59 protein-coding genes are annotated in these 56,022 nt (G+C 70.1%); 23 read left to right on the forward strand and 36 right to left on the reverse strand.

Annotated features, from left to right (window positions below):
* The 4 genes from ACWDEW_RS36960 to mgrA form a co-directional block, all read right to left on the reverse strand.
* Positions 1–545, reverse strand: a 545-nt coding sequence (locus ACWDEW_RS36960; protein ID WP_450518906.1) for a (2Fe-2S)-binding protein, incomplete at its 3' end; no start/stop codon positions are given.
* 2 nt (positions 546–547) lie between these two features.
* Positions 548–1,429: an FAD binding domain-containing protein gene (locus ACWDEW_RS36965; protein ID WP_450518908.1), complete on the reverse strand. Its 882-nt coding sequence runs from the start codon at positions 1,427–1,429 to the stop codon at positions 548–550.
* Between the two features lie 110 nt (positions 1,430–1,539).
* Entirely contained in the window at positions 1,540–2,535 is a 996-nt protein-coding gene (locus ACWDEW_RS36970) for a Dyp-type peroxidase (protein WP_450518910.1), read from the reverse strand.
* Positions 2,536–2,596: 61 nt separating this feature from the next.
* Entirely contained in the window at positions 2,597–3,640 is a 1,044-nt protein-coding gene (mgrA, locus tag ACWDEW_RS36975; protein ID WP_450519101.1) for an L-glyceraldehyde 3-phosphate reductase, read from the reverse strand.
* Between the two features lie 145 nt (positions 3,641–3,785).
* Between mgrA and ACWDEW_RS36980 the strand changes: the two genes are divergently transcribed.
* The 7 genes from ACWDEW_RS36980 (at position 3,786) to ACWDEW_RS37010 (ending at position 10,553) form a co-directional block, all read left to right on the forward strand.
* Positions 3,786–4,760 (forward strand): LLM class flavin-dependent oxidoreductase, encoded by a 975-nt coding sequence (locus tag ACWDEW_RS36980; RefSeq protein WP_450518912.1) that lies wholly within the window; start codon positions 3,786–3,788, stop codon positions 4,758–4,760.
* A 5-nt stretch (positions 4,761–4,765) separates the two neighbouring features.
* Complete coding sequence (locus ACWDEW_RS36985; protein WP_450518914.1) at positions 4,766–5,314, forward strand: AMP-binding enzyme; 549 nt, start codon at positions 4,766–4,768, stop codon at positions 5,312–5,314.
* Between the two features lie 50 nt (positions 5,315–5,364).
* Positions 5,365–5,802, forward strand: coding sequence for a Fur family transcriptional regulator (locus ACWDEW_RS36990; protein ID WP_450518916.1), 438 nt, complete (start codon positions 5,365–5,367; stop codon positions 5,800–5,802).
* A 33-nt stretch (positions 5,803–5,835) separates the two neighbouring features.
* Positions 5,836–8,046 (forward strand): catalase/peroxidase HPI, encoded by a 2,211-nt coding sequence (gene katG, locus ACWDEW_RS36995; RefSeq protein ID WP_450518918.1) that lies wholly within the window; start codon positions 5,836–5,838, stop codon positions 8,044–8,046.
* A gap of 111 nt (positions 8,047–8,157) precedes the next feature.
* The gene (locus ACWDEW_RS37000; protein ID WP_450518920.1) at positions 8,158–9,747 is read left to right on the forward strand and encodes a serine/threonine-protein kinase; all 1,590 of its coding nucleotides are present in this window, start codon (positions 8,158–8,160) and stop codon (positions 9,745–9,747) included.
* A gap of 9 nt (positions 9,748–9,756) precedes the next feature.
* Complete coding sequence (locus tag ACWDEW_RS37005; protein ID WP_450518922.1) at positions 9,757–10,209, forward strand: flavodoxin family protein; 453 nt, start codon at positions 9,757–9,759, stop codon at positions 10,207–10,209.
* A gap of 113 nt (positions 10,210–10,322) precedes the next feature.
* Positions 10,323–10,553, forward strand: coding sequence for a chaplin (locus ACWDEW_RS37010; RefSeq protein WP_427924799.1), 231 nt, complete (start codon positions 10,323–10,325; stop codon positions 10,551–10,553).
* Between the two features lie 54 nt (positions 10,554–10,607).
* On the opposite strand, the gene ACWDEW_RS37015 is transcribed toward ACWDEW_RS37010, so the two are convergent.
* Positions 10,608–11,282: a hypothetical protein gene (locus tag ACWDEW_RS37015; protein WP_450518924.1), complete on the reverse strand. Its 675-nt coding sequence runs from the start codon at positions 11,280–11,282 to the stop codon at positions 10,608–10,610.
* A gap of 262 nt (positions 11,283–11,544) precedes the next feature.
* Here ACWDEW_RS37015 and ACWDEW_RS37020 point away from each other — a divergent pair, with 262 nt between their 5' ends.
* The 8 genes from ACWDEW_RS37020 (at position 11,545) to ACWDEW_RS37055 (ending at position 18,871) form a co-directional block, all read left to right on the forward strand.
* Positions 11,545–12,465, forward strand: a complete 921-nt coding sequence (locus ACWDEW_RS37020) for an SGNH/GDSL hydrolase family protein (protein WP_450518926.1) — start codon at positions 11,545–11,547, stop codon at positions 12,463–12,465.
* 115 nt (positions 12,466–12,580) lie between these two features.
* Complete coding sequence (pgm, locus tag ACWDEW_RS37025) at positions 12,581–14,221, forward strand: phosphoglucomutase (alpha-D-glucose-1,6-bisphosphate-dependent) (protein ID WP_450518928.1); 1,641 nt, start codon at positions 12,581–12,583, stop codon at positions 14,219–14,221.
* 104 nt (positions 14,222–14,325) lie between these two features.
* Positions 14,326–16,212 (forward strand): Na+/H+ antiporter NhaA, encoded by a 1,887-nt coding sequence (nhaA, locus tag ACWDEW_RS37030; RefSeq protein ID WP_450518930.1) that lies wholly within the window; start codon positions 14,326–14,328, stop codon positions 16,210–16,212.
* 94 nt (positions 16,213–16,306) lie between these two features.
* On the forward strand, positions 16,307–16,471 hold the full coding sequence (gene rpmG, locus ACWDEW_RS37035; RefSeq protein WP_093623241.1) for a 50S ribosomal protein L33: 165 nt from the start codon (positions 16,307–16,309) through the stop codon (positions 16,469–16,471).
* Between the two features lie 50 nt (positions 16,472–16,521).
* Positions 16,522–16,770: a type B 50S ribosomal protein L31 gene (locus tag ACWDEW_RS37040; protein ID WP_450518933.1), complete on the forward strand. Its 249-nt coding sequence runs from the start codon at positions 16,522–16,524 to the stop codon at positions 16,768–16,770.
* Positions 16,767–16,889, forward strand: coding sequence for a type B 50S ribosomal protein L36 (ykgO, locus tag ACWDEW_RS37045; RefSeq protein WP_450518935.1), 123 nt, complete (start codon positions 16,767–16,769; stop codon positions 16,887–16,889). The genes ACWDEW_RS37040 and ykgO overlap by 4 nt, the downstream gene beginning before the upstream one ends.
* Positions 16,890–17,017: 128 nt before the next feature.
* Positions 17,018–17,848 carry a PP2C family protein-serine/threonine phosphatase gene (locus ACWDEW_RS37050; protein WP_450518937.1) on the forward strand — a complete coding sequence of 277 codons (831 nt, stop codon included), beginning with the start codon at positions 17,018–17,020 and terminating at the stop codon, positions 17,846–17,848.
* A 48-nt stretch (positions 17,849–17,896) separates the two neighbouring features.
* Positions 17,897–18,871 (forward strand): MASE1 domain-containing protein, encoded by a 975-nt coding sequence (locus ACWDEW_RS37055; protein WP_450518939.1) that lies wholly within the window; start codon positions 17,897–17,899, stop codon positions 18,869–18,871.
* 21 nt (positions 18,872–18,892) lie between these two features.
* On the opposite strand, the gene ACWDEW_RS37060 is transcribed toward ACWDEW_RS37055, so the two are convergent.
* Complete coding sequence (locus ACWDEW_RS37060; protein ID WP_450518941.1) at positions 18,893–20,029, reverse strand: PP2C family protein-serine/threonine phosphatase; 1,137 nt, start codon at positions 20,027–20,029, stop codon at positions 18,893–18,895.
* 187 nt (positions 20,030–20,216) lie between these two features.
* Between ACWDEW_RS37060 and ACWDEW_RS37065 the strand changes: the two genes are divergently transcribed.
* The gene (locus tag ACWDEW_RS37065; RefSeq protein WP_450518943.1) at positions 20,217–20,945 is read left to right on the forward strand and encodes a hypothetical protein; all 729 of its coding nucleotides are present in this window, start codon (positions 20,217–20,219) and stop codon (positions 20,943–20,945) included.
* Here ACWDEW_RS37065 and ACWDEW_RS37070 read toward each other — a convergent pair.
* The 7 genes from ACWDEW_RS37070 to ACWDEW_RS37100 form a co-directional block, all read right to left on the reverse strand.
* A complete protein-coding gene (locus ACWDEW_RS37070; RefSeq protein ID WP_450518944.1) occupies positions 20,911–21,444 on the reverse strand; it encodes a TerD family protein in 534 nt (177 codons plus the stop codon). The two genes, ACWDEW_RS37065 and ACWDEW_RS37070, sit on opposite strands and share 35 nt — an antisense overlap.
* Positions 21,445–21,554: 110 nt before the next feature.
* Positions 21,555–22,655, reverse strand: coding sequence for a M20/M25/M40 family metallo-hydrolase (locus tag ACWDEW_RS37075; protein WP_450518946.1), 1,101 nt, complete (start codon positions 22,653–22,655; stop codon positions 21,555–21,557).
* Between the two features lie 9 nt (positions 22,656–22,664).
* On the reverse strand, positions 22,665–22,949 hold the full coding sequence (locus ACWDEW_RS37080; RefSeq protein ID WP_450518947.1) for a hypothetical protein: 285 nt from the start codon (positions 22,947–22,949) through the stop codon (positions 22,665–22,667).
* Between the two features lie 223 nt (positions 22,950–23,172).
* The gene (gene argG, locus ACWDEW_RS37085) at positions 23,173–24,618 is read right to left on the reverse strand and encodes an argininosuccinate synthase (protein ID WP_450518949.1); all 1,446 of its coding nucleotides are present in this window, start codon (positions 24,616–24,618) and stop codon (positions 23,173–23,175) included.
* 113 nt (positions 24,619–24,731) lie between these two features.
* Positions 24,732–25,733 (reverse strand): ABC transporter substrate-binding protein, encoded by a 1,002-nt coding sequence (locus ACWDEW_RS37090; RefSeq protein WP_450518951.1) that lies wholly within the window; start codon positions 25,731–25,733, stop codon positions 24,732–24,734.
* Between the two features lie 52 nt (positions 25,734–25,785).
* Entirely contained in the window at positions 25,786–26,847 is a 1,062-nt protein-coding gene (locus tag ACWDEW_RS37095; protein WP_450518953.1) for an ABC transporter permease, read from the reverse strand.
* On the reverse strand, positions 26,844–27,653 hold the full coding sequence (locus ACWDEW_RS37100; protein ID WP_450518955.1) for an ATP-binding cassette domain-containing protein: 810 nt from the start codon (positions 27,651–27,653) through the stop codon (positions 26,844–26,846). The genes ACWDEW_RS37095 and ACWDEW_RS37100 overlap by 4 nt, the downstream gene beginning before the upstream one ends.
* Positions 27,654–27,816: 163 nt before the next feature.
* On the opposite strand from ACWDEW_RS37100, the gene ACWDEW_RS37105 reads away from it, so the two are divergent.
* The gene (locus tag ACWDEW_RS37105; protein ID WP_450518957.1) at positions 27,817–28,824 is read left to right on the forward strand and encodes a LacI family DNA-binding transcriptional regulator; all 1,008 of its coding nucleotides are present in this window, start codon (positions 27,817–27,819) and stop codon (positions 28,822–28,824) included.
* A 266-nt stretch (positions 28,825–29,090) separates the two neighbouring features.
* Here ACWDEW_RS37105 and ACWDEW_RS37110 read toward each other — a convergent pair whose 3' ends face one another.
* Positions 29,091–29,306 carry a DUF4177 domain-containing protein gene (locus ACWDEW_RS37110; protein ID WP_019056094.1) on the reverse strand — a complete coding sequence of 72 codons (216 nt, stop codon included), beginning with the start codon at positions 29,304–29,306 and terminating at the stop codon, positions 29,091–29,093.
* 273 nt (positions 29,307–29,579) lie between these two features.
* Here ACWDEW_RS37110 and ACWDEW_RS37115 point away from each other — a divergent pair, with 273 nt between their 5' ends.
* A complete protein-coding gene (locus tag ACWDEW_RS37115; protein ID WP_450518959.1) occupies positions 29,580–30,245 on the forward strand; it encodes a DUF6629 family protein in 666 nt (221 codons plus the stop codon).
* Between the two features lie 89 nt (positions 30,246–30,334).
* Positions 30,335–30,601 (forward strand): DUF6959 family protein, encoded by a 267-nt coding sequence (locus ACWDEW_RS37120; protein ID WP_450518961.1) that lies wholly within the window; start codon positions 30,335–30,337, stop codon positions 30,599–30,601.
* An 11-nt stretch (positions 30,602–30,612) separates the two neighbouring features.
* Here the strand turns inward: ACWDEW_RS37120 and ACWDEW_RS37125 are convergent, their stop codons facing one another.
* Positions 30,613–32,082, reverse strand: coding sequence for an arabinose isomerase (locus ACWDEW_RS37125; RefSeq protein ID WP_450518963.1), 1,470 nt, complete (start codon positions 32,080–32,082; stop codon positions 30,613–30,615).
* Between the two features lie 61 nt (positions 32,083–32,143).
* Positions 32,144–33,433: an MFS transporter gene (locus ACWDEW_RS37130; protein WP_450518965.1), complete on the reverse strand. Its 1,290-nt coding sequence runs from the start codon at positions 33,431–33,433 to the stop codon at positions 32,144–32,146.
* Between the two features lie 219 nt (positions 33,434–33,652).
* Between ACWDEW_RS37130 and ACWDEW_RS37135 the strand changes: the two genes are divergently transcribed.
* Positions 33,653–37,603 (forward strand): glycosyl hydrolase, encoded by a 3,951-nt coding sequence (locus ACWDEW_RS37135; protein WP_450518967.1) that lies wholly within the window; start codon positions 33,653–33,655, stop codon positions 37,601–37,603.
* Here the strand turns inward: ACWDEW_RS37135 and ACWDEW_RS37140 are convergent.
* Positions 37,586–38,611, reverse strand: coding sequence for a LacI family DNA-binding transcriptional regulator (locus ACWDEW_RS37140; protein WP_450518969.1), 1,026 nt, complete (start codon positions 38,609–38,611; stop codon positions 37,586–37,588). The genes ACWDEW_RS37135 and ACWDEW_RS37140 overlap by 18 nt on opposite strands.
* A 148-nt stretch (positions 38,612–38,759) precedes the next feature.
* On the opposite strand from ACWDEW_RS37140, the gene ACWDEW_RS37145 reads away from it, so the two are divergent.
* Positions 38,760–39,446, forward strand: a complete 687-nt coding sequence (locus tag ACWDEW_RS37145; protein ID WP_450518971.1) for a TetR/AcrR family transcriptional regulator — start codon at positions 38,760–38,762, stop codon at positions 39,444–39,446.
* 37 nt (positions 39,447–39,483) lie between these two features.
* Here ACWDEW_RS37145 and ACWDEW_RS37150 read toward each other — a convergent pair whose 3' ends face one another.
* The 3 genes from ACWDEW_RS37150 to ACWDEW_RS37160 form a co-directional block, all read right to left on the reverse strand.
* Positions 39,484–39,756 (reverse strand): hypothetical protein, encoded by a 273-nt coding sequence (locus ACWDEW_RS37150; RefSeq protein ID WP_450518973.1) that lies wholly within the window; start codon positions 39,754–39,756, stop codon positions 39,484–39,486.
* Positions 39,757–39,765: 9 nt separating this feature from the next.
* Positions 39,766–40,119, reverse strand: a complete 354-nt coding sequence (locus ACWDEW_RS37155; RefSeq protein ID WP_450518975.1) for a CocE/NonD family hydrolase C-terminal non-catalytic domain-containing protein — start codon at positions 40,117–40,119, stop codon at positions 39,766–39,768.
* 112 nt (positions 40,120–40,231) lie between these two features.
* Complete coding sequence (locus ACWDEW_RS37160) at positions 40,232–40,642, reverse strand: hypothetical protein (protein ID WP_450518977.1); 411 nt, start codon at positions 40,640–40,642, stop codon at positions 40,232–40,234.
* Positions 40,643–41,178: 536 nt separating this feature from the next.
* On the opposite strand from ACWDEW_RS37160, the gene ACWDEW_RS37165 reads away from it, so the two are divergent.
* Positions 41,179–41,610, forward strand: a complete 432-nt coding sequence (locus tag ACWDEW_RS37165; RefSeq protein ID WP_450518979.1) for a hypothetical protein — start codon at positions 41,179–41,181, stop codon at positions 41,608–41,610.
* Here ACWDEW_RS37165 and ACWDEW_RS37170 read toward each other — a convergent pair.
* From ACWDEW_RS37170 to ACWDEW_RS37245, 16 genes are all read right to left on the reverse strand, one after another.
* Entirely contained in the window at positions 41,600–43,018 is a 1,419-nt protein-coding gene (locus ACWDEW_RS37170; protein ID WP_450518981.1) for an NADH-quinone oxidoreductase subunit N, read from the reverse strand. The genes ACWDEW_RS37165 and ACWDEW_RS37170 overlap by 11 nt on opposite strands.
* Positions 43,015–44,520 (reverse strand): complex I subunit 4 family protein, encoded by a 1,506-nt coding sequence (locus ACWDEW_RS37175; protein WP_450519103.1) that lies wholly within the window; start codon positions 44,518–44,520, stop codon positions 43,015–43,017. The genes ACWDEW_RS37170 and ACWDEW_RS37175 overlap by 4 nt, the downstream gene beginning before the upstream one ends.
* A gap of 5 nt (positions 44,521–44,525) precedes the next feature.
* A complete protein-coding gene (locus ACWDEW_RS37180; RefSeq protein WP_450518983.1) occupies positions 44,526–46,373 on the reverse strand; it encodes an NADH-quinone oxidoreductase subunit 5 family protein in 1,848 nt (615 codons plus the stop codon).
* Positions 46,370–46,675, reverse strand: coding sequence for an NADH-quinone oxidoreductase subunit NuoK (locus ACWDEW_RS37185; protein ID WP_450518985.1), 306 nt, complete (start codon positions 46,673–46,675; stop codon positions 46,370–46,372). Before ACWDEW_RS37185 ends, ACWDEW_RS37180 begins: the two co-directional genes overlap by 4 nt.
* Positions 46,672–47,232: an NADH-quinone oxidoreductase subunit J gene (locus ACWDEW_RS37190; protein WP_450519104.1), complete on the reverse strand. Its 561-nt coding sequence runs from the start codon at positions 47,230–47,232 to the stop codon at positions 46,672–46,674. Before ACWDEW_RS37190 ends, ACWDEW_RS37185 begins: the two co-directional genes overlap by 4 nt.
* A gap of 31 nt (positions 47,233–47,263) precedes the next feature.
* Positions 47,264–48,208: an NADH-quinone oxidoreductase subunit H gene (locus ACWDEW_RS37195; RefSeq protein ID WP_450518987.1), complete on the reverse strand. Its 945-nt coding sequence runs from the start codon at positions 48,206–48,208 to the stop codon at positions 47,264–47,266.
* Positions 48,201–49,751, reverse strand: a complete 1,551-nt coding sequence (locus tag ACWDEW_RS37200) for a hypothetical protein (RefSeq protein ID WP_450518989.1) — start codon at positions 49,749–49,751, stop codon at positions 48,201–48,203. Before ACWDEW_RS37200 ends, ACWDEW_RS37195 begins: the two co-directional genes overlap by 8 nt.
* A complete protein-coding gene (locus ACWDEW_RS37205) occupies positions 49,742–50,098 on the reverse strand; it encodes an NADH-quinone oxidoreductase subunit A (protein ID WP_450518991.1) in 357 nt (118 codons plus the stop codon). The genes ACWDEW_RS37200 and ACWDEW_RS37205 overlap by 10 nt, the downstream gene beginning before the upstream one ends.
* A 140-nt stretch (positions 50,099–50,238) precedes the next feature.
* On the reverse strand, positions 50,239–50,655 hold the full coding sequence (locus ACWDEW_RS37210; RefSeq protein WP_450518993.1) for a plastocyanin/azurin family copper-binding protein: 417 nt from the start codon (positions 50,653–50,655) through the stop codon (positions 50,239–50,241).
* A gap of 124 nt (positions 50,656–50,779) precedes the next feature.
* A complete protein-coding gene (locus ACWDEW_RS37215) occupies positions 50,780–51,025 on the reverse strand; it encodes a hypothetical protein (RefSeq protein WP_450518995.1) in 246 nt (81 codons plus the stop codon).
* Positions 51,022–51,885, reverse strand: coding sequence for a prolipoprotein diacylglyceryl transferase (gene lgt, locus ACWDEW_RS37220; protein WP_450518997.1), 864 nt, complete (start codon positions 51,883–51,885; stop codon positions 51,022–51,024). The genes ACWDEW_RS37215 and lgt overlap by 4 nt, the downstream gene beginning before the upstream one ends.
* A gap of 315 nt (positions 51,886–52,200) precedes the next feature.
* Positions 52,201–52,659 (reverse strand): hypothetical protein, encoded by a 459-nt coding sequence (locus ACWDEW_RS37225; RefSeq protein ID WP_450518999.1) that lies wholly within the window; start codon positions 52,657–52,659, stop codon positions 52,201–52,203.
* A gap of 105 nt (positions 52,660–52,764) precedes the next feature.
* The gene (locus ACWDEW_RS37230) at positions 52,765–52,944 is read right to left on the reverse strand and encodes a hypothetical protein (RefSeq protein WP_450519001.1); all 180 of its coding nucleotides are present in this window, start codon (positions 52,942–52,944) and stop codon (positions 52,765–52,767) included.
* Positions 52,941–53,522 (reverse strand): methyltransferase domain-containing protein, encoded by a 582-nt coding sequence (locus tag ACWDEW_RS37235; RefSeq protein WP_450519002.1) that lies wholly within the window; start codon positions 53,520–53,522, stop codon positions 52,941–52,943. Before ACWDEW_RS37235 ends, ACWDEW_RS37230 begins: the two co-directional genes overlap by 4 nt.
* A 230-nt stretch (positions 53,523–53,752) precedes the next feature.
* Positions 53,753–53,956, reverse strand: a complete 204-nt coding sequence (locus ACWDEW_RS37240; RefSeq protein WP_450519003.1) for a hypothetical protein — start codon at positions 53,954–53,956, stop codon at positions 53,753–53,755.
* A 320-nt stretch (positions 53,957–54,276) separates the two neighbouring features.
* Positions 54,277–54,642, reverse strand: coding sequence for a cytochrome c biogenesis CcdA family protein (locus ACWDEW_RS37245; protein ID WP_450519005.1), 366 nt, complete (start codon positions 54,640–54,642; stop codon positions 54,277–54,279).
* 448 nt (positions 54,643–55,090) lie between these two features.
* On the opposite strand from ACWDEW_RS37245, the gene ACWDEW_RS37250 reads away from it, so the two are divergent.
* Positions 55,091–55,408: a metal-sensitive transcriptional regulator gene (locus ACWDEW_RS37250; protein ID WP_450519007.1), complete on the forward strand. Its 318-nt coding sequence runs from the start codon at positions 55,091–55,093 to the stop codon at positions 55,406–55,408.
* Positions 55,409–56,022: the final 614 nt, after the last annotated feature.

Here is a 56,022-nt window from a genome sequence, read left to right on the forward strand (position 1 = left end):
GCCGAAGCCGAAGCCGAAGCCGAAGCCGAAGCCGAAGCCGAAGCCGAAGCCGAAGTGGCCTGTGTTTCCAGGGAAGTTCGGGTGCCCGCCTCCTCGGCCGCCGCCCACCGGATCGAGCGGACGATGGTCGCGTAGCCGGTGCAGCGGCAGATCTGCCCGGAGATCGCCTCCCGGATCTCCGTGTCGGAGGGGTCGGGGTTGCGGTCCAGCAGCGCACGCGCGGTCATCATCATGCCGGGGGTGCAGAAGCCGCACTGCAGGCCGTGGCACTCGACGAACCCGCGCTGCACCGGGTCGAGTTCACCGTTCTGTTCAAGTCCTTCCACGGTGCGCACCTCGTGGCCGCCCGCCATCGCGGCCAGTACGGTGCAGGACTTGACCGGTTCGCCGTCCAACCACACCACGCACGTACCGCAGTTGCTGGTGTCGCACCCCCAGTGGGTGCCGGTCAGCCGGAGGTGGTCGCGCAGGAAGTGGACCAGTAGCAGCCGCCCCTCTATCTCCCGGGTGACCTCTTCGCCGTTGACGACCATGCTGACCTGCACGATCACACCTCCTGTTCGTCGATGCGGGCCACGGACCGACGCAGCACGCGCACGGTCAACTCCCGTGCCAGATGGCGCTTGTACTCGGCGCTGCCGCGCCGGTCGGTCACGGGGGAGCAGGCCTCGGCGGCGATATCCCCGGCCTGTCCGTACAGTTCTTCGGTCGGCCGCCGGCCGCGCAGGGCGTCGGCGATGCCGGGGATCCCGGCGGTGTTGGGTCCCACGGCGGCGAGTCCCACCCGGGCGTCGGCGATCAGCCCGTTGCCGTCCAGCCATACCGCGGCACCGGCGGACACCACCGCCCAGTCACCGGCCCGGCGCTCCACCTTCTCGTACGCGCTGGAGCCGTTCGGCCGGACCGGGAAGCGGACCTCGGTGAGGATCTCGGCGTCGCCGACGGCGGTCTCGTACGGTCCCCGGTGGAAGTCCTCCATGGACACCACCCGTTCGCCGTCCCTGCCCTGGATCACGCAGCTCGCGTCGAGCGTCGTGCACACGGCTGACAGGTCCTCGGACGGATCCGCCTGGCACAGGGAGCCGCCGAGCGTGCCCCGGTTGCGCACCACGGGGTCGGCGATGACGCGCTCGGCGTCACGGAACACCGGGAAGGCGGCGGCGAGTTCGTCCGACTCCAGCAGCTCGCGGTGCCGGGTCATCGCGCCGATGCGGATCAGCCCGGGTTCGACCCGGACGTAACCCAGTTCGTCGTGCAGGTCGTTGATGTCGATCAGGTACTCGAAGTTGGCCAGCCGCAACTTCATCATCGGGATCAGACTGTGCCCGCCGGCCACCAGGCGTGCCGTGTCGCCCAGCCGGTCGAGCAGCGCGACCGCCTCGCCCACGCTGCCGACCCGCTGGTACTCGAACGGAGCGGGAACCTGCATACCGCAATCCCCCTGTCCTGCACGGCAGTTGACCGGTCGGCCGGACGCCGCGTCCGGGCCTCATTGGGCGCCCGGCGGACAGGGGTGTCAACGGCTGGTTAACCATTCACTTAAGTTGCCTGCCCCGGGGAAGCGGGCAGGTCGTCCAGGAAGTCCGCCGAGGGGACGAAGAAGAGACTCCCGGTGACGGCCGTGGAGAAGTCCAGGATGCGGTCGTGGGAGGCGGAGTCGGTGCCCAGGAACATGTTGCGCAGCATCTGCTCGGTGACCGAGGGCGTGCGGGCGTACCCGATGAAGTAGGTGCCGAACTCGCCCTGGGCCGCGCTGCCGAACGGCATGTTGTCGCGCAGGATCTTCCGCTCGGTGCCGTCCGGGCCCGTGATGACGTTGAGGGCGATGTGCGAGTCGGCAGGTTTGACCTCGTCGTCCATCTCCATGTTGGTCAACTTCGTGCGCCCGACGGCCCGTTCCTGCTGCTCCACCGTCAACGCGTTCCAGGCCGCCATGTCGTGGACGTACTTCTGCACGATCACATAGCTGCCGCCCGCGAACTCCGGGTCCTCGCCACCGACCACCACGGCCTGACGGGCCGCCTCCCCGACGGGGTTCTCCGTGCCGTCGACGAAGCCCAGCAGATCCCGTACGTCGAAGTACTGGAACCCCGACACCTCGTCGCGCACGGAGACCGCGCCGCCGAGCCGGCCCATGATCTCGGTGACCAGCTCGAAGCACAGGTCGGCCCGTACGGCCTTGATGTGGAACAGCAGGTCGCCCGGGGTGGAGACGGCGGTGTGACGCTCGCCGGTGAGTTCGCGGAACGGGTGCAGTTCGGCGGGGCGCGGACCGTCGAACAGCCGGTCCCACGCCTCCGACCCGATGCCGGTCACACAGCTGAGCCGCCCGTCCGGCGCGCGGAACCCGATGGACCGGATCAACCCGCCCAGATCCCCGAGGAGTTGGCGCACCGACTCCTCGCCGCCGGGCTCCACGGTGACGACGAGGAAGGTCGCGCTGGGAGTCAGGGACTCCAGCACCGCCTGCGTGGTCGGGGCGGTCTCGCCGCCGCTGGTGCCGTCCAGGTGCTCGACCGAGCCGTCAACTGTCATGTACGTCGTGCCTCCGCGGTGTCCTGGAAGGTGCCGGCCACCGCGGCCGGCACCTTGAGGTTCACCCGAGTTTCCCAGTCCGCGCGTCCCGCCACAGATCCACCCCGCCGTCCACGGCGTGCGAGTCGATCTCGGCCAGCTCCTCGTCGCTGAAGTCCAGGTTGTCCAGCGCGGCCACGTTCTGTTCGAGCTGCTCCGCGCGCGAGGCGCCGATGACCAGCGAGGTGACCCGCTCGTCGCGCAGCGCCCAGGCGAGTGCCATCTGCGCCAGGGTCTGACCGCGCTTGGCCGCGATGTCGTTGAGCGCGCGCAGCCGGCGCACCATGTCCTCGGTCAGCCAGCCCGCGTCGAACGACGTGCCCTGCGCGGCCCGCGAGCCCTCCGGAACGCCGTCCAGGTAGCGCCCGGTCAGCAGCCCCTGCGCCAGCGCCGTGAAACCGATGACGCCGAAGCCCTCGTCCTGAGCGGCGTCGAGCAGCCCGTCGGTCTCGATCCACCGGTTGAGCATGCTGTACGACGGCTGGTGGATGAGCAGCGGAGTGCCCAGGTCGCGGAGGATCGCGGCGGCCTCACGGGACCGCTCGGCGTCGTAGGACGAGATGCCGACGTAGAGGGCCTTGCCCTGGCGGACGGCGGTGTCCAGCGCGCCCATGGTCTCTTCGAGCGGGGTGCCGGCGTCGAGGCGGTGGGAGTAGAAGATGTCCACGTAGTCGAGGCCGGTCCGCTTGAGGGACTGGTCGAGGGAGGCCAGCACGTACTTGCGGGAGCCGCCGCCCTGGCCGTAGGGGCCGGGCCACATGTCCCAGCCGGCCTTGGTGGAGACGATCAGCTCGTCCCGGTACGGCGCGAGGTCCTGCTTCAGCAGCCGACCGAAGTTCTGCTCGGCGGCGCCGTAGGGCGGGCCGTAGTTGTTCGCCAGGTCGTGGTGGGTGATGCCGAGGTCGAAGGCGCGCAGCGCGATCTCGCGCTGGGTCTCGAACGGCCGGTCGTCACCGAAGTTGTGCCAGTAGCCCAGCGACAGAAGAGGCAGGTCGAGCCCCGAGCGGCCCGTGCGGCGGTAGCGCATCGTGCTGTCGTAGCGCCCCGGATCTGCGATGTGGTTCACCGCGCCCACTCTGCCCCCGCCCGCCGAGTGCGTCCAACCGATCGCGGTCATCGCATTCAGCAGCGCCGGCGCATAATCCGGCAGCGGATCGCTGAGCGGACCGCTGCTGTTCGGCGGCCCCTCGCTCGTCTCTGGGGTCCTGTTCATGAACTGCGACATACCGGTGGGCGTCGACCCGGTGGGCGCCGGCGGGGAACCGCCTCGGATCGGCGTGCGCGTCCCGCCCTGTGACCGGGCGGACCGGGTGGCCCGGACCGCCCGGCGGGCCGAGGAGCTCGGCTTCGACCAAGTGTGCTTCCCCGACTCGCAGTTGCTGTGGCGGGACGTGTTCACCACCCTCACCGCTATGGCCTTCGCCACCGAGCGGATCGGCCTCGGCACCGCCGTCACCAACCTCGCCACCCGGCATCCGTCCGTCGTGGCGTCGGCCGCGCGCAGCGTCGCCGAACTCGCGCCCGGCAGGTTCACCCTCGGCCTCGGCGTGGGCAACAGCTCCGTGGGACCCGTGGGCCCGCCGCAGACCGGCTCGGCGGCACTGCGCGAGGGGCTGACCATGCTGTGCGCCCTGCTGGACGGGCAGGAGTGGGACTTCGAGGGCAAGGTCCGTTCCCGGTTGCGCGACCCGCAGCCGTCCGTTCCGCTGCACCTGGCGGCCAGCGGACCCCGCAACCTGCGCCTTGCCGGGGAGATCGCCGACGGCGTCATCCTGCTCAGCGGTGTTTCACCGCGCACCCTGGCCGCCGCCACGGCCCGGGTCCGGGAGGGCGCCGAGGCGGCCGGCCGGAGCGCCGGGAAACTCCCGGTGACCGTGTCCGCGTTCTGCGAGGTGACCGACGACATCGAGGCCGACGCCCGCCTGATCAAACCGATCTGCGCCTCGATCGCCCAGAACGGCGGCGCGTCCTTCCTCGCCCTCGCGGGCATCCACGTGGACGTCCCCGCGACGGTCGAGGGCGTCTACCCGGACCTCGTGCACGCCGAGGACTGGGACGCGGCCGTGGAGATCTGCTCAGCTGGGACCAGCGACGAGGCGGCCGTCCGCTTCGCCGAGGAGTTCTGCCTCTTCGGCACGGCCGCCCAGATCACCGAACGGCTGCGCACCTGCGCGCCTCGGGAGTGACCGACGTGTTCCTCCAGCACGTCGGCTCCTACGACCCGCCCACCGACCTGATCGAGACCGTCCGCAGCGCACACCGATTCGCCTTCTGCACCGGCTGCTTGGGGGAGCCCGAACCCGGTCCCACCGAGTGGCGGCGCACCGGCGACCGGGTGGTGCGCGAGCCCGACGGGTGGTTCCGGTTCGTCGACCGGATCAAGGACGTCATCCGGCGGCGCGGCGAGAACATCTCCTCGCACGAGGTGGAGTCCGCCGTCCGCGCGCACCCGGCGGTCGCCGACGCGGCGGCCTTCCCCGTCCCCTCGGAGCTGGCCGAGGACGAGGTCATGGCCGCGGTGGTCCCCGCGCCCGGACAGGTACTGGACCTCCGGGACCTCGTACGGCACTGCGCGGAGGAGCTGCCCCCGTTCGCGGTGCCCCGCTACCTCGACACCGTCCGTGAACTCCCGCTCACCGAGACCGGCAAAGTTCGCAAGGCGTCATTGCGGGACCGTGGGGTCTCCGCCACCACCTGGGACCGCTCCACATCTCCCATCCCGACACGACATCAAACTTGAACCGTTTGTTTTCTTGAATCACTCGTGTTTATGGCTGTAGGTTGAGCGCCATGACCGCTTCCCCGCCTCCGACCACCGCCGAGGAGCTGCGCGGTGCCGGCCTGCGGGTGACGGCAGCCCGCGTCGCGCTGCTGGAGACCGTTCGCCGCGGTGACCACCTCGATGTCGAGGCCGTCGCCTCCGGGGTCCGTGACCGCGTAGGACACATATCGCTCCAGGCTGTCTACGACGCCCTCCACGCGCTGACCTCGGCAGGACTCATACGCCGTATCGAACCGGCAGGCAGTCCCGCCCGCTTCGAAGGACGCGTCGGCGACAACCACCACCACCTCATGTGCAGGTCGTGCGGTTCGGTCGCCGACGTCGACTGCGCGGTCGGCGAGGCACCCTGCCTGACCGCCTCCGACGACCACGGCTTCTCGATCGACGAGGCCGAGGTCATCTACTGGGGTCTGTGCCCCGCCTGTACCGCCGCCCCCAGTTCCTGAGTCACGTGATCCACCCCGTTTGGAAGGATTCCCATGTCTGAGAACCACGACGCAATCGTCACGGACGCGAAGTCGGAGGACGCCGGGGGCTGCCCCGTCGCGCACGGGCGCGCCCCGCACCCGACCCAGGGCGGCGGTAACCGTCAGTGGTGGCCCGAGCGCCTCAACCTGAAGATCCTCGCCAAGGACCCGGTGGTCGCGAACCCGCTCGGCGCGGACTTCGACTACGCCGCGGCCTTCGAGGCCCTCGACCTCGCGGCCGTCAAACAGGACATCGCCGAGGTGCTGACCACCTCGCAGGACTGGTGGCCGGCGGACTTCGGCAACTACGGCCCGCTGATGATCCGTATGGCCTGGCACAGCGCCGGCACCTACCGCATCAGCGACGGCCGCGGCGGTGGCGGCCGCGGCCAGCAGCGCTTCGCTCCGCTCAACAGCTGGCCGGACAACGGCAACCTCGACAAGGCCCGCCGTCTGCTGTGGCCGGTCAAGAAGAAGTACGGCCAGTCCATCTCCTGGGCCGACCTCATGATCCTCACCGGCAACGTCGCGCTGGAGACCATGGGCTTCGAGACCTTCGGCTTCGGCGGCGGCCGCGCCGATGTCTGGGAGGCCGACGAGGACGTCTACTGGGGTCCCGAGACCACCTGGCTCGACGACCAGCGCTACACCGGCGACCGTGAGCTGGAGAACCCGCTCGGCGCCGTCCAGATGGGCCTCATCTACGTCAACCCCGAGGGCCCCAACGGCAACCCGGACCCGCTGGCCGCGGCCCGCGACATCCGCGAGACCTTCCGCCGCATGGCGATGAACGACGAGGAGACCGTCGCCCTCATCGCCGGTGGCCACACCTTCGGCAAGACCCACGGCGCCGGCCCGGCCGAGTCGGTCGGCGACGACCCCGAGGCCGCCCCGCTGGAGCAGCAGGGCCTCGGCTGGAAGTCCACCTACGGCACCGGCAAGGGCGGCGACGCCATCACCTCCGGTCTTGAGGTCACCTGGACCACCAAGCCCACCCAGTGGAGCAACGACTTCTTCGACATCCTCTTCGGCTACGAGTGGGAGCTCACCCAGAGCCCCGCCGGCGCCAACCAGTGGGTGGCCAAGGACGCCGAGGCGATCATCCCCGACGCCCACAGCGACGCCAAGAAGCTCCCCACGATGCTCACCACCGACCTCTCGCTGCGCTTCGACCCGATCTACGGTGAGATCTCCAAGCGCTTCCACGAGAACCCGGCCGAGTTCGCGGACGCCTTCGCCCGCGCCTGGTACAAGCTGACCCACCGCGACCTGGGCCCGAAGTCCCTGTACCTCGGCCCTGAGGTCCCGTCCGAGACCCTGCTGTGGCAGGACCCGCTGCCGCAGGCCGAGGGCGAGACCATCGACGCCGCCGACATCACGGCCCTCAAGGCGAAGCTCCTCGCCTCCGGCCTGACCGTCTCGCAGCTCGTGTCCACCGCGTGGGCGTCCGCCTCCACCCACCGGGGCAGCGACAAGCGCGGCGGCGCCAACGGCGCCCGCATCCGCCTGGAGCCGCAGCGCGGCTGGGAAGCCAACGACCCCGACCAGCTCGCTCAGGTGCTGCGGGTCCTCGAAGGCATCCAGCAGGAGTTCAACTCCGGCGCCAAGAAGGTCTCTCTCGCCGACCTGATCGTCCTCGGCGGTGCCGCCGCGGTCGAGAAGGCCGCCAAGGACGGCGGCGTCGACGTGGAGGTCCCCTTCACGCCGGGCCGTGTCGACGCGACCGAGGAGCACACCGACGTAGAGTCGTTCGCCGCGCTGGAGCCGACCTCCGACGGCTTCCGCAACTACCTCGGCAAGGGCAACCGCCTCCCCGCCGAGTACCTGCTGCTCGACCGGGCGAACCTGCTCACGCTGACCGCCCCCGAGCTGACCGTCCTCGTCGGCGGCCTGCGCGTCCTGGGCGCCAACCAGGGCCAGTCCACCCACGGTGTCCTCACCGACAGGGTCGGCACGCTGACGAACGACTTCTTCGTCAACCTGCTGGACCTGGGCACCACCTGGTCCTCGACCTCCTCGGACCAGCAGACCTTCGAGGCCCGTGACGCCTCCGGCGCGGTCAAGTGGACCGGCACCCGTGCCGACCTGGTCTTCGGCTCGAACTCCGAACTCCGCGCGCTCGCCGAGGTCTACGCGAGCGACGACGCGAAGGAGAAGTTCGTGAAGGACTTCGTCGACGCGTGGGTCAAGGTCTCCAACCTGGACCGCTTCGACCTGATCTGAGCAGTCCGCACCACCTGACGTCCGGGTCGGCCCACATGGGTCGGCCCGGACGTTTCTCATCCTCCGAACTCGAAGCACAGGAGTGCACGTTCGTCACATAAGCTCCTCCGCATGAACGAGGGGGAGACCGACAGACGGGTCGTCGACGGCCGCTTCGAGCTCGAATCACGGCTCGGCGGCGGAGGCATGGGCACGGTGTGGCGCGCCCGCGACCTGCTGCTGCACCGCTATGTCGCCGTCAAGGAGGTCCGGCCGCCGGACCTCGACCTCGCCGAGTACGACTCCGGCGCGGCGGAGATGCTCCGCCAGCGGGTCCTGCGCGAGGCACGCGCCCTGGCCCGGGTCGAGCACCCGAACGTGGTGACGATCCATCACATCGTCGACGGCGGCGAGGGCACCTACCCCTGGCTCGTCATGGAACTCGTCCAAGGCGGTTCACTGGCCGACCGGTTGGAGCGGGGACCGATGGAACCGGCGGAAGCAGCCCGGCTCGGCTCCGGAGTCCTCGACGCCCTCAACGCGGCACACCAGGCAGGCGTCCAGCACCGCGACGTGAAACCCGCCAACGTCCTGCTGCGCACCGACGGCCGCCCCGTCCTCACCGACTTCGGCATCGCCGCGATCCGCGACGCCACGGCCCTCACCGCCACCGGCTCCATCATCGGCACCCCCGACTACATGGCCCCGGAACGCGTCTCCGGCCACAGCGGCGGCCCCGCCGCCGACCTGTGGTCGCTGGCGATGATGCTCTACGTCGCCGTCGAGGGCCACCACCCGCTCCGGCGCGGTACGACCCTGGCCACGCTCGCCGCCGTACTCCAGGAGGAGGTCCCGCCACCGGTGCGGGCCGGGGCGCTGACGCCCATGCTGTCCTGCGTCCTGGTCCGCGATCCCGAGGCGCGGCCGGACGCGGGGACGGTGGGCCGGATGCTGGCGACGGCGGCGGCCCAGCCGGTGGCCCACGGGCCCGAGACCACGTCGTACCCGCTGGCACCCCCGGCTCCGCCGGTGCTGCCGACCACCGACAACATGCAGGCGGTACGGCGACGCGGGCGACCGGGCGTCGCGGTCGCCTCCAGCGTGGTGGGCGTACTGCTGATCGGGACGCTTGCCTGGAAGGTGCTGCCGGGCGGGAACGACAACAACGGCAATGGTTCGGCGGCGTCGCCGGGAACTGGTGGGAAGACGCAGCAGACCTCGCCCACTTCCACGCCCACCTCCTCCGGTGGCACGTCCACGAAGACCACCGACCTGCTTACCCCGAGCGGCATCCGCACCGCGATCAAGGCCATCGAGCAGAAGTCGGGACGGGACAGTTTCGGCAACCTGAGCGTCTATCCCGACTACGTCCTGGCGGATGTGATGGTCAAGGGCAGCAACACCAAGTTCGACTCGTACACCTACCGTGTCGGCGGCGGTGTGGAGGAGGGGATCATCAAGGACAAGCTGATGGACGGGTATGAGCCGGTGGACCTGGGGAAGTTCGACTGGGACGCCGTCCCCGAGTTGCTCACCCGCGCGGGGAAAGTGCTCAACGTGAAGAATCCGACGTCCCGTTACCTGTTGGTCGAGGGCCCGTGGAAGACCTTCGACGAGCCCGCGAACATGTCCGTCTACCTGAGTGACGAGTACGGGTCGAGCGGCTACCTGGAAGCCACCCCCCAGGGCAAGGTGACCAAGACGTATCCGGCCGACGAGTAAGTTCACCCCGTGCCCACCCTCCTGATCGTCCATCACACCCCCTCGCCCAACTGCCAGGCGATGTTCGAAGCCGTCGTCTCCGGAGCCACGACACCAGAGATCGAGAACGTACAGGTCGTACGGCGTGCCGCCCTGTCCACGACCGCGTCCGACGTGCTGGCCGCCGACGGGTATCTGCTCGGTACGCCCGCGAACCTCGGCTACATGTCCGGCGCGCTGAAGCACTTCTTCGACCAGATCTACTACCCGTGCCTGGACGAGACGCGCGGCAGGCCCTTCGGGTACTACGTGCACGGCGGCAACGACGTGACGGGAGCCGTGCGCGGCATCGAGGCGATCACGACCGGGCTTGGCTGGCGGCGGGTCGCGGAGCCGGTGACGCTCACCGGCGAACCCGACAGGGCGGGCACCGAGGCCTGCTGGGAACTCGGGGCGACGGTCGCCGCCGGACTGACGGACTGAGCGGGCGGCCCGGAGGGACGGCCACCACCCGTTCGGACGCCGAAGAGTGTCGTCACCCCCGGGAGCACCGTCAGCGTGGAGGGACATGCCCCTCCGAATGACAGGAGTTCTCCATGAGGAAGCGTCTGACGGCCGCGGTGGGTCTGGCGGGTGCGGCACTGCTGCTGTGCGCCGGTACGGCGAGCGCTGACCCCGACCCCGTCGGCGTCGCCGTCGACAGCCCGGGCGTGCTCTCCGGAAACGTCGTCCAGATCCCCATCGACCTGGACCTCAATGTGTGCGGCAACACGATCAACGTGATCGGTCTGCTGAACCCGGCGGTGGGCAACCACTGCGAGGGCTGAGCGGCCGTACCGTGAACGAGCCGCAGGTGTCGTGCCCGCGGCTCGTTCCGCGTTTCACGGGACGTCGGTCAGCCGGTGCAGCGGAGTGCCGTGGGCCCAGCGCCGTAATCGTGTGCCGTCGATGAGCTGCACGCAGCCCTGACGGCGCGCCCACTGCACATCACGACTGCTGAAGGTCCCCCGGTGGACCACGAGGCGCAGGTGCGGACCGGAGCCGGCCGTGCGGCCCGAGCGCGTCGGTGCCTCCTCGTCGGGCAGCGGTTCGGCGACGGGCCGGAAGGCCACCTCCAGATGGCGACCGCGCCGGTCGCGGGCCCGCACCCGGGGCCGGCCCAGCGCGTCGGGTCGGGCGAGCGCCCGCCAGCCGTCGCGGCGCAGCATCCGGGACACGGCCAGCGCGAGGCCCTCCACGTCCAGGTCGGCGATCTCCTCGGGCGTGTAGAAACCGAGGCGGCGACGGGCCAGTGGGCGGTGGTGCACGACCGCGGCCGCGGCGATCACGCCGAGCAGCGCAAGTCCGCCGACGAGCGCGCCGGTGCCGAGGGCGCGGTACGCCACGGCGAGGCCGGCCACGATCCCGCACACGACGACGGCCACGACCACCAGCGCGGGCAGCACCTCGCGCAGTCCGGGACCGTAGCGTCCCTGGGCGCGCAGCGCGCTGATCGTCTCGCGTCGCCGCGAACGGCGCGACGCGCGTTTCTCGTGCCTCCGCAACCTCTGCGTCAACAGGGCCAACTCCCCCCACCCCCAAGCGCGTTGGCGCCTGCCGTAGAGATACCCGGCGGAGACGGTCCATGTGCGTGGCGCCGGGAACCGGCCACCGAACCGGCCGAACCATTTCGGCGCGCCTTGCCCCTGGGGGCAGCGAACTCCTCCCTTCCGACCTCTGGCACGCCGGGCTACCGACCGGTATACAAGGCCAGTTGAAGGAGAGACGACCACGTCGGGCCCGGTCCGTCGCGCGTCTCCTACCTGGGGGAGGAACTCCATGAACCGTGAGACGCATCCGGCCGCGTCGGCGCACCACCGCGGCAGGGCCGTGGCGGTCGCGGCGGCGGTCAGCGGCTGCGCCCTCGTCGTCGCGTCCGCGGCGCCCGCGGCGGCGCACGACTCGGGACACGGCCACGACCGCACCACGCAGTACGTGGCGCTCGGGGACTCCTACACGTCGGGCCCGTACATACCGACCCAGGTGGACGCCAACTGCGCCCGCTCCGACCACAATTACCCCTCGGTGGTGACGGCGGACCAGAGAGGGACCGTGCTCACGGACGTGAGCTGCAGTGGGGCGACGACCGCGGAGATGTGGCAGGCGCAGGGCACCAACCCGCCCCAACTGGACGCCGTGCAGCGGGACACGGACCTGGTGACCGTCCAGATCGGCGGCAACGACATCGGGTTCAGCACCATCATCGGTACCTGCGTCAAGCTCAGCGCCACGGACCTGGCGGGCAACCCCTGCCAGCGCTACTACAATTCCTCCGGCGTCGACCAGTTGGCGCTGAACATCCTCAACACCGCGCCGAAGGTGACCAAGGTGCTGCGCGCGGTCCACAAGAAGGCACCGCACGCGCGCGTGCTCGTCGTCGGCTACCCGGACCTCCTGCCCGACGACGGCAGCGGCTGCTACCCCTCGGTGCCGTTCGCCGCGAAGGACTTCCCGTACCTCCGGGACACCGGCAAGCACCTCAACCTGATGCTCCGTCTGGTCGCCGCGCTCAACGGCGCGGAGTACGTCGACACCTACGGTCCGACCGTCGGCCACGACATGTGCAAGGCGCCCGCCGACCGCTGGATCGAGCCGCTGCAGCCCGCGTCCCCGGCGGCTCCCGCGCACCCCAACGCGAAGGGCGAGGCGGCCATGGCGGGCGCGGTGCTCAAGCAGCTCGACCGGCGCCACCGGTACTGACGGACAGCGCGGGCCCGGGTTTTCCACAGGCGGCGGGGGTGTACTCGCGAAACACGCCTCTGACGAGCAAAGATGGGGCCGTACGCGAAGTCGGTCGACATGGAGGAGCGGGCAGATGCCACACGAGCGAGCGGGCGAACAGGCCCGTGCCGAGGATCTCGTAGACGTAGCCCGACTGGTCACCGCGTACTACGCGCTGCACCCGGACCCCGCCGAGCCGGGGCAGCGCGTCGCGTTCGGCACCTCCGGGCACCGCGGGTCGTCCCTGAACACGGCGTTCAACGAGGACCACATCGCCGCCACCAGCCAGGCCATCTGCGAGTACCGGGCCGGACAGGGCACCGACGGCCCGCTCTTCCTCGGCGCCGACACCCACGCGCTGTCCGAGCCCGCGCAGGTCACCGCCCTGGAGGTGTTCGCCGCCAACGAGGTCACCGTCCTCATCGACAGCGCGGACGGCTACACGCCCACCCCCGCGGTGTCCCACGCGATCCTCACCCACAACCGCGGCCGGACCTCGGGTCTCGCGGACGGCGTCGTGGTCACCCCCTCGCACAACCCGCCCGCCGACGGCGGCTTCAAGTACAACCCGCCCAACGGCGGCCCGGCAGGCTCCGAGATCACCTCCTGGATCCAGGACCGCGCAAACGAGATCATCGCCGGCGGCATGAAGGACGTCCGCCGCATCCCCTACACGCAGGCCCTCGCCGCCCCCGGCACGGGCCGCTACGACTTCCTCGGCACATACGTCGCCGACCTGCCGAGCGTGCTCGACCTGGACGCGATCAGGACGGCCGGGGTGCGGATCGGTGCAGACCCGCTGGGCGGGGCGTCCGTCGCCTACTGGGGCCGGATCGCCGAGGAGCACCGGCTCGACCTCACCGTGGTCAATCCGCTCGCGGACCCGACCTGGCGGTTCATGACGCTGGACTGGGACGGCAAGATCCGCATGGACTGCTCGTCGCCGTACGCCATGGCCTCGCTGATCGCGCAGCGCGACCGGTTCGACATCGCCACGGGGAACGACGCCGACTCCGACCGGCACGGCATCGTCACCCCGGACGCGGGCCTGATGAACCCCAACCACTATCTGGCCGTGGCCATTTCGTACCTCTACTCCCACCGTGAGCAGTGGCCCGCGGATGCGGGGGTCGGCAAGACGCTGGTGTCCTCCTCGATGATCGACCGGGTCGCCGCCAACCTCGGGCGTCGGCTCGTGGAGGTGCCCGTCGGCTTCAAGTGGTTCGTGGACGGACTGGTCGACGGCTCCCTCGGCTTCGGCGGCGAGGAGTCGGCCGGCGCGTCCTTCCTGCGCCGGGACGGCTCCGTGTGGACCACCGACAAGGACGGCATCATCCTGGCGCTGCTCGCCAGCGAGATCACCGCGGTCACCGGGAAGACGCCCTCGCAGCACTACGCCGCCCTCACGGACCGCTTCGGCGCCCCGGCCTACGCCCGGATCGACGCCCCCGCGAACCGCGAGGAGAAGGCGCTGCTCGCCAAGCTCTCGCCCGCGCAGGTCAGCGCCGACACCCTGGCCGGTGAGCCCGTCACCGGCGTGCTCACCGAGGCGCCCGGCAACGGCGCGGCCCTCGGCGGGATCAAGGTGACCACCGCCAACGCCTGGTTCGCGGCCCGGCCCTCCGGCACCGAGGATGTGTACAAGATCTACGCCGAGTCCTTCCTCGGCCCCGACCACCTCGGCCAGGTGCAGGAGGAGGCCAGGGCCGTGGTCGGCGCGGCGCTGGGCGGCTGACCGTACCGTCTGCCGTGGTGTCGCCCGGGGCCGGAATGAACGGTGGGGCGGCCGGTGTTGGGCCGACACGTGAGTCACGACGCCAGGTGGAGTTGAAACCCCGTATGTCCCTCGAAACCACCGACTACACGGGGCAGACGTCGTGCGGCGACGAAGCCCGCACCCCGCTGCGCGACTTCCTGCGGACCGAGACCGGAAGCGCCGCCGTCCTCGTGGCGGCGGCGCTGGCCGCGCTCGTCTGGGCCAATGTCGCGCCGTCGGCCTACGAGTCGTTCTGGGGGACCCACCTCTCCGTCCGGCTCGGCTCGCACGGGGTCTCCCTCGATCTGCGCGAGTGGGTCAACAGTGGGCTGATGACGCTGTTCTTTCTCGTCGTCGGCCTGGAGGCGCGCCGCGAGTTCGACATGGGCGAGCTGCGCGAACGCAAGCGGCTGGCCCTGCCGCTCGTCGCGGGCCTGAGCGGCATGCTCGTGCCGGTCGGCATCTACCTGGCGATCAACGTGGGCCATGGCACGGCCGGCGGCTGGGGCGCGGCGATGTCCACCGACACGGCGTTCGCGCTCGGCATGCTGGCCGTCGTGGGCCGGGAGATGCCGCCCGGCCTGCGCGTCTTCCTCCTCACGATCACCGTCGTCGACGACTTCCTGGCGCTCGTGGTGATCGCCGTCTTCTACAGCGATCACATCGTCGTACCGGCGCTCCTCGTCGCCGTGGGCACGTTCGGCGTGATCGCGCTGCTGCTGCGGCGGTTCAGGGTGCGCCGGGGCCCGGTGTACGCCCTGCTCGGGCTCATCGCCTGGGTCGCCCTGCTGAAATCGGGCGTGGACCCCGTCGTCATCGGGCTCGCCATGGGGCTGATCACGTTCGCCTATCCGGCGGGCCGCGACGACCTGGAACGCGCCACCGGACTGTTCCGGCTCTTCCGCGAGCAGCCCACCCCCGAGCTGGAACGCGACGTACGGGCCGGCATCGCCGCGTCCATCTCCCCGAACGACCGTCTCCAGCGCATGTACCACCCGTGGGCGAGCTACGTCGTGGTCCCGCTGTTCGCGCTCGCCAACGCCGGCCTGCAGATCAGCGGGGAGCAGCTGGCCAGGGCCTTCACCTCGCCCGTCGGGCTGGGCATCCTCATCGGGTACGTGGTCGGCAAGCCGCTCGGCATCGTCTCCTCGACGGCGCTGACCAGCGTCCTGTCCCGCGGCCGGATCCGGCCGCCGGTCGGCTGGGGCGCCGTGACCGCGGGCGGCACCCTCGCGGGCGTCGGCTTCACCGTCTCCCTGCTGATCGCGACGCTCGCCTTCGACGGGACCACCCTGGAGGACGCGAAGACGGGCATCCTCAGCGCAGTCGTCGGCTCGTTCCTGGTCGCCCGGCTGGTCACCGGGGTGATCGGACTGCTGCCGCCGCAGATCCGGCCCCGGGTGCTGTTCGGCAGGGCGGAGACCATCGTCGACCTGTCCGTCCCCGTGGATCCCGACCGCGACCACCTGCGCGGCCCGCGGCACGCCCCGGTGACCGTCGTGGAGTACGGCGACTACGAGTGCCCGTACTGCGGCCAGGCCGAGCCGGTCGTCCGTGAACTGCTCGGCGAGTTCGGGGACGAGGTGCGCTACGTGTGGCGGCATCTCCCGCTCACCGACGTCCACCTGCACGCCCAGCTCGCCGCCGAGGCGGCTGAGGCCGCCGCGCTGCAGGGCCGTTACTGGGAGATGCACGACCTCCTGATGAGCCACCAGGGCGCCCTGCGTCTCAAGGACCTGCGGGGCTACGCCGAACAGCTCGGCCTGGACACCGCCCGCTTCGAACGGGACATGCGGGCCCACGCCGGGGCAGGCCATGTCGCCGAGGACGTGGAGTCGGCCGACCTCAGCGGGGTGGCCGGCACCCCCACCTTCTTCGTGAACGGCCGCAGGCACTACGGCGCGTACGACATCGAGGGTCTCTCGCAGGCCGTGCGGGCGGCCCGGGAGAAGGCCGCGCTCCGGGTCTAGACGGTGGGAATGCACCGAGGGGTGCCGGTGTTGGAACGCATGTAGCTGACATGCTCGGGACAAGATCCCGGGATGTGGGCGGAAGGAGGTCCTCATGGCACGCACCACGAACCGTCCCGTCGTCACCCTGAAGTCGACGGCCGGTACCGGCGTCACCTACGTGACGCGCAAGAACCGTCGCAACGACCCCGACCGGCTGGTCCTGCGCAAGTACGACCCGGTCGCCGGCGAGCACGTCGAATTCCGCGAACAGCGTTGAACCCCGCAGAGCGGCCGTCCCTCCGGGGACGGTCTGAGGAAGGAAACACCATGAGGTCTGGCATCCACCCCGTGTCCCGTCCGGTCGTCTTCCGCGACCGCGCCGCGGACACCGCGTTCCTCACCACCTCGACCGCGCACTCCGCGCGCACGATCGAGTGGGCGGACGGGAACACCTACCCGCTGATCGACGTCGAGATCTCGTCGGCCAGCCACCCCTTCTACACCGGCAACACGCGGGTCGTGGACACCGCCGGCCGCGTGGAGCGCTTCGAGCGCCGCTACGGGAGGCAGTCATGAAGGTCCGCAACTCCCTGCGCTCGCTGAAGGCCAAGCCCGGCGCGCAGGTGGTCCGCCGCCGCGGTGTGATGTTCGTCATCAACAAGAAGGACCCGCGCTTCAAGGCCCGCCAGGGCTGACACGGCGCGTACGGCCCATCGGCCCGGCCCCGCTACGGCGGTGGCCGGGCCGTTCCCGTCTTCGCGCCAGGGAGGAGAAAAATCGGTTCTTTATGCTTATAGCGGTACCAAACCCTTTGGAGTGGTCGATGTCCCGGATACGCCCGACGGACGACGGCGACGAGCTGCTGGCCAGGCTCGGGACGCTGACCGCCCAGGCGCGCGAGCGGGCGGAGCTGCAGCGCTCCCTGCTGCAACTGGCCGTCGCCCTGCAACGCGGCATGCTGCCCGGAGAGATGCCCGTCACCCCCCGGTTCCACCTTGCGGTCGAGTACTCGCCCGCCAACCACGGCCTCAACGTGGGCGGCGACTGGTACGACGCGTTCACCATGCCCGACGGGCGCATAGGCCTGTCCATCGGTGACGTCCAGGGCCACAACATCGAGGCCGCCGCGTTCATGGGCCAGGTCCGGGTCGGCCTGCGCGCCCTCGCCTCCGTCACCAGCGAACCCGGCGAACTCCTCGCCCTGACCAACGACCTGCTCCTGTCCCTGGGCACCGAACTCTTCGCGACCTGCACCTTCGTCCGGCTCGACCCGGCCACCGGGGTGCTGGAGAGCGCGCGGGCCGGACACATACCCTCCGTCTGGGCCACCGCCGACGGCCGGTGCGGCATCGCCGACGACGAGGGCGGACCGCCCCTGGGCATCGTCGCCGGACAGCGGTACCCGGTCACCGAGCACCGGCTCACCACCGGCGGAGTCTTCGTCCTGGTGACCGACGGCGTGGTGGAGGGCCCCTCGATGAGCGTCGACGAAGGCCTCGACCAGGTGATGCGCCTCGCGGGAATCGCCGCCGTGGCCGGCATGGAGGCGGGCTCGCTCGCGGCCGCGGTGATCAAGGGAGCCGAGCGTGTGGGGCACGAGGACGACGCGGCCGTCCTGGTCGTGGGACACGACGCGCCCGGGACCGGACCATAGGCCCGCCCCGCGCCGCTCGCCTCGCCGACACGGCGGGGTCGGTGTCTGATGGCAGCTGTGGTGGGTTTCGATGATCTGCGGCGACCGGCCGGGTACGCCCTCCTGACGCTGGCCGTCGCCGGCTGCTACTTCGCGGCGGGACGCCTCGGCCTGCTCCGCGAGCTCGTGGTCGAGGGCGCCGTGTTCACCCCGATCTACCCTCCCACCGGCGTAGCGGTCGCCGCCCTGCTTATCTTCGGGCTGCGGGTCTGGCCCGGCATCGCCCTCGGCATCCTCTTCGTGATCATGTCGCTCACCTCGCTCCAGCCGACCGCCCTCGTCGTCCTGGCCGGCAACACCGCGGCCCCCGTCTGCGCCTGCCTCATGCTGCGCCGGGTGGGTTTCCGCACCGACCTCGGCAGACTCCGCGACGGCCTCGCCCTGGTCTTCCTGGGTGCCCTGAGCGCCATGCTGATCAGCGCGAGCTGCGGAGTCGTCCTGCTCGTCGTCACCGACGAACTGGCCTCGCACTCCTTCTGGCCGGTCTGGCTGGGCTGGTGGGTGGGCGACGCGATGGGCGTGCTCATCGTCACCCCGCTCCTGCTCATCCTGCGCACAGTGCGCTTCCCGCTGGACCTGCACCGCTGGAAGGAGGCCCTGCTGCTGGCGGCCACCATCGCCGTCATCGTCCTCCTGGTCACCCACAGCCACGTCAGCCTGCTGTTCCTGGTCTATCCGCTGCTGATCTGGGCCGCGCTGCGGTTCCGGTTCGCGGGCAGCATGCTGTGCGCCCTGTTCGCCTCCGTCATGGCCACCGTCGCGGCGACCCGGGAGTCGGGTCCCTTCGCCGACCTGACGCATGTCGAGGTGATGGTGAAACTCCAGGCCTTCAACGGCACGATGGCCCTCACCGCGCTGCTGCTCTCCTCCGTCATCACCGAGCAGCGCAACACCAGGCTCTCGGTGGAACAGGCCTGCCAGGAACTGGCCGAGGTCCTCGAACACCTCACCGCGGGCGACCCCCGCCAGGGCGGCCGGCCCTGACCGGTCCGTCCCGTCCGTCCCTCAGAGAAGGCCCGCGTCACCCCTGCGGCGCAGCACCAGCAGCGCGGTGTCGTCGCGGGGCGTGCCCGCCGTATGGCGGCGCAGATCGCCGTAGAGGGTGGCCGGAACGTCCTTCGGGAGGACGTCGCCCCAGGCCGCGGCCCGTTCCTCAAGGGGATAGAAGGTGCCGGACGGATCGCGTGCCTCGGTGACGCCGTCCGTGCAGAGCAGGAGTGTGCTGTCGGCGGGAAAGGCGAACCACTCGACGGTACGGGGCTCGGGGGCCAGCGCGTCCAGGCCCAGCGGCACACAGGGCTCCTGCCGCAGCACCGGATCGGCCCGCTCCCCGCGCAGCAGCAGCGGCGCCACATGACCGCAGTTGATCGCCTGGACCTCCTGCTCGCCGTCGACGCCCAGCACGATCGCCGTCACGAACCGCTCCCGCTCACCGGTCTGCGCCGCGAAGGAGTTGTGCCGCAGCACCGCCTCCTCCAGGGCGTCCACCAAGGCGGTGAGCGTGGGCTCGGCCACGGCCGCCTCGCGGAAGGCGCTCAGTACGGCGAACGCGGCGCTGATCGCCTGAAGGCCCTTGCCCTGGACGTCGGCGATGAAGACCCGGGTGCCGTAGGGGGAGGCGACGACCTCGTAGACGTCGCCGCCCACCCGGCTGTCCTCCTCCACCGGTCGGTACAGGCCGTGGACCAGCAGTTGGTCGGTCATCAGGGGGAACGGGCGCAGGATCTGCCGCTGGAGAGCGGCGGCGGCGGAACGCAGCCGGGCGATCTCGCCCTCCCAGCGGATCCGCTGCGCGGCCCGCGCCACGCTGAGGCCGTTGAACACCAGGGTGAAGGCGATGACCGCCGCGTCCGCTCCCACCGTGTGCAGCGGTGTGTCGAAGAGGGAACCGGCGATGACGATCGTCACCCACGCGGACGCCACAGTGGTCTGCCGCACAGTCCCGCGCCCGGCGATCAGCGCGGGCAGCACCACCAGAAAGGGGGCCGGCCGGGTGTCGCGGCCCAGGACGATACCGGTCAACGCCACCAGCGCCGTGGTGCTGACCAGCCAGAACACCACCGCGGCCCAGCTGAGCGGAGGCGTCGTCCGGTGCCCTGCGTCGGCCGCGGTGGAACCGGCCGGATCTCCGGAGATACGCACCGGCCCTCCCACTGCCTGGGGTCGTCGGCCAACCGTCGGGAACACTTCCCACTCTTCAATATCAGCCCCATGTGTACCGTCCGCGGGCCGCAACACCACTCCGGCCCGAGCCGGGACGCACCTGACCCCGTCAGGGGGCTAGATTCCGATCCGGGTGTTCGTCCGAGGGTGGGGGAGTGGGGAGAGCGTGTTCATCTGGCGCACACTGCGGGGTGAATGGCAGGGCATCGTCGTCGATCCCGTACGACAGCTGCTGCGGCGCGGACTGCCGGGGATGTCCCTGGCGTTCGTCGCCGCCTTCGGCGTCATCTTCTTCCACGCGCTGGCGCAGCGGCCGGCCGGCGCGTCGATCGTCAGACAGCTCGGCGGCGTCCAGGGCGACCTGCCGCTGTGGCTCGCCCTGCTGCGCACCCCGATATCGCTGTACGTGCCCGCCCTCGACCTGCCCGTGTGGGCCGGCATCACCCAGCTGTTCCTGGCGTTCGCGCTGGCCGAACTGGCACTGGGCCGGGTCCGCACCCTGGTCGTCGCCTACGCGACCACACTGGCCGGCACCCTCACCGTGCGCGTCATGCTCCTCATCGGGCCCGGCTGCGGGGGCATCGGACTGCGGCCCGAGGTCGGGCACGTCCTCGACACCGGCCCCTCCGCCGCGGTCGTGGGACTCTTCACCTATATCGCCGTCGTCCGCCGCGCGCCCATCGTGTTCGTCCTCACCGGCGGGTCGATGGTGTGGGAGTCGATCGTGAAGCCCAACCTGGCGGGCCGCGAGCACCTCGTCGCGGTGGGCACCGCCATCGTCCTCGGGCTGGTCCACGAACTGCGCCACAGGCGGCCTGCGGTCGCCACGCTGCTCCCGCACTTCAAAGCGGACCGGCCGGTCAGGCCTGAGGCACGCTGCCCATCTCCGCACTGAAGCCGACCGGCTCGCTGTCGAACCCGCGCACCATCGGGCGGAACTCCCAGTCCCCGGAGGCGTCCTTGGTGAACTCCCCCACGGTCGCCGCGGTGGACCCGCCCACCCCGGCGAAGTCGTCCGACAGCAACTCCTTGTATCCCTCCACGACCTGCGCCCTGGCATGCGACAGTTCACCGAAGGTCCGCGTCCCGCCGTTCTGATGGATCGCCACGCCGACGACCACCCGCCCGAAGGACGCGGCCAGGCGGTCGAGTTCCAGCACCATCACCTCGATGTCGCCGTACCCCTGGCCGGTCTCGCTGTGCCGGCTCATGTTGATGGTGCCGTCCGGCGCGCGGCTCTCGGAGTTGACGACGTACACCGGACGCCCGTGCGGGGCGTCGGCGGTGTAGGTCGCCGCCATGATGTCCAGCCGGCACGGCTGACTGCCCCAGGGACTCGGATCCCAGCGGAGCCGTACCTCGACCTTGCCCGCCACCTTGCTGATGCTGCTCACCGGATGCCGCTCTCCCGATTCAGGCCAGGACGGGACAATCCCCCGTATGGTCAAGTATGGCTCTTCGACGGTCGGTTGATGCCGTCCGAGCGCTCCTGACATGCTCGGGATCAAACACTCCGGATCGCGTCCACCAGCCCGGCGACGAGCTGCGCCCGCTCGGCCATCGACGCGACCTCCAGATACTCGTGGTCGGCGTGCGCCCCGCCCCCGACCGCACCCAGCCCGTCGAGCGTCGGCACTCCCAGCGCGGCGGTGAAGTTGCCGTCGCTGCCACCGCCGACCGCCCGCCCTTCCAGACCGGGCAGCAGCTTCTGTGCCACGGCGAACAGTCCGGCCGCCGCCGACTCGGGCATCGGCGGCCGGCCGACGCTTCCCCGTACGGTGATCACGGCCTCGTCGAGATGCGGGGTCAGCGCCGAGAACGCGGACTCGATCCGCTGCGTCTCCTCGGCCGACTCGACGCGGACGTCCACGACGACGGTCGCCGCCGCCGGTACGACGTTGTCCAGGGTGCCCGCCGACGCGACGGTAGGGGTGACCGTCGTACCGATCTCGGGCCGCCCCAACTCCGCGATGGCCAGGACCTGGTGCGCCGCCTCGACCAGCGCGTTCACCCCGGCGGCCGGCTCCAGCCCCGCGTGCGAGGCCCGGCCCGCGACGGACACCTCGAAGGTGCCGCAGCCCTTGCGGCCGGTCTTCACGCCTCCGCCGTCGGCGGCGCCCTCGACCACCAGCACGGCACCGCAGGCCAGGGCGCGTTCCTCGAGGAGAGCCCGGGAGGAGTGGGAGCCGACCTCCTCGTCGGCGGTCACCAGGATCTCGACGCCGGACCGGTCGTCGAGCGACGCCAGCCCGTGGACCGCCTGCACCAGACCGCCGAGCATGTCGAAGACACCGGGTCCCGTCGCGCGACCGTCCTCGACCCGGAAGGGGCGGCGCGCGAGGGTACCCAGCGGGAACACGGTGTCGTGGTGACCGAGGATCAGCACACGGGGTGTGCCACCGCCTGACCAGTGGACATGCGGTCCGCCTTCGCTGTCGACGAGTGCGGCCCGACCGCCGAGCCGCGCCTCGACGACGGAGGCGACGGTCTCGGCCGACTTTCGCAGAGCGGCCAGGTCACGGGAGGGGGACTCGACCTCGACGAGGGTCCGGAGGTCATCGATCATCGCGTCGACGCTCACATCGACGGTCTTGTGCGTGGTCACGGGGGAAGGTTACGCGGGGAGTGCCGGGGGAAAAGTGCCCGGCAGATTCGGACCGTCGGGGTTCCACATGTACTGCAGGTCCTCGTTCTTCAGCAGCACACCGGCCTCGGCCATCTGGTCGAGGACGTCGACGAGCATCTCACCGAGCCGGTAGCCACTCACCCAGAACATCCGCTTGACCTGGCCGAACGGCTGGTTCGCGGGGAACACCCCCAAGATCTTCCCGAGTTCGAAGCCCGCGCTGTCGTAGTCCGTCCAGTCGGCCAGCGCGTCCCGCAGTCCGCCCACCGCCACAGCACCTCCTCGGGATCCCATCGTGTTGGGGACCGGCTCACCGTAGCGGCTGAGAGCCGGACGGTTCGTCCAGATCCCGCTCGGCGCCCGGAGCCACCACCCGGCCCCGGGTACGAGTGTCCGATCCCCGGTTCCGGCCGGCCGTCCACCGAGCGACGAAGGGCCGGCCCGACGTCGTGCGCGTCGAACCGGCCCAACGGCGGTGCTGTGTCCGGGAGTTCGGTCAGTCCGTGCCGGACTCCATCGCCGCGCGGTCCAGCAGCGCTTCGTCCTCGGAGACCTCGCCGCGGGAGGCGATGGCCTCGGCGCCGCCCTCCGGCATGCTGCCGATGAGGCCGGTCGCGGCGGCCTGCGCGGCGCCGATCGCCGCGTTGCCGCTGCCGATCAGACCGAGCACGGCGTACTGCTCCAGCTTGGCGCGGGAGTCGGCGATGTCGAGGTTGCGCATGGTCAGCTGGCCGATCCGGTCGACCGGGCCGAACGCCGAGTCCTCGGTGCGCTCCATGGACAGCTTGTCCGGGTGGTAGCTGAACGCCGGGCCCGTGGTGTCGAGCAGCGAGTAGTCCTCGCCGCGCCGCAGCCGCAGGGTGACCTCACCGGTGATCGCCGAGCCGACCCAGCGCTGCAGGGACTCCCGGACCATGAGGGCCTGCGGGTCCAGCCAGCGGCCCTCGTACATGAGGCGGCCCAGGCGCCGGCCCTCGTTGTGGTACTGGGCGACGGTGTCCTCGTTGTGGATCGCGTTCACCAGGCGCTCGTAGGCGGCGTGCAGCAGGGCCATGCCCGGTGCCTCGTAGATGCCGCGGCTCTTGGCCTCGATGATCCGGTTCTCGATCTGGTCCGACATGCCCAGGCCGTGCCGGCCGCCGATGGCGTTGGCCTCCATCACCAGGTCGACGGGGGTGGCGAACTCCTTGCCGTTGATCGTCACCGGGCGGCCCTGGTCGAAACCGATCGTCACGTCCTCGGTGGCGATCTCGACCGACGGGTCCCAGAACCGGACGCCCATGATCGGCTCCACGGTCTCCACGCCCGTGTCCAGGTGCTCCAGCGTCTTGGCCTCGTGGGTGGCACCCCAGATGTTGGCGTCGGTGGAGTACGCCTTCTCCGTGCTGTCGCGGTAGGGCAGCTCATGCGCGAGCAGCCACTCCGACATCTCCTTGCGGCCGCCGAGCTCGGTCACGAAGTCCGCGTCCAGCCAGGGCTTGTAGATCCGCAGGTGCGGGTTGGCGAGCAGGCCGTAGCGGTAGAACCGCTCGATGTCGTTGCCCTTGAAGGTCGAGCCGTCGCCCCAGATCTGGACGTCGTCCTCCAGCATCGCCCGGACCAGCAGCGTGCCGGTGACGGCGCGGCCCAGCGGGGTGGTGTTGAAATAGGCGCGCCCGCCGGAGCGGATGTGGAACGCGCCGCAGGTCAGCGCGGCCAGACCTTCCTCGACCAGCGCCGCACGGCAGTCGACCAGACGCGCGATCTCGGCGCCGTAGGCCTGCGCGCGGCCGGGCACCGAGGCGATGTCGGGCTCGTCGTACTGGCCGATGTCGGCGGTGTAGGTGCAGGGGACGGCACCCTTGTCGCGCATCCAGGCGACCGCGACGGAGGTGTCGAGTCCGCCCGAGAAGGCGATGCCGACGCGCTCGCCGGTGGGGAGGGAGGTGAGGACCTTAGACATAGGAAGATTATGCACGCTCGCGCATGGTCATGCAAAGTCCCCCTCCTGGAGCAGTTCTGCCGGACACCCCGGAAGCGATGGGGTGCCCGGCAGAACAGGCCGTCGCGGAGCGGTCAGCAGCCCGCCTTGTAGAAGTACTTGCTGATCTCGGGCTGGTTCATGTTCGCCTTGGTGATGGCGACCATGTTGGTGCCTATGGACTTCTGCACCGACTTGCCCTCGAAGGCCGCGGCGAGCTGGTCCACGGCCTCCTTGCCGATCGCCGCCGGGTCCTGCGCGACCAGCACCTGGAGCGTGCCCGCCTTGAGGGAGGCGACCTCGTCCGGCTCGGCGTCGAACGCGGCGACCTTCACCGCGCCCTGCTTGCCGGCCTGCTTGAGACCGGTGGCTATGCCGGTACCGGTGTTGGTGTTGCCCGCGAAGACACCGCCCAGGTCGGGATGGGCCGCCAGCGTCGACTGGATCTGGGAGGCCGCGGTGGCCGGCAGGTCGTTGTCGTAGAGGGTGGGCAGCATCTTGATGTTCGGGTACTTCTTCATCTCCTCCGTGAAGCCCTTGATGCGGGCGTCCGTGGTGGAGACGCCGGGCTTGACGCTGATGACGATCGCCGAGCCCTTCTCGTTCATCAGCTTGGCGAGCGCGTCGGCCGCCACCCGGCCGCCCTTCTCGTTGTCCGACGAGATCCGGGTGATGCCGATCGAGGAGTCGGTGACCGTGGTGTCGACGAGGGCGACCTTTGTCCCGGCCGACTGGATCTGCTTGAGCGACGGGGTGAGCGCGCTGACGTCGACCGGCGAGATCAGCAGCCCGTCGGGCCGGGACGCGGCCACCGAGTCGAGGAGGGGCCGCTGCACCGACACGTCCCACTGCGCGGAACCGTCCGCCGAGAAGTCCATGCCCTTGGCCTTGGCCTCGGTCTGCGCCGCACACGTCATGGTGATGTAGAAGGGGTCGCTCTTCACACCGGTGATCAGCCGGACCTTCTTCCCGGAGGCACCCCCCTTCGATCCCGAACCGCCGCTGTCGCTCGACGAACTGCAGGCGGCCGCGCCGGTCAGGACCAGCACGGTGCCGGCGGCGACCAGTACTTTGCGCGTGATGCGAATACTCGACATAAGGCTGTCCTCCAAGGTCGTACGAGGGTGGGATCGAAGGTCGGGGAGGGGGTCACGCACGCTCTCTGGTCTTCCTGCGCATCTGGTCGATGTAGACGGCCGCGACCAGGACGACACCAACGGCGACGTCCTGCCAGTACTGCTGCACACCGATGACGATCAGCCCGGTCGTCAGCACGGCCGGGATGAACACACCGATCACGGTGCCGAGTACGGAGCCCCGCCCGCCGAACAGGCTGGTACCGCCCAGGACCACCGCGGTGATCACCTTCAGGTTGTCGGTGGAGTGCCCGGCGATGGACGTCGTCCCGTACGAGGCCAGCCACATCACCGCGCCGAGACCGGCCAGCAGGCCCATCAGGCCGTACACCATGATCAGATGGCGGCCCACCGGGATGCCCGCGCGCCGGACGGCGGTCGGGTTGGAGCCGATGGCCAGGGTGTGGCTGCCGAACCGCGTGGCGCCGAGCACCGTGCCGAACAGGGCGGTGACCACCGCGGCCAGGATCACCATCCACGGGATGCCGGCCAACTTGCCGAAGCCCAGGCTGTTCTGGAGGTGGGTGGCGGCGGCACCGGCCGGGTCCTGGCCGCCGGTGGCGAGTTCGGCGATGCCCAGCGCCGCGCCCAGTCCGCCCAGGGTCACGATCAGCGGGGGCACCTTCCCGGTGGCCACCACCGCTCCCTGCAACGCACCCCAACCCGCGCCCACCGCAAGGGCGATGACGACACAGACGGCGACCGTGCCCCAACTGGAGGCGGGTCCGCCGTGGTGGATGTTGTACTCGCCCGCCGCGACCGCCGCCAGCACCAGCACCGAGCCGATCGACAGGTCGATGCCCGCGGTGATGATCACGAACGTCATGCCGACACCGAGCACCAGGTAGATGGCCGCGTTCACGGCGATCTGCGTGAGGTCGTACTGCGTGAAGAACTTGCCCGGCGCCGCGATGGTGAAGAACGCGACCAGCGCGACCAGGATCACGAAGGTCCACAACTCGCTGATGCCGGCGGCCCGTCGCAGCCACGGGGGTATGGCGAACCTTCCGCCGTCGGACGGGGGCACGTCCGGCGCCTTGGCCGTCGGCTTGATGTCCTGGCTGTTGGCGCTCATCGGCCGCCCTCCGCTTCGGTCGCGCCGTGGTTCCCGTTCTGCGCGGGCTCGTCCAGTGATCCGGTCATGGCGCCGACGAGTTTCTCGATCGTGGCGTCGGCCGCGGTGAACGAGGCGACCCGGCGGCCCAGCCGCAGCACCTCGACCCGGTCCGCGACCGACAGCACCTCGGGCATGTTGTGGCTGATGAGGACGACGCAGATGCCCCGGTCGGCGACCCTGCGCACGGTCTCCAGGACCCGGGCGCGCTGGACGACGCCCAGGGCGGCGGTCGGCTCGTCCATGAAGATGACCTTGTTGGCGAAGGCGACCGCGCGGGCGACGGCCACCGACTGCCGCTGCCCTCCCGACAACGTTGTCACAGGAGCCGTCACATCTTTCAGTTCGACTCCCAGTTCGCCGAAGGCCGCGATCGCCTCGCGTCGCATCGTGGGCCGGTCGAGCACGCCCAGGCGGCCGAGCAGACCCCCGCGCACGAGCTCCCTGCCGAGGTAGAGATTGGCCGCCGCGTCCAGATCGGGCGCCAGCGAAAGATCCTGGTAGACGGTCTCGACTCCGTGCCGTTGCGCGTCCATCGGACCCGTGAACCGGACCGGCACCCCGTCCAGGCGCACCTCGCCCTCGTCCGGGGTGAGCACACCGGAAAGGACGTTCACCAACGTCGACTTGCCGGCACCGTTGTCACCGATCAGTGCGACGACCTCACCGGCGTACGCCGTGAAGTCGGCGCCCTGGAGCGCCTGGACATGGCCGAAACGCTTGACCACACCATGTGCCGCGAGAAGTGGTTCCCTTGCAGAGGCCATGCTGTGCTTTCTGGTTGGTATCGTTAACAGTTCGTCGATTCTGGGAGGCCCATGAGTGGGCGTCAAGGGTCGGGACGGACACGGTTCGGGCGCACGCCGTCGGCCGTCGGCCAGGTCGCGCGCGACGAGATCTGGAGGACGTGGCGTGGCCGGTCGTCCCAGGATGAAAGACGTCGCCGCGGAAGCGGGCGTGAGCGTGATGACGGTGTCCCGGGTGGTCAACCGCGAGGCGGGCGTCGCGCCCCGCACCGCCGCTCGCGTCGAGGCGGCGGTCCGTAAGCTGGGCTATCAACGTGACGACGTGGCACGGCAGTTGCGCCGCACGGACCGACTGAGCCAGACCATCGGACTGATGGTGGACAACGTCGCCGACCCCTTCATGGCCGCCGTCGCCTCGGCCGTCGAGGACATCGCCCACCGGCGCGGCAACATGGTCCTCATCGGCTCCAGCCGCGCCGACCCGCACCGCGAACGGGAGGTCGTCGCGGCCTTCACCGCCCGCCGTGTCGACGGTCTGGTCCTCACCCCGGCCGCGGGCAGCCACCGCTTTCTGCGCCCGGCGCAGGCGCGGGGTACGAAGATCGTGTGCGTGGACCGGGCGGCACCGGGCCTGGACGTGGACACCGTCGTGGTGGACAACTTCGGCGCGGTGGAACAGGCCGTACGCCATCTCGTCGCGCACGGCCACCGCCGGATCGGCTACCTCGGCGACCGACGGGAGATCTGGACCTTCGGCGAACGCCATCGCGGCTATCTGGCGGCCCTGAGCGCCGCGGGCATCGAGGCCGACCCGGCGCTCGCCCGGCACGGACTCGGCTCCGGAGCGGACGCCGCCCGAGCCGTCACCGAGATCCTCTCCGCGCCCGAACCGCCCACGGCCGTGCTCGCGGGCAACGAGGTCCTCGCGCTGGGCGCGCTGCCGGTGCTGCCCGCCGGCGTCGCGTTCATCGCCTTCGACGACTTCGCGCTGGCAGCACAGTTGACCCCGCCGGTCACCGTCATCGCGCAGGACCCGGTCGCCCTCGCGACGAGCGCCGCGCATCTGCTGTTCGCCCGCATCCACGGGGACGCGGCACCGCCGCGGCGGGTGGTGATGCCGACGGAGCTGATTCCGCGTGGGTCGGGGGAGATTCCGGGGCCCGCCGGGCTGCTTCCGGTTCCCGGGCGCTGACGACTCCCGGCCCGCGCCCCGCGCACGGAGCCGGCTCCAGCGCGGGGCCCCGTCCCGCTTACGACAGCGGCAGCCGCGCGGGGCCTGTCCGGCGGGCCGTGCCGTGGACGCGGGCCCGGCACGTCCTTCTCCGCCTCAGGGCTGGACGCGCCGAGCCCCGCTCACCGGCACCGAACGGTCGCCGTTTCCCTGCTGCGCCCCGATCCGTCCGTCAGGTGCTGCCCCGCCCAGCCGGACAGGCCCTGCGCCCGCCGCGCCGGACGGCGCTACGCGCGGGGCCGCTCGAAGGTGAGGAGCAGGCCCTCGACCGCGCCGGGACCGATCCGGCCCTTGACGTCGGCGGCGGTGATCGCCTTCAGGCCCCAGCCGTCCTCGGCGTGCTTGTTCAGGACCTTCTCCAGCTTGTCGCTGTCCAGCGCGTCGCCGATCAGCGACTCCCGGAAGCTGACGACCTTGTACTCGAACGTGTAGGCGTTGCTCATGGCTGCGATGTCCTCCTGGGCGTGCGCACGGTGTGCGGTGGGCGGGGTCAGCCAATCACGGCGGGACGCTCGCGCGCAGGCCGGGGGTGGTTTCGGGGCCCGGTCGTCAACTGCGCCGGGGGACAGGTGCGTTGAGCGGGCGGGGGGATCGAAGGCGCGCGCGGGTATGTGATCACGGCGCGCCGCGGCCGTGGTGCCACCCGGCGCGCGGCGGGGCCGAGACGTAGCGTGAAGGTGACGCAGGCGGACGCCGACCGATCACGTGGGAGAGCGATGTGCTGGAGTGCGAAGGCCGATCTCGTCGCGGGCGCGGGCGTCCTCGCCGTAGGGGTGGCCTGTGTGGTCCGGACCCGTCGGCCGGCCGATCTGCCGCTGGCCGCCCTGCCGTGGCTGCTCGGTGTCCACCAGATCGTCGAGTCGCTGGTGTGGGCCGCCGGCGGAGGCACCGGTGCCGCCACCGTCACCTGGGCCGTCATCGCCCTGCCGATGGTGGCGGTGTGGGTTCCGGCGGGCGTGTGGTGCGCCGCGCCACCGCGGGCCCGGCCCCGGCTCGCCGTACTGCCGGCGGTCGGGGCGGCCACGGCCGCGGCACTCGCCTACGCTCTCGTCGCGCATCCGGTGACGTCCGAGATCCGCGGCCACACCGTCGGGTACGTCGTCGACCTGTCCCACCCTCAACTGGTCATCGCCGGCTACCTCGTGGCGACGGTCGGCTCGCTGCTGCTGTCCGGTGACCGCGGGCTGCTGGTGCTGGGGATCCTGGTCACGGTCGGCGCGCTCGTCTGCTGGACGCTGTGGGAGCTGGAGTTCGTCTCCACGTGGTGCGCGGTCGCCGCGGTGTCCTCGGTGGTCCTGTTCTTCTGGGTGCGAGGCAGGGACGGGCAGCCGGGAAAGCGGCCGTACGCCGGTGTGGCGGGCGGCCGGTCCGCACGACCGTGACGGAGCCGGGGCGCGAGTCCGGCGGGGTCCGAAGTGCTCCGCGTACAACTTCGTTGATGTCGGGCGGTGCTGTCCGGTTGGATGGCGCCATGGAACGCGTTGACGTAGAGCTGTTCACTGACGGCGGGAACGTCGCCGTGGTCCGTCTGCCCGGTCGCCGGTTCCCCGGTGTGCTGATCCAGGGCGACTCCCTGCACATACTCCGCAGCGATGTGGCCGAGGTGGTCGAGGCCTGCGAGCGCGGTGACCTCGCCGAGGCGGGGGAGTCCGCCGGGCTGCTGCTCGCGGGCCTCGACGCGCTGCTGACGCGTTACTCCCTGGCGCTGGCGAACCACAGCATCCACGTGCCCTACTGAATCGACTGCGTTCACACCTCCCGGTGCTCGATGCCCAGCAGGCTCGCGGCGGCGCGGAAGTCGGCGGAATGGTGGCCGAGGGCGAGGGACCAGTGGTGGCCGACGCCCGTGGCACTCCACGCGTCGACCCACTCGCCGGGATCGCGGCCGAAGTCGACCCGGCTGGTGGTGTTGCCGATCGCGAGCAGCGGTCCGGGTACGACGCTGCCCTCGGACGTGATGAACGACAGGGAGCCGTCGGCGTCCTGGCCGAGGCCGAGCAGGGTCACGGGACCGTGCCGGACGTCGAACTCCACGCTGACGCCCCAGCCGCGCTTGCCGTGGTAGACGCCCAGGCCGCGCAGCAGCGGATCACGGGAGCTGACCGCGAGGTGCGCGGGCCCGTCGTGCCCCATCTCCACCACCCCGTCCTCGAAGTCGAGGGCCTGGATCTCGGTGAAGGAACCCCCGGCGCCGATGCTCTGCGTCGCCAACTGGGCCAGGCTGGTGCGGAGTTCGTACTCACCGGCGGCTGGCATGCCCCGGGCGGTGAGCAGGGAGGCACCCAGGATCATGCCGGCGCCGAGCCTTTCGTGCAGTTCGCCGTCCAGACCGCGGTGGTAGTAGGCGAGGGTGTCGAGACCGAAGTCCTCGACGAGCCGGTCGAGCGCGACCGACACGGTCGCCCCCCACGCGAGGTCCTCGTCGACCACGCTGTCGTCCACGGCGAAGATCCGCCGGGCGAGAGCCGTGCGCTCCCGGGTCTCGGCCTCGCTCACCCGCTCCACGCGTTGCCGTAGATCGTCGAACTCCAGCACCTCGACATGCGAGCCGAACGTCGCCGGGAGCAGCGTCAGATCCGTCGACACGTCGAGCATGCCGGGATAGAGATGCCCCATCAGACCGTGCCGGGCGTGCCGGAGCGCGGCCCGGACCCGTGCCGCCCGGACCCACTGCTCGATGCGCCGCCAGGCGGACTCCTGGCGCAGCCAGCCCGAAACCGAACGGAAGGGGATGCCGGCCCGCCGGAAGACGTTGCCGACCTCGGGCACCGGGCACTGTCCGCAGTAGGCGAGCCATGCGCCGGTGTCGAAGGAGGCGTGGTCCATCCGTTCGGACGGCTGGAGGTCGACGACCAGGACGGGGGTGTGCGAACGCTGGGCGATCGGCAGCACCATCGACGAGGTCAGGTACGTCGTCAGGAACAGGACGATCAAGTCGCAGTCCGCGCGCCTGAGTTGCTCGGCGGCGACCGCTCCCTCCGCGGCGTCGGAGATGAAGCCGACGTCCGTCACCTCCGCGTCCAACTGCCGGAAGCGGTCGGCCACATAGGCGGACGACTGCTGCAACTGCGGGAGAAGGTCGGGGAATTGCGGCCAGTAGGTGCCGAGTCCGCCCGCCACCAGTCCGATCCGGGTCCGGCGGCGGGTCACCGGGGGCAGCGACTCCCGCAGGGCGGCGGTGCGTTCCGCGGTCGCGGTGGTGGGTTCGGTCGTAGCCATGGTGCGGTGTTCCTTCCGGGTACCGGTACGGATTCGGGTCCGGGTCGTGCCCGGACCCGCGTCAGGTCCGCGCCACGCCCAGACTCGCCGGGGCGGTGGCGGTGTCGGGGGAACGCCGGATGAGGGTGTGGATGACGTACACGCCCGCGACGCCCGACGCCGCCATGCAGAGAGTTATCGACCAGAGCAGGACGGAGGCGCTGTAGTCCATCAGGGCGGGCGTGACGAACGCGACGCCCGCGAAGACCCCGCGCGACAGGGCGTAGGTGAGGCCCTGGGTGGTGCCGCGGGTGTCCGGGGGCAGCGTCAGCTGCGACCACACCTTGTAACTGGCCTCCCCCGCAAAGGGGTTGGAGATCTGGTACAGCACGAAGAAGACGAGCATGCCGACGAGCGCGCCGGCCGTGAGGGAGGCGATGCAGAAGGCGAGGACCTGTACGACCGTGAAGACGTAGAAGAGCCGGTCGCGCCAGGGGGTGTCGGCGAGCCGGACGAAGACGAACGTCAGCACCAGCGCGATGGGCAGGAACGCCAGGTTGATCCCGGTGGCCAGGCTCTGCGAGGCGCCGCTGACCGTGACCAGCAGGTAAGTGCCGAACTGGCCGAAGGTGTTGGCGCCGATGCCCCAGGTGACGTAGTAGACGAAGGTCGCGACCATCGGCACCAGCGCGGCCCGGTTGCAGATGTTCTTCAGCTCGATGCCCCGCGGCACGGCCTCCGTCGGCACCTCCTCCTCGGCCGGCTCGTCGGGCAGTTCCAGCCGGGAGCGCAGCTGCCAGGTGACCAGTGCGGCGACGACCAGATGGCCGGTGATGAACCGCGCCCCGGTCAGGCCCGTGTCGGACAGGAGGTAGCCGAGGAAGATCACGACGACGATGCCGAGCACCCACATGACCTGGGTGAAGGACACCAGCCGCGCCCGGCCCTCGGGGGGCGCGGCGTCCGAGACCACGGCCAGGGACGTCGGCAGATCGGCACCGGCCGCCAGCCCCGCGACCAGCACGCCGACGAAGAGCACGATGTCGTTCGGCGCCAGCGTGATGACGATGGCGCCCACCGCGTAGCAGAGGATGTCCAGGTTGTAGACGCGGCGGCGCCCGAAGAGGTCGGCGAGGCGTCCGCCGACGAGGGAGCCGACGGCGATGCAGCCGGTGACGATCGCGCTGATCGCCCCGGCCATCCACACGCCCATGTCGTAACTGTCGCGGTAGATGGCCAGGTTGACGGCGATGCTGACGATGAGCGCGGCGTCCAGATAGGAGGCCATGCCCGAGAGGGCGGCGACCTTCCACAAGTGCTTCGGGATGGGCTGCTCCGGGCGTGCCTGGGCAGCGGGCAGGAATCGGCTCATGGTGCGGCTCCTCGCGGCTCCGGGGCCGGGGTCGCAGTGAATATAGGGTTAGGAAAACGTTCCAACAAGCCCCCTTGCGCCATTCGACGTGAAGAAGTGTCAGCCTTCTTCCCGGACCCCGCCACCGGTGCCAACATTGCAGGTGGCAGACGACTGAGCCGACCTAAAACGTTTTTGATCCGTATGGGTGACCGAGCCGCACCCGGAAGGACCGCCGACGTGATCTCTCCCGCGCTCCAGCAGCTCTTCGACGCCCCGCCCCGGGACTTCGGCCCCACCCCGCTGTGGTGGTGGTCCGGCGCCAAGGTCACCCGCGAGCGTCTCGACCGGCAGCTGCGCAGCTTCGCGGACGGCGGCGTCCACAACCTCGTGGTGATCAACCTGGCCCCGGCAGGCCCGAGTTTCGGCGCCCGGACCGACGACCCGCCGTGGTTCGGCGAGGAGTGGTGGGACCGCTTCACCGACACCTGCCGGATCGCCCGGGACATCGGCACCCGTCTGTGGTTCTACGACCAGATCGGCTTCTCCGGCGCCAACGTCCAAGGCGCCGTCACCCGACGGCACTTGGCCGCCACCGGCCGCGCACTGCGCTGCCGCCGGGCCACCGTCTCGGGCGGCACGGTCGCCCCGCAGGGCGCCGAAACCCTCGTTGCCGCCTACGACTTGACGGGCCGTCGGCTGCAAGTGGCCTTCGATTCCGGTGCCTTCCGGATCATGGCCGCGGACGGCACGGACGTACGCCTCGTCGTCGCCGTCCCCACGGCCTTCGACTACCTCTCCCCGCGCGCCGGAGAACTGCTGCTGGACGCCGTCCACCACGAGTACGACCGCCGGGTCCCCGAGTACCTGGGCAACGTCGTCGCGGGCAGCTTCCAGGACGAACTGCCCGCCACGAACTCGTGGAGTCCACGCTTCCCGGCGGAGTTCCGCGCCCGCCGCGGCTACGACCTGCTCGACCACCTGCCGGCCCTGTTCGGCCCTGCGGACGCCCGCGCGGCGAAGATCCGCGGCGACTACTACGCCGTTCGCGCCGAACTCACCGAAGAGGCCCTCTTCAAGCCCCTCGCGGCCTGGCACACGGAACGCGGCATGCTCGTCGGAGCCGACCAGAGCAACCCCGCGCGAGCCGGGTTCCCGGCCCAGTCGACACAGATCTACACCGACTACTTCCGCACCCACCGCTGGTACGGCGCCGTCGGCAGCGACCATCACGGCGACTCCAAGGTCCACTCCTCCATGGCCCACCTCTACGGCCACGAGCGCGTCTGGATCGAGGCCTTCCACTCCTCCGGCTGGGGCGGCACCCTCGCCGACACCTACGACTGGCTCCTGCCGTTCCTGCGCAGCGGCGCCAACCTGTACAACCCGCACGCCAGTTACTTCGGCACCGCGGGCGGCTGGTTCGAGTGGGCACCTCCGTCCACCGACTGGCGCCAGCCCTACTGGCAGCAGTACCCGGCGTTCTCCCGGGCCGTCGCCCGGATCTGCTCGATCATGTCCTGGGGCACCTACAGCGCCGAGGTCGCGGTCCTGCACCCCACCACCACCATGCAGGCCCTCCTCCCGCTCGACGCACCCGTGCACCACTTCGGCGACGGCCGCCTCGGCGACGACCACGCCGACGTCGACGAGACCCAGGAGCACTACCTCGGCCTGTGCGGCACGAACAACTGGCTCGGCCCGCACGTCGGTTCGCTGGACCGCCACGGCATCTCCTTCGACGTCGTCGACGACGCCTCCGTGCAGCGCGCCACGGCCGCCGAAGGCGCCCTGCGCGTAGCGGACTTGGCGTACCGCGCCGTACTGCTGCCCTCGGCGAGCGTCCTGGAGGAGGAGACGGCACGCCGGCTGTCCCAACTCCTCGACGCGGGCGGCCGGGTGGTGGTCGTGGGCCGTCCGCCCGCGTCGGCCGCCGGACTGGCCGGTGACGACTCCGTGGTCGCGGCCCTCCTGAAGCACCCGCGCCTGGAGCGGGCGAGCGACGCCGAGACCGGCGCGGCGACGGTGGCGGACAACGCCGGACACGCGACCGGCGAGGTGCCCCTGCTCGTCAGGAGAACGGGAGCCGATGCGGTGGCCCTGGTGACAGGCGCCTTCCCCGACGCCCGCACGCTGCCGGGAGACGCCGACCACGAGGCGGACCCCGCCCGTTACGCCCACCACTCGACCGTCACCGTGCACGCCGAGGTCGCCGAGGCCGAGATCTGGAACCCGGCGAGCGGCACCCGACAACAGGCGGACATCACGGTCCGCGACGGCCGCTCGACCATCGCGGTGCCACTGGAGGGCGCCCCCGCCGTCCTCGTCGTATGGCGCGAAGGCACCCCACGGACACCCCGGACGTCCGCACCACCACCGAGCCCGGAACGGACGACCGACGTCTCGGACGGCTGGGAAGGCCGCCTGGTCCCCACCATGGACAACACCTGGGGCGACCTGGCGCTCCCGGCGGGCTCGTCCGTCGCCGAACCGCAGATCTGGACCATGCACTGGACCGAGACGGACGGCCCCGACGCCAACTGGCAACCTGCACGGGCGACTTACGGCAACCGCGTCCGCGTCCTGCCTCCGACACCGGCCGCCCGCGCCCCCGAACCGCTGGACGGGCCCGGTGTCGAACGGGTCCTCGCCGACACCCTCCCCCTCACGGCCTCGGACGAGGACTGGCGTGTCTCGCTGTACTCGTCGACCCGAGGGATCCCGGAACCGGACGGCCTGCTCGGCAACAAGGGGCTGGTGACCGAGGAGTTCGTGCGCGTCCCCGTGCCCGGACCCGGGACGGTCGCCAGAGTCCGGGCGATCGTCGAGACGGACCACCGCGGCCCCGCCGATCTGCACGTGGGTGCCGCGGCCGTCAAACGGGTCTGGTGGAACGGCGAACTCGTCGACACCGCCGCTGGATACCTCACCACCGCACGCGTGACGGTCGCACTGCCCCGCAACGTCCTCGAATACGAACTCGCCGACGCCCAGGACAGACCGCTGCTGATCTCCGGCGCCGCGGACACACCCCTGGGCAGCTACTTCTGCCTGGCCCGACCGGACGGATTCGCCCCGCGCCCACAGTTCATGTGCCTGCCCGAGGACGTACGACCGCAGGGCGGGGTGACGTATCGAGGGCGTCTGCGTGCCTCCGGAGAGGCGGTACTCGTCGTGGGTGCCGCGGTGGGTGTCACCGTGCTGCTCGACGGGACGGTCGTCGCACGCCAGGAGAAGGCGGAGTACTACGAGTCCGACTGGGGCGCCGTACCGATGTTCTTCCGCCACCAACTCGCCCTGGAGGAGGGCGAACACGTCCTGGAAGTGGTGGCCGACGCCGTCCGCCCGCGCGAGGCGGTGTTCGTCGACTGCGTGACCCGCACGGAGTCGGCGGTGAACTCTCTTACCAGCGGAGCCGGTTGGGAGGCCGAGACGGGGGAGTGGCACGGCCGGACCGTCGAACACGATGGCCGGTGGGGCGAGTTGCAGCACTGCTACGCGGCCGTACGACCCCACTCGCTGCCGGAGAGCGAGTGGCTGACCGGCGCTCCGGTGCTCGGCACCGCCGGACTGCCCCTGCGCTCCACGGACACCGTCCGGCCCCGCGCGCAGCGCTTCCGCTTCACCGTGCCGCCGGGCACCGTATCGCTGGACCTGCCGCTGGAGTTGGCGGCGAGGGTGCGGGTCGGTGACAGTGATGCTCGGCCGCTGGACGGCGAGACACTGACGTTGGACCAACCGCTGGCGCGGGCAACGGAGTTGGAGATCGTCACCGAACCCACGGCGGTCCTGCGGCGTGGCTCCGCCTGGCGCGGACCGGTGCGCGTCCGTACCGTACCGGCGCGATTCCCGCTGGGGGACTGGCAGTTGCTGGGGTTGGTCGGCTGGAGCGGTGGGGTGACGTACTCACGGGAGGTGGAGGTGCCGGCCGGTGCGGACCCGGTGCTGGACCTCGGGCGGGTGCGCGGCAGCGTGTCGGTCGCCCTCGACGGGGAGTGTGTCGGCGAGGCGTTCTGTCCGCCGTACCGCTTTCAACTCCCGGGCGCCGCAGGGCGGACGGTCCGTCTGGATGTGACGGTCAACAACACTCTCGCGCCCTACCTGGCGGAGGCCACCCCCACCGCCTGGGCCTTCCCGTCCCAGCTCCCGTCCGGACTCATGGGGCCCGTGACGCTACGAACTCCGGTCTGACGGGGGCCGCGTGGAGTCGCGCAGGACGAGGTCGGGGGCGAACACCCTTGTCTCGTGGGCGTGTTCGGCACGGGCCTCCACCTCGTCGAGCAGCATCCCGACGGCCGCCCGGCCCAGCTCCTCGACCGGCTGCCGTACCGTCGTCAGGGTCGTGCCGACGAAGCTCGCTATGTCCAGGTCGCCGTAGCCGACCACCTGCACGTCCTCGGGTATGCGCACACCCCGCTCACCCAGTCCGCGGCAGAGCCCGGCGGCGAGGAAGTCGTTGGTGCAGAAGACGCCGTCGGGCAGTTCGTCGAGGCCACGCGCGATCTCCAGGCCGTATGCCACCGTCATCTCGTCGGCGACGATCTGGCGCAGCCGTGCCTCGCGCTGGGTGCGGACGGCCTGGCGGGCGCCCTGGTGGCGGTCCGCGCACTGCACGATCCCGCGCTCGCCGTTCACGACGAGGATGTCGCGCGCGCCCCGGTTCAGGAGGTGCTGTACGGCGATCCGGCCGCCGGCGATGTCGTCGACGGAGACGGAACAGCCGTCCTGGGCTGGCAGCGCGCGGTCCGCGAGCACCAGTGGGATGCCGCGTTCGCGCAGCCGGGTGAGCCGGGTGGGGTCGGCGCCGAGCGGGACCACCACCGCCCCGACGGCCCGTTGCTCGATCAGCATCGTGAAGTAGCCCTGCTCCCGCTCGGGATCGTCTCCGCTGTCGCAGAGCACGAGCGAGTAGCCGTGGTCGTAGGCCGCGTCGGCGGCACCCCGTGCGATGCGCGAGTAGAAGGAGTTGGCCACGTCGGGCAGGACGAGCCCGATCGAGGACGAGTGCCCGGTGCGCAGTCCGGCGGCACCCGGATGCGGTACGTAGTCGAGGGCGGCGACGGCGTCACGGACCCGCTCGGCGGTGCGGGCGTTGACCCGCTCCGGCCGGTTCAGGACGTTCGACACCGTGGACACGGAGACTCCCGCGGCGGCCGCGACATCCTGAATACGGGCGGGGCGAACCTGGATGACGTCCACCCCCCTCGCTCTGACAGCCGCGCGACCAGGCACGACACGGTCCTCATGGGCGCGGAAAGTCTACCTCGGTGGGTCTTGGAACGTTTTCCGCGGGGTGCCGGACACCGAACGCAAACCCGGCCGTGATCAACGGGGCTAGCATGTCGGCATGGCCGAGGGTGCTGGGGCCGATGGTCCGAGGGAGAGCGACCGCCCGCTGAGGCGCGATGCCGCCCTCAACCGGGAGAAGATCCTGCGTGCCGCGCGGGAGGTCTTCGGCCGGCACGGGCTGGGAGTCACGCTCGACGACGTGGCCCGGCACGCAGGCGTCGGGGTCGGCACCGTGTATCGGCGCTTTCCCGACAAGGACTCCCTCGTACGGGCCCTGTTCAAGCAGGATCTGGAGATCCGGCAGGCGTCCGCCGAGCGGGCGCTCGCTCATCCTGACCCGTGGCAGGGGTTCGTCGACTTCCTCACGGAGATGGGGGCCGATCTCGCCGAGAACCGCGGCCTGCACGAAGTGATCATGCTGGGCAGTCACAGTTCCGAGCCCCTGGAGACCGCGCGGGGCGGCATGCTGCCATTTCTGGAGGCCTTGATCCGGCGGGCCCAGGAGAGCGGGGATCTGCGCCCGGAGATCAGTCCTTCCGACATCCCGGTCATGGTGGAGATGCTGAGCGCCGCCAGTCGGTTCACCCAGGGCAGGCGGCCCGACATCCGGCGGCGCTGTATCGAGATCCTGCTGAACGGCGTCCGGCAGCGTCCCGACAATCTTCCCCTGACGACACCGAGCCTGGGCAATGAGACGGTGGAGCAGGTGATGGGGCTGGTCCGGTCGGCCCCGGCAGAGGCGTAGCAGGTCTGCCGTGCGAGCAGACCTGCCGTCCGTGCGGTCAGGAGGACGGTCCCCGGTCCTCGTCGCTGGGAGTCGCCGAACTCGGCGTCGTCAGGGGCAGGTTGACGGACGACGCGGCCTGTGGGAAGCGTTCGATCGTGTAGACGCCGCCGGCCAGGTTCGCGGACTCCTGCGGGGTCGGGGCGACGGGGAAGTGGAAGTCCGCCGGTGGCCGGCTGTCGATGCTGATCCGGATGCGGTAACCGGCCGGAATCCTGGTGAAGTTGGACAGCAGCGAGATGTCGTACCTGGTCGTCTGCCCCGGGGTCACCGGGCGCTGCTATGCCTGGGTGAACGGGTGGCTCGGTTTGCGCAGGGTGCCGTTGTCGCCGTACCAGCTCTGCTGGGTGTCCACGGTGCGCTGACTGCCCAGAAGGATTCCGTCGGCCTGCTTGGTCACCGTCCCGTCCGGCGCGACGATGCTCAGCTTGGCCGAGAGTTCGGTCTCCGGTGTCGTCGACTCGGCGTACAGAGTCACGTCGGTCGGGCCGTTCAGCAGGGCCGCCTTGCTGAGCGGGGCGCTGGTGTAGGTCGGCGTGTCGGCCGCGGTCGCCGCACTCCAGGTGAGGGTGTCGCTTCCGTCGAGGTGTCGGCCATGCCCGTGGGCGCGTTCTTGAGCCAGGTCTCGAACCACTCCAGGCGAATGGCCTGCGGTGTCGCCTCGTTGACGTGTTCTCCGTGGGTCCAGGGCTCGACGATCGCCTGGTAGCGGCCGGTGACGGGTTCGTCCGATGCGATCGGATCCGTCAACGGGCGGTGGTAGTAAGCGCTTTGGCCGCCACATTGGCGCCCAGGTCGCCGCCGGGGAACAGGTCGTTCCAGCCGGCCGCGGACAGCGCCGGAATCCCGTTGGCCACGATCCGCGGCATGAGTTTCTGTACGTCGAGGGCCTGCCAGTAGGCGTCGTCGTAGGAGCGTGAACCGCCCGATGCCTGCTGGGCGATGGTCACCGACTGGGTGTCGGTGGCGGGATCGTCCTCGGGGCCGCGCGGCTCGGCCTGGGCGATGCCGGCCACGAACGGGGTGGGGATCCCGCCGTTGGCGATGAGGTCGTTGTAGAAGTTCGAGTCGGTGCAGAACGGTGTGATGGCCTTGAGCGCGGAGTTCTTCCCCACGGCCGCCGCGGTGGACCACTGGTTTCTGGCGAAGGCGGTCATGTGAGGCATCGTTGCTGCTCTCGTCGTTGGGTGGTGGCGATATCGTCCGGAAGGGGGTTGCCGGGGCGCAATACCTCTTCCGTCTTACGGAAGGAGCAGAGGAAACTGCCTGTTCAGAGCGAGTGCTCGTGGGGACGAGTGAGATCAGGAGTGTGCTGGACCGGCGACTTGGCTGCGCGTTTCCGTCAGTGGGTTGGGTCAACCTCGGCGCTTCCGCTTTGCGTTATGTGCGAGCTTTGGGAATTTTCTGTCGACTGTTGTGCCACGAACTGGTGGTACACCGGCAGAAGTTGTATCACCGCAGATCAACCTTAATCATTTCCGCGTTGATGGGCCCTGGGGTCGAATCCGGGTCGAATTTGCCGTTCTTTCGCCTCTCCAGCGCGTAGTTGCAGGTCAGGAGTGGGGGTGAGAGGGCGTGATGGCAGGCAGTGCGAGACCGATTGCTGAGGCTGTGGCCTTGAAGGGTGTACCCGAGCAGGTTCTTGGTCTGCTGGTGGTGCACGAGCTACACGCCGTTGGCCAGCGTAAATCGCGTGGCTCCGCGCTCGGAGTGGTTCGCCGGCCCGGGAATGGTCCGGATCTTGATCGTATGCGGTCCCTTGGTGTCTTCCGGGAACGGTGCACTTGATCAAGACGCCGACGACAGGTCAGGGCTGCCGGGGCGGCAGGTTGAGGTCACGAGCAGGACGGTGGAAGAGCTAGTGACTGACGACGGCGACCAGGACGTAGAGGAAATCAACGGCGACCGGGACGCCGTGGAGGGTGAGCAGGGCATCGTTGGCCGAGTGCAGTACGCGCAACCAGGAGGAAGGCCCCGACGAGGGAGGGGCGATGACTACCTTGCCGCGTTGCTGCCAGCTGGAGGCGTCTCCGCCTGGGGGCGCGGAATCCGCAACCGCGAGGAGCGCCGGAGCCACGACTACAAGTTCGCAGCCCGGTTGATGTCTGTGCACCTCAATGACTGATGGATTCGGCTAGCACGTTGAGGACGGGCCCTCCGGCAAGGCCGAGGCCAAGGGAGATCCCCGTGGCGGCGTACGCCATGACGCGCGCCGCACGGTCGCCGTCGGCGGACGAGGAAGAACCGCCCCGAGAGACCGCGGGCACGATCCACCGCAGGTAGTAGAACAGCGACGCCACGGTGTTGGCGGCGGCCAGGACGGCGAGCCACGCGTAGCCGCCGTCGAACGCGGCGCTGAACGACTCGAGTTTGCCGAGGAAGACGGCGGTGGGCGGGGTGCCGACGAGCCCCAGCAGACAGATGACGAGGCTCGCGGCGAGCAGCGGACGTTGTTTCGCGAGTCCTCGGTAGTCGTCCAGGGTGTGCGCGTGGGGGAGTGCGCAGACCACGGCGAAGGCACCGAGGTTGGTGACCGTGTACGCCGCGAGGTAGTAGAGCAGCGCCTGTTGGGCCAGGTCCGAGCGGCCCGCCACGGCAACCGGCATAAGCAGAAAGCCGACCTGGCTGATCGTCGAGTACGCGAGTAGCCGCTTGACGTCCTGCTGGAAGAACGCGCCGAGATTGCCGAGCGTCATGGACGCGGCCGCGAGGACGGCGATGAGCGGGGGCCACGGCAGAGTGCTGTCCGCGAAGACCACATCGCCGAGCCGGAAGAGCGCGGCCAGCGCGCCGATCTTCGGAACGGTGGTGAGCAGCGCCGCGACCATTGGGCTGCTGCCCTGCACGGCGTCGGGCACCCAGAAGTGCGCCGGCACACCGCCTGCCTTGAACAGAACGCCCGCCAAAAGCCCGATGGCGCCTGTGGCGACCAGCACCTTGGGTGCGTCGCGGAACGCGTCCCCGAGCATCGGGTATCCGGTTCCGCGACCGGTGGCGTAGAGGACCGTGATGCCGGTGAGCATCAGCACGCCCAACAGGGCGCCGATCACGTAGTACTTGAGGGCGGCTTCGGCGCCGGGCCCGTCCTTGCGGAACCCGGCGAGCGTGTAGGCGGGGATGCTCGCCAGCAGGTAGCCGGCCGCGAGCAGCAGCAGGTCCTGCGTGCCCGCCATCATCAGCGCGCCGAGGGCCGCCAGTTGCACCAGGACGTAGAACTCGCTCTCCCGCGGGTCTCCCCGCAGAGGTCCGAAAGAGACCCCGAGGACGAGAATGATGCCGCCGAGAACCACGATCCGGGACGTGCTGGTCACCGGGTCGATGGCGAAGGCCTCGCCGAAGGCGGTCGTGGCAGGGCCGGCCGCGGCCACCGCCGCCGCGGCGATGCCGGCCACACATGCGACGCAGGCCAGCAGGCCCACGCCCCACTGCCGTGCGCGCGGCAGCCAGGAGCCGAGGAGCAGCCCGAGCACGGCCGACGCGGCCAGCAGCACCTCCGGGAGGAGGTCGAGCGGGTTCTCGTTCATCTCCGTCATCGGGTGAGCAGCTCCAGAACGGAGCGGGAGGCCGGCTCGATGATGTCGAGAAGGAAGCGCGGTGCCACTCCGAGCACCACGGCCAGCACGAGCAGCGGCACGACGGCGAGGCCCTCGTGGATGCGAATGTCGGGGAACGCGCGCGGCGTGCCCGGTGCGTCGGGCAGGTGGAGAGGTCCCGTGAAGAGCTGTCGCAGGGCGCGCAGGAACAGGCCGGCGGTGAGGAGGATGCCGATGACCGCGAGTGACGTGGCCAGGGGGCGTGGTCCGAGGCTTCCGGTGAAGATCTGGAACTCGGCGATGAATCCGGAGAAGCCCGGCAGGCCGAGCGAGGCGAAGGCCGCGATGCCGGTCATGGCCGCGAACGCGGGTGCTACGGCGGCCAGTCCGGAGTATGAGCCCATGTCGTACGTCCGCCCCCGTTCGTAGAGCACCCCGGCGAGCAGGAACAGGGCGCCGGTGAGCAGGCCGTGGCTGACCATCTGCGTCACCGCTCCGGTGACGGCGAGAGAGCGGGCCTGCGCGGAGCTGTCCGAGGTCGCGGCGGCGGCGCCGATCGCGAGCACGATGTAGCCCATGTGGTTCACGGAGGTGTAGGCGACCATCCGTTTGAAGTCGGTCTGCGCGAGGGCGACGAGGGCGCCGTGGAGCACCGAGAGCACGCCGATGACGACGAGGACCAGGGCGTAGCGTCGCCAGGCCCCAGGGAGCATCGGCATGGCGATGCGTACGAAACCGTACGTGCCCATCTTCAGCAGCACCCCGGCAAGGATGGCCGAACCGGCCGCGGGCGCCTCTACATGGGCGAGCGGCAGCCAGGTGTGGAACGGCACGGTCGGTGTCTTCACCGCCAGGCCGACGACGATCGCCAGCAGCACGAGGCCGCCGTAGACGGAGCGTCCGGCGAGCGGGTTCTGGCGTGTCAGTTCGACCATGTCGAAGGTGTGCGGGGACGCGGCGAGGTACAGGCCGATGAAGCCGAGCAGGAGTGCGAGCGAACCGATGAAGGTGTAGAGGAAGAACTTCAGCGCGGCGCGGGCCGCTTGCCGGTGGCCCCATCCGGCGATGATGAAGTACATCGCCACGATGGACAGGTCGAAGAAGACGAAGAAGAGGATCAGATCGAGGGCCGCGAACAGCCCGAGACACGTGGTCTCGAGGAAGAGGAACAGTGCGGCGAACTCGCGGATACGGCGCTTCTCGCGCAGCGAGTACAACGCGCAGGCGAGGAACAGCAGACAGGTGAGAGCCAGCAGAGGGAGCGAGAGACCGTCGACGCCGACGTGGTAGCCGACGCCGGCGCTGGGAATCCAGCGGGCGCGCTGCTCGTACTGCATTCCGTCGTCGGTGTGGTACCCCGTCCACATCGCGATGACCAGGGCGAGTTCCAGCGCCGACGCCAGGATCCACACGATGCGGACGAACGTCGGAGTCGTGCGCCCGGGCAGGGCGAACAGCAGCAGCGCGACTGCTACGGGCACGAAGACGAGCGCGGTGAGCAAGCGGGTCACCTCACGAGGACGAGCACGACGGCGAGGACGGTGAAGGCCGCGACGGCCTGGGCGAGGTACTGGTGCAGCTGGCCGGTCTGTGGGCGGCGCGCCAAGCGGCCGAGGGCACGGGTTCCGGCGGCGACCGCGGTGACCGCGCCGTCCACGGCGTGCTCCACCACGTTGTTCGTCCAGTGGGCGAAGCGAACGGCTGACGCGGCCGCCCCGTCGACGGCCCGGTCCAGCCCGAGGTCGTCGAACATCGCGGCGGCGCGTGCGAGGCGCATGACAGGGGCCACCAGGAGCAGGTGGGCGGCACGTTCGAGGAGGAGCCAGTCCGCGAAGCCCGACTTCGCCCGTTCAGGCAGGGGCAGCGGGCGTGTTCCCCAGGCCCAGGTGACTGCGCCCGCCAGCAGAGCAAGACCCCCGGAGAGCGCGAACTCCCAGATATGCGGGGCGGGTTGACCGGTGTGGGCGAGGACGCGTTCGACGCTGTCGCGCAGCGGCGGGAAGGCCAACGGCGTCAACGCGAGGCAGGCCACGGCCAGCAGAACGAGTGGCGCCACCGCCCCCTCCGGGATCCGGCGGGCGTCGGGTCGTGGCACTGCGGGCCGCCAGACGAACCACAGGGCCTTGGCGCTGTAGACCGCCGACAGCAGCGCGGCGGCCAGCCCGGCGGCGTACAGCCAAGGGTTGGCTTCCAGGGCCCCCGAGAGCAGGACGTCCTTTGCGGCCCACAGCGAGAGCGGTGGAAGCCCGGCCAGGGAAATCGCGGCCACGGTGAAGGCCATGCCGACCGTCCGCTGGTGGCGGGCGGCGCCGAGCAGTTCGGGGAGCCGCTGCGTGCCCAGCGCGGTCAGCCAGGCGCCCGCACCCAGGAAGAGCAGGCTCTTCGCCGCCGCGTGAGCGATGAGCTGCAGCGTCCCGCCGGAGGTCGCGCCGGTTCCGGCCGCGAGCACCATGAAGCCGATCTGCGCACAACTCGACGCGGCCAGCAGTTGCTTGAGATCCGTCTGCGCCACCGCGACGAGCCCCAGACCGACCGCGGTGGCCGCTCCTGCCCATGCGACCACGTCGTCGCCCCAGCCGGAGGCGTCCAGCAGCGGCCCGGTCCGCAGCAGCAGATACGCCCCCGCGACGACCATCGTGGCCGAGTGCAGCAGCGCGGAGACCGGACTCGGGCCCTGCATGGCCTTCGACAGCCAGAAACTGAAGGGCAGTTGGGCGGACTTGCCGAGGGCGGCGGCGACGATGCCGGCGGTGACGAAGGACAACCACGGTTCGTCGATGCGCCCGAGGCCGCCGAGCGACAGCGTCGAATCCTGACCGCTCGCGAGCGCGGCACCGGCCGCCAGATAGAGACCGAGGTCCGCGGTACGGGTGGTCAGGAATGCCGTGTTCGCCGCGCTCGTGCGCTGCGGATCCCGCCACCAGTAGCCGATGAGCGCCCACGAGGTGGCGCCCATGACCTCCCACCCCATCAGGAGGACCGGAAGGGTCGCCGCGGTGACGGTCACGAGCATGCTCCCGGCGAACAGCAGCATCAGCCCGAAGAAGCGGGCCCGCGCCTCGTCCGCGCCGAACTCCGCGACGCTGAAGAGGAGTACGGCGAGGGTGACCGCGGTGACCGTGACGGCCAGCAGGCCGGACAGCCCGTCCACCGCGAGCCGTACCGGCAGACCGTCGAGAAGTGGAGCCTGTACGGTCGGGTGCCGGAAGGCCGCCGTGACGGCGAGTCCCGTCGTGGCGACCGCCACGGCGAGGGCGATACCGGGTGCCGGCCGGTCGGCCCTGCGCCCCGCAACCAGAAACAGGACACCGGAGCCGAGCGGTACGGCGACCAGCGCCCACAGCAGGGCGCTCATTCCCTCAACTCCGCCGCCATGTCGGTCAGGTCGATCTCCCGCGACCGGAACAGGGCGGTGGCGACGGCGAATCCGATCGCCATCTCCAGTGCCATCGCGGTGACCGCCACGACGATCAGAACCTGTCCGTCGGCGGTCGTCGGCGCGATGTAGTGCCAGGTCGCCGCGGCGGCCAGGATCACGCCGCCCAGCATCAACTCGATGCCCATCATCAGCATCACGATCGACTGCTGGGTCAGCGCCCCGAACAGCCCGATGCAGAAGAGTGCGGCGGCCGGCAGCAGAAACAGCTCCAGACTCACCGGCCGACACCGCCTCGTACGGGATCGTTCGCGTGGCGAGCCCGCAGATCGTCGCCGAACCGGTCGTACCTCCCGCGCCGGGTGGCCAGCACCACGGTCGCCACGATCGTGGCGAACAGAGCCATGCCCAGGGTCATCATGGTGAGCATCTGCGGGCCCATGAGCGACATACCGAGATCCATGGTCGGATCGGCGGGAGCCCTGCCCTTGCGCGCCGGCCAGGGCGCGAACAGGATCCCGCCTGCCAAGAGCGCGAACACCAGCCCGCAGAGCACGGCCGCACCCTTCTTGTTGTGGATCATCGTCATCGGCATCAGCCCGGCCGGATTCATCATGTACATCACCATGAAGACAGCCATGATGGCCATCTCGATGGTCATCATCAGCACGATGACGATGCCCAGGTAGTCGAGCCCCAGCAGTACGACGAGCCCGCCCACGCACAGCAGCGAGGTCAGCAGGGAGAACGTCGCGCGGGCCATGGAGTCGAAGCGGAACACCATCGTGCCGCTGACGACCGCAAGAATGGCCAGCGCCCAGAAGACCGCGACACCCATTACGTACGACACCTCGCTCTCGTCATTGCCTTCACCGGTTCAGCACCACCACTGCCACGACCAGCGCCTGCACGATCGCCAACGGGGTCAGTACGACCCAGGCCAACTCCGCATAACGCTCCATCCGCAGCGTCGGAACCCTGCGCCGGACCCAGACCAGGAACACCAGCACGGCCGTCGTCTTGAGCACGGTCCACGCCCAGCCGGGTAGCAGCGGACCGTGCCCGCCGCCCAGGAAGAGCGGCACACTGAACGCCGCGGCGACCACCAGCAGCAGCCACCGGCCACCGAGGAAGAGCACACGGTCCGCCCCGGACAGCTCGGAGGCCGCGCCGCCGGCCACGTCCCGCCCGACGGGCTGGTCGAACGGCCCCCAGAACGCCATCGCCATGGCGCTGAGCAGATAGATCCCGAAGGCCACCGGCATCCACACCGCGAACCACAACCCGGCCTGGGCGTCCACGACTTCACCCACCCGCAGTGACCCGGCGCCGAGCGCAGCCGTGGTGATCGCGAGCATGTGCGGCAGTTCGTACGCCAGCCCCTGCGCCAGGAAGCGGTAGCCGCCGATGAGCGACAAGGCGGAGTTCGGTCCCCAGCCCGCCAGCCACACCGCGGCCCAGGCCAACGCCTCCATGGCGTTGAACCAGACGATTCCTTCCGGCAGATCGCTCAGCGACCGGAAGCCCAGCGGCAGTACGACGGCGGCGAGCACCGCGGCAACGGGCAGGAGAGCGGTCCCGATCCGGGTCAGCGGCACGTCCGACGCACGAGTCCGCCGCGGTTGCTGCACAAGCTGCCGCAGCACCTCGCGACCGGGACTCATGGCTCGGACGGATGTCTCACGGAGCGACCCGGACCGTCCGCTTCGAGCCCCGGCGGACAGCAGGGCGTCGAAACCGGCAGTCACCACGGCCACGGCGACCAGGAGCAGGGGAAGCACGAAGACCGCCCACAGCGGAGCGCGCTCAGCCATGAACCATCCCTGTCACGGATACAGGCAGAAGTTCGTCGAGATCCGGGTCGAGGCTCGCGACGATGATCCGCGCGCACGCGAACTCGGCGCCCTCCAGCAGACCGGGCAGGACGTCCAACAGTGCCCGTGAGGGCGGCGCCGAACCGAAGACCCTCCCGCGCGGTCCGACCGCCTGGGACGTGTCGAGAGCCCCGGAGTCGTCAGCCGCGGCCGCACTGCGCCCGACCGCGTCCAGCCACACGAGCATACGGTTGTGCGCGTCCCCGTCGGCGACCAGCGCGGGACCCGTGACGCCCTGACGCCGCGCCTGCTCGACAGGCAGCGGCCCCAGTCCGGCAGTCAGCCAACGCAGCGTCCGTGAACGCTCGGCGCGACGGACCAAAGGCCGTACGACAGCGGAGAGTTCCGTGGCGGAGGCCCCCGCGAGGGCGCGGTCCCGTACGTGCCGGGCACGGGCGGCCATGTCACTCCACCCGGCCACGGCGAAGAACCTGCCCAGACTGTCCAGGTGCGCGGCACACAGCCGTCGTGCCGCCTCGCCCTGAGAAACCCGCTCGCCCGCGGCGGCGCGCAGGAACGGCTCGTTCCAGAAGGGCAGTTGTGGCGATGGGGGAGGGGCCGACCGTTCAACGGTGGCCTCTTGAACGATGTCGCCCTGAAGGGAAACCCTTAGAACCAGTCCCGCGGGCCAGTCGGCCAGCGCGGGACCCAGGGGCACGTGCAGGCGGTCGAGCCGCAGGCCGTCCCGGTCGTCGGCGCGCTCCGCCATGGGCAGACCGTCGACTACGCCCATGCCGTGCCCGGCGTGACCGTGATGACCGCCATGCATGTTGTGACTGTCATGGCCGTCGTGCGCCTCGTGTCCGCCGTGCTCGGTGTGATGCTCGTGGCCAGCATCGTCCTTGGGCGCATCCTGGTCCTGGTCTTCGTGTGCTCCGTGCCCCTCTGGCCCGCCGTCGCCGTGTTCGCTGTGCTCCGCATGGTCATGGTGGCCGTGTTGTTCCATGTCCTCGGAGACCGGCGGGGAGTGCTCACCTCCGTGATCGTGCGCTTCTTGCGCTGGGCTGCCGTGATGACCGGGATGGGGAGTGCCATCACCGTGTTCATGGTGAGCTGTGTGTTCCCCGCCCGAACCATGGCCGTCATGGCCCTCGTGCGCCGAGTGTTCGCCGACCTCTTCGTGACCGCGGTGACCTTGCTGACCGTCGCTCTCACCGTGGGCGGCCGGAAGCCCTCCACCCTCGAGTTCAAGCAGCCCGCGATCGAGCGCATCGGAAGCCTCTTCCGCATCCGTGACTCGTATCCGGGCCTTGGGCGCCGGAATGCCGTCCCACACGCTCGCGACCCAACCGTTGTCCTCGGCGCCGGGTTCGCCCGCGACCACGAGCAGATCCGCGTCCGCGGGCACGGCCGCGCATGGCCATCTCCGCCGTACCAACTCGGCCTCGACCGCCAGCCGTTCGCGTGTCGCCCCGGGACATACCACCAGCAGCACTCCCGGCCGGGACATCGCCGCGCGCACCAGCGTGCGTTTCAACTCCACCGGAAGGCTCCCTCTCGCCAGGCGTACCCGACACCCGCGAACAGCACACCGAGGAAGAGGAACATCTCGACGACCGCGCTCGTACCGACCGCCGAGACCACCTTCGTCCACGGATACATGAACAACATCTCCATGTCGAAGGCGAGGAAGATCATCGTGACCGGGTACCAGCGAACGTGGAACCGGGACAGAGCGTGCTCCTGCGGTTCGAGCCCACCGCCGAACGGACCTGAGTGCAAGGGCTCGCGGATCGCTCGCAGCGCGATCGAGACGGCGTGCAGCAGGACGACCGCCGCGACGAGAAGTACGAGAAGCGTCAGCACTGGTTGCCAGTCGGAACTCTCCACTCGGCTCCTTCCCCTGATGGCCCCCGAACCCGGCTACCGCCGCCAGGCATCATGCCAACCACGTGCGGCCGGCCGAATGCGCGACACCGCGATCAGCGGTCGATTCTCCTCAAATCCCGTGAGGCGTTGGCCGACGCGTCTCAGCCGACCTTGATGCTCTGCACCATGCCAAGCCCTTTGTGACCGGGCACGGGACAGTAGAGCTCATAGCTGCCCTTTTTGAGGGTCACCGTCACTTCTGCATGTTGGCCACCTTGGAGGTTCTTGGTCTTCGCCTCGGACACGCCGGGTCCCTCGATTTCCAGGGCATGCGTGACCTTGCCGGCGTTGTCGGCGGTGAAGGTGTACGTGCCCGGGGTGAAGGTGTTCCGGGACAGTTTCAGTGCGTACTCGGTCTCGGTCACCGTCACGTGGGTGCCGGAGGTGGTTTTGGTCGCGCCCGTGCTGTCTGTGCCATTCGTCTGACCGCCGCCCCCGCTGGAGCAGGCTGCCAGGGCAAGAGAGGCGGAGAAGGCCAGCGCGGTCGTACGGAGTGCGACTTGTGTTGAGATCGCCATGTGACTCATCCCCTTCGGGGCCTACTGCGAGCCGCCGGGCTCGTCGCCATATGTGACAAGAGGCCCTATATGAGAGATACGGATACAAGGCGTGCTCCGTTCAGGCGCGTGCCCGTACCACCGGCTATGGCTTTGCGTCCATCGCGCCGGCCCGCCAGAGTCCGAAGACCGCCACCACCATGCCGCCCGCCAGGTAGAAGACGGAGTGGCCGCCGGGGAGTACCTTCAGGTCGCTGAACTCCTCGATCCAGTTCACGACGGCGACCGCCAGGCTCACCCCGAACAAGGACCATCCGAAGATCCTGTTCGGCGCGGACCGGGTGTGCAGCTTGCCGATCTTGAGCTGGTTGTGCTTGATGCTGCTGCTCATACGCTCGCCTTCTCCGCTTCGAGGGCGTCCGCCCCGGTGTCATTCGACGGAATGTCCTCCACCCCGGGGTGCCGTCGGGCCGAGATCACCAGGTAGGTGACGGCGCCGGTGAAGGCGATGATGGAGGTCCAGTCGTTCAGCCGCAGACCCAGGAAGTGGTGCGCCTCGTCGATCCGCAGGTACTCGATCCAGAACCGGCCGACCGTGTACGCGGCCACGTAGAGCGCGAAGGTCCGCCCGTGGCCCAGGGCGAAGCGAGTGCCCGCCCAGATGACCAGCGCCGCGACGCCGACGTCCCACAGCGACTCGTAGAGGAAGGTGGGGTGGAAGGTCACCACGTCCGCGTAGTCGGCGGGCCGCTTGTCCGGGGAGATCTCCAGGCCCCACGGGAGCGTGGTCGGGCGGCCGAAGAGCTCCTGGTTGAACCAGTTCCCCCACCGCCCGATCGCCTGCGCGAGCGCGACGCCGGGCGCGACCGCGTCCGCGAAGGCGGGGAGTGGTACCTCGTGTCGACGGCACCCGATCCAGGCGCCGAGGCCGCCCAACGCGATGGCTCCCCAGATGCCGAGGCCGCCCTCCCAGATGTACAGGGCCTTGACGGGTTCGCCGCCCGCCCCGAAGTACGCGTCCGGGCTGGTGATCACATGGTAGAGGCGACCGCCGACGATCCCGAAGGGCACGGCCCAGAAGGCGATGTCGGCGACCGTCTCCTTCGTGCCTCCGCGCTCCACCCAGCGCCGTGTGCCCAGCCAGACGGCGACGAAGACGCCCACGATGATGCAGAAGGCGTACGCCCTCAGCGGGATCGGGCCCAGGTGGAGGACCCCGGTGGAGGGGCTGGGCAGTGCGGCGAGGTGCATACCGGCACTATAGAGGATTCAGCTAAGTAGATTAGTAAACTGCCGGTCATGCTCGGAAGGGTCTGCCGACGGCGCTGACGTCGCCTGATCCGGCCTTTCCCGGTCTTGGTCAGTGGCTTCCGGATCGCCCGGCGGTCGGGGTCCTCTGGGGCAGGCCGGCGAACGGGAAGAGGCAAGGGGCGAGCTTGCCTGTATGGGGCCGTGCGGGCGTGGGATGCCAGGCCGGTTCTCATCCCGGATGGCGAGCCGCCGGTCCCGGCTCAAGACCGTGACGGCGCGCCCGGCCGACGGGTCGCGGCGTGCAAGGGGCGATCCTCATTCAGGTATTTCGCAGACGTTCGCGGTGCGCAGCCGCCGCACGAGTGCGTGGACCAGCAGGGTCACGGAGGCCAGTGCGAGCACCGGTTGCACCGGCGCGAAGTACGACAGGGCACCGCTGACGCCAATGGCCAGCACCACGAGCTTGTTGCAGATCGGGCAGCCGACCGCGAAGGCGGACAGCAGGCCCGCGCCGAGAGCACGTGCGGTGCGGGGAGGTCGGGGTGGTGCGGTCTCCGTGGAGCCTTCGACCGGGTCGACGCGTACATACGTTGCAACGAGAAGCCCTTCGAGCACGGAACTGACCAGCCACACCGGGTAGTTCCACCACAGCACTGCAGTCATGCGCGTATAGAAAGGGGTCGGCACCACACCTGTCGGGACGCCGATGGCAAGTGCCGCGATCGCCGTGACCGCCGCCGCCACGGCCCATCTGCGGGCGGGCCAGGTGCGCATGAATCTGCTCCTCGTGGTCAGGCCGCCGGCCGACACGACTGGCGACGGGGGAGCGCCATGCGGTGGCGGCCGACGACCTGCCGTCATCCTAATCCACTAGCTCGATTAGTAGAAGTAGCGGCTGGATCTCCTGACCGGCGGAGCCGCTCGACGCGGAGACCCGGGCGGGAGGGTCTGGCGTGCGGTGAGCAGGCGTCGGCTGTCGTAGACCACTGCGGCGAAGAGCATGGTGCCCAGTACTGCCGCCGCGGCCACCGGGCTGTCGGTCTCCGGCTCAAGAGTCAAGCCCCCTTTGTGAAGACAAGCACCTCCGTAGTGGCGACGCCCATGGGTGCCAGGAAGCTGGCCTCCAGGCTGCAGCCGACGGTCGCGAAGAGGTCCACGCATGTCCGGCGAGGCACGGAGGCTGGGTAGGAGCCGTGCCCCGTGCCGCCCTGCGTCGCCCAGGCGCTCACCGCGGCCGGGTTCAGGCAGGTCTCCGTCATTACGTCGAAGACGATCCGGCCGCCGGGTCGCGTGACGCGTGCCATCTCGAAGAAGTAGCGGGAGGCGCACAGGAAGGTCACGGTGTTGAAGACCTTGTGGGCCTGAACGAGGTCGATGCTGCCGTCGGGTGTCGGGGAAAGGCTGCATCCTGCGGTCGGTTGGGCGACCACGCTGAATGTGTCCACCAGGTAGTCGGCCCAGGGTGCTGCCGTCTCGTAGATCTCGTAGCGGTCTGGTGAGCACTCCTTCAGCGTCTTCTCCAGATACCGTCCGGACCCGGGGCCGATCTCCAGCACCGTGTTCGGGTTGGCGGCGAAGACGCCGAGAGCGCGTAGCTCGTCGATGGTGGACTGGGTGGCGCCAGGCGTCCCGTTCATGACCTCGTCGATGTGGTCACTGACCGACAGGCCGGCCGCGCAGCCCGCATCGTTGCCTCGAACGGGATGAAGTCGTCGACGCCCCCCAGGTTGTTGGCGCTGCGCACGATGTCGAATCCAGCACGTCCCAAGAGCCGCTTGACCCCCGACTTCGACACTGACGTCCTCCTGTCTGCTGCCCTCGTCAAGCAGGCCCACGTCTCCACGCGATCACGTTCGGGGAAGCCTTCTCAGTTCCGCAGCGGTTGGGCGGTGTCCTCACCGGTGGCGCGCAGGTCGGCGAGCTTCTTGCGCAGCTCGTCCAGTTCCGCCCGGGTGGCGGACGATTCGGTGCGCCGCGAGGTGTCCGAGCCGCCGCGCAGCATCAGCCAGGTCATCAGGCCCACGCCGAGCGGGCAGGCCAGGAGCAGCAGCGGATACAGGAACTGAGGCATGTGGGACCTCCCGGTGGGCGGAGGGTCGCGCGGGCCCGCCGAACGACTCTTCTACTAAGTAATTTAGATCAACCTGGGAGTCGATGTCACCCTGGGCAGGGCGGCCCGCGGTTCACGATGGCAGTTGAAAGCCGGTGATCAGCGTCTGGAGCCGAGCGATGAGCTGTCCCCACCGGCCGGTCACCCGCATGACGCCCACCGCCGCCAGCAGCACTCCGCCGAAGTGCATCACAGCTCGTACGTGGCGTCGTGGCCCAGGTGATGCGGCGCATCGCGCCGGGACGGAAGGTGGGTCGCCGGCTGAACCCGGCCCACGGCACCTACTCGAGCAGCCCTGCGAACACCAGGCCGAGCGCGATGGTGAGCGACCCCAGCACGATGCCGAGCGTGCGTCGGTGTACCAGCAGTGTGGAGACTGCTCCGCCGGAGAGTGCGCCGTAGCTGGTGACGACGGCGGCGAAGCCGACCACGAAGAGAAGGCGACCGGCCAGGACCCGCCATCGCGCCGTGCGTCTGTCGGCCTCGGCGGCACCTGCGCCGGACATTCCGGCGACGTACGAGAGGTGGCCCGGGACCAGGGGGAGACAGCAGGGAGCGCAGAAGGGCAGGCCTCCGGCCGCGAGGGCCAGGACGAGGGCGAAGGTGGGCGGGCCTGCAGTGACCGTTTCGCCGACTGCGGCGAGCATCGCTGGGCCGCACATCCGTCGTTTTGCCTCGCCTTCTCCGTGGCGAGATCATTCAGTAGCTCAGCCAGCGTCGTGTAGGTCGTCGGGTCGATGAAGGGGGCGGGGATCCGTCCGTCGCGGTCGGTGAACACGGTGCTGGGAGCGGCGGACAGTAAATGCGGCCGTTGAAGCCCAGGAGCAGCTTGCCGTCGGGATCGCGGAAGCTGGGGTACGTGATGCCGTAGTTCCGTGAGCATCGCCGCGAACGCGCCCAGGCCGGTCCGTCTGTGGGGTTTGCGCATGGTTGACCGCCACTCGTGCGGCCGGGATCGCCGGCCCATGACGAGACGATCTCGGTCGTCAGCTGACCGGCATTGCGAAGGTACTTAGTGGATAGGTGCGGGCTGCCCGCGGTGCAGAGGTCCGTTCGCCTTCCGTCCGACGTCGATATGTAATACCCTCGGGGGGTATGGAGCAGCTTGAACATGCCGAGCCCGAGCAGGCGCCACCGGGCTACCACGACGACAAGGACGCCGTGCTCAAGCGCCTCCGCCGCATCGAGGGGCAGGTACGCGGACTGCAGCGCATGGTGGAGGAGGATCAGTACTGCATCGACGTGCTCACCCAAGTGGCGGCCACTACCAAGGGTTTGCAGGCCGTGGCGATGCAACTGCTCGAGAAGCACCTGGACCACTGCGTGCGCGAGGCCATGGTGGCCGGAGGGGATACGGCCGAGGGGAAGGTCGCCGAGGCTTCGCGGGCCATCGCGCGGCTGCTGCGCACGTGATCCCGACCCTGTGTTCGGTGCTGTATTCGGCGAGCCCTGACTCCTTCCGGTCGCCGGTCGACCGGGCCTCGAGCGGCTCGGTCGACCTGGTCTCAACGGCGGAGCCGGCCTGGAGCCTGTCGGACGAGGAGTGCCGCAAGTCAGACAGTGCCTCTTCCCCCGTTGGGGATCGTGGAACCCGCGGGCGAGGAGGCCGACGGTATCGGCCGAAGGGCTGGCGTCGTCCCGGTCGGCGGGGCGACGTCACCCAACTCCGCAGCGGGTGGGGGTGGGAGCCACGGATGAGCGCCCTGTTCCCGGTTCCTGACGAGCTCATGCGGCCGGCGGTGAAATGCATCAACTTCGGCCGCCGCTGTGTCTGATCCGGCAGCCCCGCCTCCTGTCCTGCCCGGCCGTGTGTCGTACGGATCGGTGGGCCGAGGCTCGGAATCGGAGGCTTGGAGCGCGAGCATCGATTAAGCAAGTTAGTATGTCCGGGCGTAAGAGGGATGGGACGTGCCCCCATCGAACCGCACTGCTGTGTCATTCCTGGGCTCGGGAACTCTCCAGCGGCGCGGTGTCTGCGGCGAAAGGCACCACCAGCCGCGTGCACGGGCAGGGGGGCAGTGAGGTGG

Source organism: Streptomyces sp. NPDC001100, assembly GCF_053598575.1.

Bases quoted from the DNA above. Each gene is read 5' to 3' on its own strand.
- ACWDEW_RS36965 (WP_450518908.1), bottom strand. From the start codon at position 1,429: ATGCAGGTTCCCGCTCCGTTCGAGTACCAGCGGGTCGGCAGCGTGGGC.
- ACWDEW_RS36970 (WP_450518910.1), bottom strand. From the start codon at position 2,535: ATGACAGTTGACGGCTCGGTCGAGCACCTGGACGGCACCAGCGGCGGC.
- ACWDEW_RS36980 (WP_450518912.1), top strand. From the start codon at position 3,786: ATGAACTGCGACATACCGGTGGGCGTCGACCCGGTGGGCGCCGGCGGG.
- ACWDEW_RS36990 (WP_450518916.1), top strand. From the start codon at position 5,365: ATGACCGCTTCCCCGCCTCCGACCACCGCCGAGGAGCTGCGCGGTGCC.
- katG (WP_450518918.1), top strand. From the start codon at position 5,836: ATGTCTGAGAACCACGACGCAATCGTCACGGACGCGAAGTCGGAGGAC.
- ACWDEW_RS37000 (WP_450518920.1), top strand. From the start codon at position 8,158: ATGAACGAGGGGGAGACCGACAGACGGGTCGTCGACGGCCGCTTCGAG.
- ACWDEW_RS37010 (WP_427924799.1), top strand. From the start codon at position 10,323: ATGAGGAAGCGTCTGACGGCCGCGGTGGGTCTGGCGGGTGCGGCACTG.
- ACWDEW_RS37020 (WP_450518926.1), top strand. From the start codon at position 11,545: ATGAACCGTGAGACGCATCCGGCCGCGTCGGCGCACCACCGCGGCAGG.
- pgm (WP_450518928.1), top strand. From the start codon at position 12,581: ATGCCACACGAGCGAGCGGGCGAACAGGCCCGTGCCGAGGATCTCGTA.
- nhaA (WP_450518930.1), top strand. From the start codon at position 14,326: ATGTCCCTCGAAACCACCGACTACACGGGGCAGACGTCGTGCGGCGAC.
- rpmG (WP_093623241.1), top strand. From the start codon at position 16,307: ATGGCACGCACCACGAACCGTCCCGTCGTCACCCTGAAGTCGACGGCC.
- ACWDEW_RS37040 (WP_450518933.1), top strand. From the start codon at position 16,522: ATGAGGTCTGGCATCCACCCCGTGTCCCGTCCGGTCGTCTTCCGCGAC.
- ykgO (WP_450518935.1), top strand. From the start codon at position 16,767: ATGAAGGTCCGCAACTCCCTGCGCTCGCTGAAGGCCAAGCCCGGCGCG.
- ACWDEW_RS37050 (WP_450518937.1), top strand. From the start codon at position 17,018: ATGTCCCGGATACGCCCGACGGACGACGGCGACGAGCTGCTGGCCAGG.
- ACWDEW_RS37055 (WP_450518939.1), top strand. From the start codon at position 17,897: ATGGCAGCTGTGGTGGGTTTCGATGATCTGCGGCGACCGGCCGGGTAC.
- argG (WP_450518949.1), bottom strand. From the start codon at position 24,618: ATGTCTAAGGTCCTCACCTCCCTCCCCACCGGCGAGCGCGTCGGCATC.
- ACWDEW_RS37090 (WP_450518951.1), bottom strand. From the start codon at position 25,733: ATGTCGAGTATTCGCATCACGCGCAAAGTACTGGTCGCCGCCGGCACC.
- ACWDEW_RS37095 (WP_450518953.1), bottom strand. From the start codon at position 26,847: ATGAGCGCCAACAGCCAGGACATCAAGCCGACGGCCAAGGCGCCGGAC.
- ACWDEW_RS37100 (WP_450518955.1), bottom strand. From the start codon at position 27,653: ATGGCCTCTGCAAGGGAACCACTTCTCGCGGCACATGGTGTGGTCAAG.
- ACWDEW_RS37105 (WP_450518957.1), top strand. From the start codon at position 27,817: ATGAAAGACGTCGCCGCGGAAGCGGGCGTGAGCGTGATGACGGTGTCC.
- ACWDEW_RS37110 (WP_019056094.1), bottom strand. From the start codon at position 29,306: ATGAGCAACGCCTACACGTTCGAGTACAAGGTCGTCAGCTTCCGGGAG.
- ACWDEW_RS37115 (WP_450518959.1), top strand. From the start codon at position 29,580: ATGTGCTGGAGTGCGAAGGCCGATCTCGTCGCGGGCGCGGGCGTCCTC.
- ACWDEW_RS37120 (WP_450518961.1), top strand. From the start codon at position 30,335: ATGGAACGCGTTGACGTAGAGCTGTTCACTGACGGCGGGAACGTCGCC.
- ACWDEW_RS37125 (WP_450518963.1), bottom strand. From the start codon at position 32,082: ATGGCTACGACCGAACCCACCACCGCGACCGCGGAACGCACCGCCGCC.
- ACWDEW_RS37130 (WP_450518965.1), bottom strand. From the start codon at position 33,433: ATGAGCCGATTCCTGCCCGCTGCCCAGGCACGCCCGGAGCAGCCCATC.
- ACWDEW_RS37145 (WP_450518971.1), top strand. From the start codon at position 38,760: ATGGCCGAGGGTGCTGGGGCCGATGGTCCGAGGGAGAGCGACCGCCCG.
- ACWDEW_RS37160 (WP_450518977.1), bottom strand. From the start codon at position 40,642: ATGACCGCCTTCGCCAGAAACCAGTGGTCCACCGCGGCGGCCGTGGGG.
- ACWDEW_RS37170 (WP_450518981.1), bottom strand. From the start codon at position 43,018: ATGACGGAGATGAACGAGAACCCGCTCGACCTCCTCCCGGAGGTGCTG.
- ACWDEW_RS37180 (WP_450518983.1), bottom strand. From the start codon at position 46,373: ATGAGCGCCCTGCTGTGGGCGCTGGTCGCCGTACCGCTCGGCTCCGGT.
- ACWDEW_RS37190 (WP_450519104.1), bottom strand. From the start codon at position 47,232: ATGGGTGTCGCGGTCTTCTGGGCGCTGGCCATTCTTGCGGTCGTCAGC.
- ACWDEW_RS37195 (WP_450518987.1), bottom strand. From the start codon at position 48,208: ATGGCTGAGCGCGCTCCGCTGTGGGCGGTCTTCGTGCTTCCCCTGCTC.
- ACWDEW_RS37210 (WP_450518993.1), bottom strand. From the start codon at position 50,655: ATGGCGATCTCAACACAAGTCGCACTCCGTACGACCGCGCTGGCCTTC.
- ACWDEW_RS37215 (WP_450518995.1), bottom strand. From the start codon at position 51,025: ATGAGCAGCAGCATCAAGCACAACCAGCTCAAGATCGGCAAGCTGCAC.
- lgt (WP_450518997.1), bottom strand. From the start codon at position 51,885: ATGCACCTCGCCGCACTGCCCAGCCCCTCCACCGGGGTCCTCCACCTG.
- ACWDEW_RS37225 (WP_450518999.1), bottom strand. From the start codon at position 52,659: ATGCGCACCTGGCCCGCCCGCAGATGGGCCGTGGCGGCGGCGGTCACG.
- ACWDEW_RS37235 (WP_450519002.1), bottom strand. From the start codon at position 53,522: ATGAACGGGACGCCTGGCGCCACCCAGTCCACCATCGACGAGCTACGC.
- ACWDEW_RS37240 (WP_450519003.1), bottom strand. From the start codon at position 53,956: ATGCCTCAGTTCCTGTATCCGCTGCTGCTCCTGGCCTGCCCGCTCGGC.
- ACWDEW_RS37245 (WP_450519005.1), bottom strand. From the start codon at position 54,642: ATGCTCGCCGCAGTCGGCGAAACGGTCACTGCAGGCCCGCCCACCTTC.
- ACWDEW_RS37250 (WP_450519007.1), top strand. From the start codon at position 55,091: ATGGAGCAGCTTGAACATGCCGAGCCCGAGCAGGCGCCACCGGGCTAC.